The 57,671-nt window shown below is 44.7% G+C and carries 51 protein-coding genes and 1 pseudogene (1 of these 52 running past the window's edge); 28 read left to right on the top strand and 24 right to left on the bottom strand.

What is annotated here, in order from left to right; all coding sequences use genetic code 11:
* From R7035_RS12600 to R7035_RS12535, 14 genes are all read left to right on the top strand, one after another.
* A protein-coding gene (locus tag R7035_RS12600) for a polysaccharide biosynthesis/export family protein (protein WP_005375265.1) crosses the window boundary here: on the top strand, nt 1–82 show its 3' end. Its footprint begins 452 nt before the window's first position; 82 of the gene's 534 nt are visible here — the last part of the coding sequence; the start codon falls outside the window, past its left edge; it ends in the stop codon at nt 80–82.
* 15 nt (nt 83–97) lie between these two features.
* The gene (locus tag R7035_RS12595) at nt 98–2,278 is read left to right on the top strand and encodes a GumC family protein (protein ID WP_171344158.1); all 2,181 of its coding nucleotides are present in this window, start codon (nt 98–100) and stop codon (nt 2,276–2,278) included.
* On the top strand, nt 2,256–3,065 hold the full coding sequence (locus tag R7035_RS12590; protein WP_262651880.1) for a putative capsular polysaccharide synthesis family protein: 810 nt from the start codon (nt 2,256–2,258) through the stop codon (nt 3,063–3,065). Before R7035_RS12595 ends, R7035_RS12590 begins: the two co-directional genes overlap by 23 nt.
* A 2-nt stretch (nt 3,066–3,067) precedes the next feature.
* Nucleotides 3,068–4,120, top strand: a complete 1,053-nt coding sequence (locus R7035_RS12585; protein ID WP_053303827.1) for a glycosyltransferase — start codon at nt 3,068–3,070, stop codon at nt 4,118–4,120.
* Entirely contained in the window at nt 4,086–5,333 is a 1,248-nt protein-coding gene (locus R7035_RS12580) for an O-antigen ligase family protein (protein WP_262651881.1), read from the top strand. The genes R7035_RS12585 and R7035_RS12580 overlap by 35 nt, the downstream gene beginning before the upstream one ends.
* Before the next feature lie 15 nt (nt 5,334–5,348).
* Nucleotides 5,349–6,182 (top strand): putative capsular polysaccharide synthesis family protein, encoded by an 834-nt coding sequence (locus R7035_RS12575; RefSeq protein ID WP_005375258.1) that lies wholly within the window; start codon nt 5,349–5,351, stop codon nt 6,180–6,182.
* Nucleotides 6,179–7,210, top strand: a complete 1,032-nt coding sequence (locus R7035_RS12570) for a glycosyltransferase family 4 protein (protein WP_053303830.1) — start codon at nt 6,179–6,181, stop codon at nt 7,208–7,210. The genes R7035_RS12575 and R7035_RS12570 overlap by 4 nt, the downstream gene beginning before the upstream one ends.
* Before the next feature lie 8 nt (nt 7,211–7,218).
* Nucleotides 7,219–8,526, top strand: coding sequence for an oligosaccharide flippase family protein (locus tag R7035_RS12565; protein ID WP_021707644.1), 1,308 nt, complete (start codon nt 7,219–7,221; stop codon nt 8,524–8,526).
* A 2-nt stretch (nt 8,527–8,528) separates the two neighbouring features.
* Nucleotides 8,529–8,924: a VanZ family protein gene (locus R7035_RS12560; protein ID WP_226084007.1), complete on the top strand. Its 396-nt coding sequence runs from the start codon at nt 8,529–8,531 to the stop codon at nt 8,922–8,924.
* Between the two features lie 67 nt (nt 8,925–8,991).
* Nucleotides 8,992–9,312 (top strand): N(4)-acetylcytidine aminohydrolase, encoded by a 321-nt coding sequence (gene yqfB, locus R7035_RS12555; RefSeq protein ID WP_262651882.1) that lies wholly within the window; start codon nt 8,992–8,994, stop codon nt 9,310–9,312.
* 50 nt (nt 9,313–9,362) lie between these two features.
* Nucleotides 9,363–9,962, top strand: coding sequence for a TetR/AcrR family transcriptional regulator (locus R7035_RS12550; protein ID WP_005385858.1), 600 nt, complete (start codon nt 9,363–9,365; stop codon nt 9,960–9,962).
* A 151-nt stretch (nt 9,963–10,113) separates the two neighbouring features.
* Nucleotides 10,114–11,148, top strand: coding sequence for an NADP-dependent oxidoreductase (locus R7035_RS12545; protein WP_005375239.1), 1,035 nt, complete (start codon nt 10,114–10,116; stop codon nt 11,146–11,148).
* Between the two features lie 14 nt (nt 11,149–11,162).
* Nucleotides 11,163–11,780, top strand: a complete 618-nt coding sequence (locus R7035_RS12540; RefSeq protein WP_115386774.1) for a glutathione S-transferase family protein — start codon at nt 11,163–11,165, stop codon at nt 11,778–11,780.
* 294 nt (nt 11,781–12,074) lie between these two features.
* Nucleotides 12,075–13,514, top strand: coding sequence for a catalase (locus tag R7035_RS12535; RefSeq protein ID WP_025768524.1), 1,440 nt, complete (start codon nt 12,075–12,077; stop codon nt 13,512–13,514).
* A 195-nt stretch (nt 13,515–13,709) separates the two neighbouring features.
* Here R7035_RS12535 and R7035_RS12530 read toward each other — a convergent pair whose 3' ends face one another.
* The 4 genes from R7035_RS12530 to norV all read right to left on the bottom strand — a co-directional run bounded on the left by R7035_RS12530 (nt 13,710) and on the right by norV (nt 17,815).
* The gene (locus R7035_RS12530) at nt 13,710–14,588 is read right to left on the bottom strand and encodes an NAD(P)-dependent oxidoreductase (RefSeq protein ID WP_025768525.1); all 879 of its coding nucleotides are present in this window, start codon (nt 14,586–14,588) and stop codon (nt 13,710–13,712) included.
* A gap of 187 nt (nt 14,589–14,775) precedes the next feature.
* Entirely contained in the window at nt 14,776–15,111 is a 336-nt protein-coding gene (locus R7035_RS12525) for a DUF1971 domain-containing protein (RefSeq protein WP_025768526.1), read from the bottom strand.
* A gap of 42 nt (nt 15,112–15,153) precedes the next feature.
* Nucleotides 15,154–16,302, bottom strand: a complete 1,149-nt coding sequence (norW, locus tag R7035_RS12520; protein WP_262651883.1) for an NADH:flavorubredoxin reductase NorW — start codon at nt 16,300–16,302, stop codon at nt 15,154–15,156.
* 10 nt (nt 16,303–16,312) lie between these two features.
* Nucleotides 16,313–17,815, bottom strand: a complete 1,503-nt coding sequence (gene norV / locus R7035_RS12515) for an anaerobic nitric oxide reductase flavorubredoxin (RefSeq protein ID WP_262636376.1) — start codon at nt 17,813–17,815, stop codon at nt 16,313–16,315.
* Between the two features lie 190 nt (nt 17,816–18,005).
* Between norV and norR the strand changes: the two genes are divergently transcribed.
* The 4 genes from norR to azu all read left to right on the top strand — a co-directional run bounded on the left by norR (nt 18,006) and on the right by azu (nt 22,163).
* The gene (gene norR, locus R7035_RS12510; protein ID WP_262651884.1) at nt 18,006–19,538 is read left to right on the top strand and encodes a nitric oxide reductase transcriptional regulator NorR; all 1,533 of its coding nucleotides are present in this window, start codon (nt 18,006–18,008) and stop codon (nt 19,536–19,538) included.
* A gap of 399 nt (nt 19,539–19,937) precedes the next feature.
* Nucleotides 19,938–20,456 (top strand): hypothetical protein, encoded by a 519-nt coding sequence (locus R7035_RS12505; RefSeq protein WP_005375218.1) that lies wholly within the window; start codon nt 19,938–19,940, stop codon nt 20,454–20,456.
* Nucleotides 20,457–20,725: 269 nt separating this feature from the next.
* Nucleotides 20,726–21,376: an HAD family hydrolase gene (locus R7035_RS12500; RefSeq protein WP_017821265.1), complete on the top strand. Its 651-nt coding sequence runs from the start codon at nt 20,726–20,728 to the stop codon at nt 21,374–21,376.
* Between the two features lie 334 nt (nt 21,377–21,710).
* Nucleotides 21,711–22,163 carry an azurin gene (azu, locus tag R7035_RS12495; protein ID WP_005375211.1) on the top strand — a complete coding sequence of 151 codons (453 nt, stop codon included), beginning with the start codon at nt 21,711–21,713 and terminating at the stop codon, nt 22,161–22,163.
* Nucleotides 22,164–22,389: 226 nt separating this feature from the next.
* Here the strand turns inward: azu and R7035_RS12490 are convergent, their stop codons facing one another.
* The 6 genes and pseudogenes from R7035_RS12490 to R7035_RS12465 all read right to left on the bottom strand — a co-directional run bounded on the left by R7035_RS12490 (nt 22,390) and on the right by R7035_RS12465 (nt 28,267).
* Nucleotides 22,390–22,740 (bottom strand): ethanolamine utilization protein EutQ, encoded by a 351-nt coding sequence (locus tag R7035_RS12490; RefSeq protein WP_005375208.1) that lies wholly within the window; start codon nt 22,738–22,740, stop codon nt 22,390–22,392.
* Nucleotides 22,737–24,053 carry an FAD-binding oxidoreductase gene (locus R7035_RS12485; RefSeq protein WP_318146153.1) on the bottom strand — a complete coding sequence of 439 codons (1,317 nt, stop codon included), beginning with the start codon at nt 24,051–24,053 and terminating at the stop codon, nt 22,737–22,739. The genes R7035_RS12490 and R7035_RS12485 overlap by 4 nt, the downstream gene beginning before the upstream one ends.
* Nucleotides 24,054–24,065: 12 nt before the next feature.
* Nucleotides 24,066–25,349 (bottom strand): NAD(P)/FAD-dependent oxidoreductase, encoded by a 1,284-nt coding sequence (locus R7035_RS12480; RefSeq protein WP_232284618.1) that lies wholly within the window; start codon nt 25,347–25,349, stop codon nt 24,066–24,068.
* Nucleotides 25,338–25,499: pseudogene (locus tag R7035_RS12475) on the bottom strand (rubredoxin); the annotation flags it as partial. The pseudogene R7035_RS12475 and the gene R7035_RS12480, both read right to left, overlap by 12 nt.
* Before the next feature lie 157 nt (nt 25,500–25,656).
* A complete protein-coding gene (locus tag R7035_RS12470) occupies nt 25,657–27,078 on the bottom strand; it encodes an aldehyde dehydrogenase family protein (protein ID WP_262651885.1) in 1,422 nt (473 codons plus the stop codon).
* A gap of 1 nt (nt 27,079) precedes the next feature.
* The gene (locus R7035_RS12465; RefSeq protein ID WP_054578637.1) at nt 27,080–28,267 is read right to left on the bottom strand and encodes an aromatic ring-hydroxylating oxygenase subunit alpha; all 1,188 of its coding nucleotides are present in this window, start codon (nt 28,265–28,267) and stop codon (nt 27,080–27,082) included.
* Between the two features lie 318 nt (nt 28,268–28,585).
* Here R7035_RS12465 and R7035_RS12460 point away from each other — a divergent pair, with 318 nt between their 5' ends.
* Nucleotides 28,586–30,322, top strand: coding sequence for a BCCT family transporter (locus R7035_RS12460; protein ID WP_044129598.1), 1,737 nt, complete (start codon nt 28,586–28,588; stop codon nt 30,320–30,322).
* Nucleotides 30,323–30,415: 93 nt separating this feature from the next.
* On the opposite strand, the gene R7035_RS12455 is transcribed toward R7035_RS12460, so the two are convergent.
* From R7035_RS12455 to R7035_RS12430, 6 genes are all read right to left on the bottom strand, one after another.
* Nucleotides 30,416–31,342: a LysR substrate-binding domain-containing protein gene (locus R7035_RS12455; protein ID WP_115386780.1), complete on the bottom strand. Its 927-nt coding sequence runs from the start codon at nt 31,340–31,342 to the stop codon at nt 30,416–30,418.
* Between the two features lie 247 nt (nt 31,343–31,589).
* Nucleotides 31,590–32,954 (bottom strand): TrkH family potassium uptake protein, encoded by a 1,365-nt coding sequence (locus tag R7035_RS12450; protein WP_033906747.1) that lies wholly within the window; start codon nt 32,952–32,954, stop codon nt 31,590–31,592.
* A 1-nt stretch (nt 32,955) separates the two neighbouring features.
* Nucleotides 32,956–33,609: a potassium channel family protein gene (locus R7035_RS12445; protein ID WP_005375180.1), complete on the bottom strand. Its 654-nt coding sequence runs from the start codon at nt 33,607–33,609 to the stop codon at nt 32,956–32,958.
* Nucleotides 33,610–33,760: 151 nt separating this feature from the next.
* Nucleotides 33,761–34,459, bottom strand: a complete 699-nt coding sequence (locus tag R7035_RS12440) for a response regulator transcription factor (RefSeq protein ID WP_033906745.1) — start codon at nt 34,457–34,459, stop codon at nt 33,761–33,763.
* On the bottom strand, nt 34,456–35,490 hold the full coding sequence (locus R7035_RS12435; protein ID WP_033906863.1) for a DUF4118 domain-containing protein: 1,035 nt from the start codon (nt 35,488–35,490) through the stop codon (nt 34,456–34,458). Before R7035_RS12435 ends, R7035_RS12440 begins: the two co-directional genes overlap by 4 nt.
* Before the next feature lie 237 nt (nt 35,491–35,727).
* A complete protein-coding gene (locus R7035_RS12430) occupies nt 35,728–37,581 on the bottom strand; it encodes an ABC transporter ATP-binding protein (RefSeq protein ID WP_033906862.1) in 1,854 nt (617 codons plus the stop codon).
* Between the two features lie 145 nt (nt 37,582–37,726).
* Here R7035_RS12430 and R7035_RS12425 point away from each other — a divergent pair, with 145 nt between their 5' ends.
* Genes R7035_RS12425 through fhuB form a run of 4 tightly spaced genes read left to right on the top strand, consistent with a single transcriptional unit; the run spans nt 37,727 to nt 43,550 of the window.
* Nucleotides 37,727–39,829 carry a TonB-dependent siderophore receptor gene (locus tag R7035_RS12425; RefSeq protein ID WP_132936302.1) on the top strand — a complete coding sequence of 701 codons (2,103 nt, stop codon included), beginning with the start codon at nt 37,727–37,729 and terminating at the stop codon, nt 39,827–39,829.
* A 51-nt stretch (nt 39,830–39,880) separates the two neighbouring features.
* Nucleotides 39,881–40,666 carry an ABC transporter ATP-binding protein gene (locus tag R7035_RS12420; protein WP_005383893.1) on the top strand — a complete coding sequence of 262 codons (786 nt, stop codon included), beginning with the start codon at nt 39,881–39,883 and terminating at the stop codon, nt 40,664–40,666.
* On the top strand, nt 40,657–41,586 hold the full coding sequence (locus R7035_RS12415; RefSeq protein ID WP_052484250.1) for an iron-siderophore ABC transporter substrate-binding protein: 930 nt from the start codon (nt 40,657–40,659) through the stop codon (nt 41,584–41,586). Before R7035_RS12420 ends, R7035_RS12415 begins: the two co-directional genes overlap by 10 nt.
* On the top strand, nt 41,583–43,550 hold the full coding sequence (fhuB, locus tag R7035_RS12410; RefSeq protein ID WP_262651888.1) for a Fe(3+)-hydroxamate ABC transporter permease FhuB: 1,968 nt from the start codon (nt 41,583–41,585) through the stop codon (nt 43,548–43,550). The genes R7035_RS12415 and fhuB overlap by 4 nt, the downstream gene beginning before the upstream one ends.
* Nucleotides 43,551–43,645: 95 nt before the next feature.
* Here fhuB and R7035_RS12405 read toward each other — a convergent pair whose 3' ends face one another.
* From R7035_RS12405 to R7035_RS12370, 8 genes are all read right to left on the bottom strand, one after another.
* A complete protein-coding gene (locus tag R7035_RS12405; RefSeq protein WP_005375171.1) occupies nt 43,646–44,494 on the bottom strand; it encodes a mechanosensitive ion channel family protein in 849 nt (282 codons plus the stop codon).
* A gap of 95 nt (nt 44,495–44,589) precedes the next feature.
* A complete protein-coding gene (locus tag R7035_RS12400; protein ID WP_005383906.1) occupies nt 44,590–45,930 on the bottom strand; it encodes an HlyD family type I secretion periplasmic adaptor subunit in 1,341 nt (446 codons plus the stop codon).
* Nucleotides 45,905–47,623 (bottom strand): type I secretion system permease/ATPase, encoded by a 1,719-nt coding sequence (locus R7035_RS12395; RefSeq protein WP_132936300.1) that lies wholly within the window; start codon nt 47,621–47,623, stop codon nt 45,905–45,907. Before R7035_RS12395 ends, R7035_RS12400 begins: the two co-directional genes overlap by 26 nt.
* Before the next feature lie 152 nt (nt 47,624–47,775).
* Nucleotides 47,776–48,366 carry a calcium-binding protein gene (locus R7035_RS12390; RefSeq protein ID WP_005375168.1) on the bottom strand — a complete coding sequence of 197 codons (591 nt, stop codon included), beginning with the start codon at nt 48,364–48,366 and terminating at the stop codon, nt 47,776–47,778.
* 184 nt (nt 48,367–48,550) lie between these two features.
* Nucleotides 48,551–49,228 (bottom strand): LuxR C-terminal-related transcriptional regulator, encoded by a 678-nt coding sequence (locus R7035_RS12385; protein ID WP_318146152.1) that lies wholly within the window; start codon nt 49,226–49,228, stop codon nt 48,551–48,553.
* A 228-nt stretch (nt 49,229–49,456) separates the two neighbouring features.
* Nucleotides 49,457–50,125 carry a LuxR C-terminal-related transcriptional regulator gene (locus R7035_RS12380; RefSeq protein WP_005375166.1) on the bottom strand — a complete coding sequence of 223 codons (669 nt, stop codon included), beginning with the start codon at nt 50,123–50,125 and terminating at the stop codon, nt 49,457–49,459.
* 246 nt (nt 50,126–50,371) lie between these two features.
* A complete protein-coding gene (locus tag R7035_RS12375; RefSeq protein ID WP_005375165.1) occupies nt 50,372–50,572 on the bottom strand; it encodes a restriction endonuclease subunit S in 201 nt (66 codons plus the stop codon).
* Nucleotides 50,573–50,628: 56 nt separating this feature from the next.
* Nucleotides 50,629–52,545 (bottom strand): methyl-accepting chemotaxis protein, encoded by a 1,917-nt coding sequence (locus R7035_RS12370; RefSeq protein ID WP_318146151.1) that lies wholly within the window; start codon nt 52,543–52,545, stop codon nt 50,629–50,631.
* 310 nt (nt 52,546–52,855) lie between these two features.
* Between R7035_RS12370 and R7035_RS12365 the strand changes: the two genes are divergently transcribed.
* The 5 genes from R7035_RS12365 to R7035_RS12345 form a co-directional block, all read left to right on the top strand.
* A complete protein-coding gene (locus R7035_RS12365; protein WP_017635415.1) occupies nt 52,856–53,812 on the top strand; it encodes an AAA family ATPase in 957 nt (318 codons plus the stop codon).
* A 13-nt stretch (nt 53,813–53,825) separates the two neighbouring features.
* Nucleotides 53,826–54,752, top strand: coding sequence for a DUF58 domain-containing protein (locus R7035_RS12360; protein WP_017821861.1), 927 nt, complete (start codon nt 53,826–53,828; stop codon nt 54,750–54,752).
* Between the two features lie 37 nt (nt 54,753–54,789).
* On the top strand, nt 54,790–55,266 hold the full coding sequence (locus R7035_RS12355) for a DUF4381 domain-containing protein (RefSeq protein ID WP_005375161.1): 477 nt from the start codon (nt 54,790–54,792) through the stop codon (nt 55,264–55,266).
* On the top strand, nt 55,259–56,263 hold the full coding sequence (locus tag R7035_RS12350; RefSeq protein ID WP_053307905.1) for a vWA domain-containing protein: 1,005 nt from the start codon (nt 55,259–55,261) through the stop codon (nt 56,261–56,263). Before R7035_RS12355 ends, R7035_RS12350 begins: the two co-directional genes overlap by 8 nt.
* A partial coding sequence (locus R7035_RS12345) for a VWA domain-containing protein (RefSeq protein WP_318113791.1) occupies nt 56,256–57,671 on the top strand: 1,416 nt, incomplete at its 3' end. The genes R7035_RS12350 and R7035_RS12345, both read left to right, overlap by 8 nt.

Here is a 57,671-nt window from a genome sequence, read left to right as displayed (position 1 = left end):
AGGTCAAACGATGGAGGGGGTCAGTATGCACCGCAACGTTGAACCTGGTGACATTGTATTTATTGACCAGAGCTTCTTTTAAGTGACAGGGAATCAAATGAACGGGACTCATCCAAATAATCTCCAGATGAACAAAGTAGAACTGATTCGTTTTGGCCATCACTTCAAAGCGATTAAAAAGAATTGGCTAAGCATCGCAGCATTCACGCTTCTGTTCTCATTAACTTGTACTTGGTATATCTACTCCAAAGCATCGATATACCAAGCTACAGCTACGCTACTCATCCAAGAGGAGCAAAAAAGCGCCCTTTCAATCGAGGAAGTATATGGCGTCGACACGACAAAAAAAGAGTACTTTCAAACGCAAATCGCCATTTTAAAATCGAATCATATTGCAGATAAGGTCATTAGGGAGCTGAACCTCACCCAATTACCTGAATTCACAAGCTCAGGGGGGTTAAATAAAAAAATCGACCAAATAAAGTCGATTCCTTTTGTTCAAGACCTACTGAATGTGGCACCAAGCCCAAAAGAAACCGCGCAGTTTTCAGAGTCCTATTATCAGGCACTTCAAGCTTTCAGAAGTAAACTCGATATTGAGCCAGTACGTAACACCCAATTAGTCAGAATTCGCTTTCGTTCTACCGATCCTAAGCTTGCTACGACAATCGCCAACGCGGTCGGCCAAGCCTATATTGACGCAAATTTTGAAGCCAAATTGGTCGTTACACAAAATGCGGCTACTTGGTTGACAAATAACTCTCAAAAATTGGAGGAGCGATTACGTAACTCGGAGCAAGCGCTGCAAGAATTCTTGTTAAAAGAAGGGTTGATCGATATAAACGGTATTGATGAAATTTACGCAAATGAGCTAGAAGAACTCACTCGCAAGCTGAATATCGCTGTTAATAAGCGTATTGAAGCGCAGACGTTAATCCAACTGTTACGACGTAAATCTTCGCAAAGTTTAGACAGCTTGTTGTCAATTGATGAATTCGCTAATCAAGCGCAAATCCGCGATCTAAAATTGTCGGAAGCACAGGCAGCCAAAAATCTCTCTGAACTGGCACAGCGCTACGGACCTAAGCATGATCGAATGATTCAGGCGAAAGCACAGCTTGCTGAAATTCAATCAAGAACCCAGCAACTCATCCGGGACATTTCCTTCAGTAAGCAACAAGACCTTCTTGCTGCAAAAGCGCAAGAGGACATGCTTCGAGCAGAACTCGATAACAAAAAGTCAGACTTCCAATCGTTAGGGTCACAAAAAGCGCGTTACGAACAGTTAAAACGCGAGGTTGAATCCAATAAGGCACTCTATGAAGCGTTCTTAAATCGTGAGAAAGAGACCAACGCCACCAGCGACTACAAGAATGTCACTGCTCGCTTTACTGATAAAGCCATCATTCCTCTATTCCCGGTGGCACCACAACGAATCAAACTAGTACTGATTGCCACCTTTTTTGGCTTTGCCATTGCTTGCGCTCTGGTCATCATCTTAGAAACGATGCGAGAAGTTATCCGAAGCACAGCCGATGTGCAGGAGAAACTTGGTGTTACGTGTTTAGGTGTGATTCCTATGGTCAAAAAACGCAATTTGCGTAAAAACGGCGTCAGTTATACCGCGTATTTAGATGATGAAGAAAAGCTATTTAGTGAAGCTTGCCGCTCCGTCAGAACCTCGCTTCTGCTCAGATTAACCAACACGAAGCAAAAGATATTGCCCTTTACCTCTGCTATTCCAGAAGAAGGAAAAACATCGACCAGTATCAATATGGCGGTGTCGTTTTCAAAAATGGAAAAGGTGTTGATCATCGACTGCGATTTACGTCGACCTTCCATCGCAAAGCGATTCGGTATTGCTGAATCAAGCCCTGGCTTAACGCATATCCTGACGATGGATACGCCAATCAAAGATTGTATTACACATATAAAAGAAGCCAACTTAGATGTATTACCGGCCGGCCTAATTCCGCCAAACCCACAGGAATTACTGGCTTCTGATCGCTTTAAAAAGTTGCTCGAACATTTTCAAAATAAGTATGACCGGATCATTATCGATACACCGCCCCTACTGTCAGTGAGTGACGCACTTATTCTTGGTCAGTATGCCAATGGTCTGATTACCGTCATTCGCTCAGAATCAACAAAATCATCACTGGTTAACCTTGCGTTATCTAAACAAATACAACACTCAGTTCCATCTCTTGGCGTCTTAATCACACAAGCCAAGGCCAAGGAAGGAGAGACGCTTTATGTCCAGAAATACGCCTACTAACGTAAACCTATCTTGGTACCAAACCTTGAAAAGCCAAGAACAACCGGTATTGATCTATCAAATGGGCAAAGTAGGTTCGAGTGCATTAGAGCATTCCATTCCTAACTCGATTCACTTGCACGACCTTATGACTGTCGATGCGCAAAAACAAATATCCCCTGTTAGAGCGCAATTGCATAAGCCTCAGATCAATGCGTTAAAGCGACGACTAAAGCGCATAACGATGAGCCGCATGTTAAAGCGTAAGAAAAAAGTTCGAATTATCTCGCTGGTGCGTGAACCGATCGGACGAAATGTCTCAATGTTCTTTCAAGCACTTCCTTTTTGGATGGCGGACAAATATCTAAAGGATGACAGCGCAATACGTACCGAACGACCGCAATTACTCCAAGAAGCATTTGATAAGCACATGAATCATCAATATGCGCTGCAGTGGTTTGACAACGAGATCAAACAACTAACAGGGATTGATGTGTTTAACGAGTCTTTTAATCACGAAGTAGGCTATCAAACATACCATAACAATAACTTCTCACTGTTGGTCATTCGAAGTGACAAGCTAACAAAGGCTAACTCCGCAGTTGAAGACTTTTTAGGTTACCCCGTGGATGTTGTTTATGAAAATCAATCAGACAACAAATGGTACTCGCCACTAATGAAAGAATTCAAAACGCAATTTCAACCTACACCCGAGTACGTTGAAGAAATGCTGAATTCTAAATTGACGAAGCACTTTTTCTCAAATACAGAAATCACCGACCTTAAACAGCAATATCTGACCAATTAATCATGAAAACCAAGATTCTACATATTATCAATGATCTTTCTCAGAACGGCGGTGCTCAGAAGTTCTTAGTCGACCTTGTTTTAGAACATAAGCCTGAATACGAAATCAAAATTTTGGTCTTGTGTGATGAAAATGATTACTTACCAATGCTATCCGCCCAAGGGGTAGAGTGTTTTAACTGGCGCACATTGTCATTGAGTGAGAAATTCTCTTTGCTGCGTTGGCCGGATGTCGTTCACGGGCACCTCTACCCTTCCATTTACCTAGCGCTATTGGCGGTAGGTAAAAAACGAATCCAGACTGAGCACTGTTCTTATAACCGTCGACGTGACTATCCGCTGTTTAAGTTCATGGAATACGTCTTATATTGGGGCCACGACTTGACGGTCAGTATTAGTGAAAAAGTACAAGATGAACTGGTGAAGTTCATGCCTCGCTATCAACATAAATATCACGTGGTGCACAATGGCGTTGATTTAAAAAGGTTTTCTATGACGCCAAGATTCGCCAGCCACCTAATCGACAAACCAGTTATCAAGATTGGCATGGTGGGCCGACTTCACCAACATAAAGACCATGAAACGCTTATCCAAGCACTTATCCATTTACCAAGACGATACGAACTCCACCTTGCGGGAGATGGAGAAAAAAAATCGTCACTGCAAGCATTGGCAACAAAAATCAACGTCGCGCAACGTGTTCACTTTCATGGCGTAGTTTCTGACGTTCCAGCCTTTTTGAACGACATGGATATTTACGTGCAATCGTCGCACGTCGAAGGCTTTGGTTTGGCGGCGGTTGAGGCGATGGCAGCAGGCTTACCCGTACTATCGTCGGACGTACCTGGTTTGGATGACGTCACCGGACGTGCCGAATATTTATTTCAAGTTGGTAACGCCACTGAACTGAGCCAAAAAGTTCTCCAACTGTGTGAAAGTGTTGAGCGGTATGACGCTGCAAGTCAATACTCAGTCAATAGGGCCTCTCTCTACACCATCGATAAATTTCGTGAAGGTTACTATGGAATCTACCAGCAGCTTTGCGCCAACAAATAGTTCCGCGCCATCGAGCCATCGCGCCTCATTGCTTGCAGCATGCCTATTAGTATTGTTCTTTATTCCAATGAAGTTTCGTGCTGGAGGAATAGCGCTAGCCCCATCTGACATCGCAAGCCTTTTGTCTATTGGTTTTACTGCATTAGTGGTATTGGAAGGAAAAGCTGAAAAACTCATACATCCCTGTATGGGGTTCCTCGTATTGTTCACTGGGTATGTGTTCATAAGTGGTCTGCTAAATCGCGTCCCTTTAATGCCGCTAGTTATAGAAACTGTGCAATGGTTAGCGATTTTGTGCCTACTGAGCCTAATGTACGCCTATGGCGTGTTTGATGACGAACGGGTAATGGTTTATTTCACGTATCTGTTGTTTTTCATCTGTTCGCTCGTTGCCTTATGGCACTTTGCTCAGGGCTATCAAAGTGGGTTTAAGTTACTCGGGGTAAGTAAATACGGGTTCGGTGTACTGTGCTCACTACTGTACCTTTATCGAGATAAAATTCGCGCTTTCCACCTTTTGATGCTCGTAGCTTTAGTATTACTGGTGTTGTCACAAGAAAGAAAAGCGCTACTTGGTTTTTGTCTGCTTTTCTTCTTTGACCAACTGCTCGTAAAAAACTTAATGAGAAAATCGCTCAGCGAAACGTACACGTGGACAATTTTATTAGCCTTGAGCTTCATTGTGTTTACTGCCGTCACAACCACACTCTACGTTGGGTTTGAAACGCTAGCAGACACATTGGAAATAACCCAAGAAGACGTCTTATTTGCCAACCAAAGTGAAGCGCGCTGGGTATCGAATCTTCATAGAAAACTTTTACTTGCCAATGGGCTAGATATTTTACTTCAACACCCAGTGTTAGGTGTCGGCGCGAAAATGTTACCCAACTTTATGATCAGTTACTTTAATTATGATGAGCTGGCGATCTACACCCACAACTTTGTGTTAGATACCGCAATTGAATACGGATTGTTTGGTATCGGTCTGCTGTTTGGTGGTTATTTTCTTTTTATTCGCTTTTGCTTCCGTAGTCTTAATGAAAACAGAAAAAGCCTATTACTTGCGATATACGCCCTCATCATGGTGTTTTTCGTTGCGGTAAACACCACCATAATTTTAATACTCTTATTACCCGTCATGATCAGCATGAGCAACGACTCAAGGGCCATTGCTCATACTTTTCCGGTAAACCATCACCACGAATATGAATAATCAAGGATAGGATAGATGAAGTATTCAATCTCTCGACAATTTGAAAAGAACCGAGAACTCCAAGCTGATAATTTTGTTTTAGTTTACCAAATGGGCAAAGTTGGCTCCTCATCAATTGAGCACACGCTAGGGGAGAAAAATATCCCGAGCTATCACATCCACACCTTTGATGATCACGAAGAATTTCACATGTATCACAATAAAAAAGACGTGAGTAAATTCTTCGACTTCCGAAACCGCGCACTCTATCGCTTAGTGCTCAAGCAGCGAAAACGTATCTTACAAAAACGCGAGCAGATTAAAATCGTTACGCTGGTCCGCGATCCAATCGCAACTGTCTTTTCTCGTTTCTTTCAAGACCTCCATTTGCAATTTATCGAAGGCAAAAAGAATGATGCAATTCACCGAGATATGGAAGTCACGTATCAGCACCTCGAGCATTGCTTTGATAACTATATCAATCTCAACTATTTTGCGGACTGGTTCGACAACGAGTTAAAGCGTAATTTCAATATCGATGTGATGCGCCAAGAGCTGGACAACACTCAACCTTTCTTCACATTCCAGAACGATCAGGCCAACGTCATGCTAATCAAATGCGAACAGCTCAGTTCTCTTGATAAAGAAATCGGTGAGTTTCTTGAGTTGCAAGACTTCGTACTGAAAAACAGCAACGAAGCGAAAAACAAGTGGTACTCCAATATCCACCAACACTTTAAGAATCACTACGACTTCTCAAAACTGTTCTATATGTACGATCTTCCCTTGTATCGCCACGTTTATTCAGAGCAAGAGCGTGATGCTTTTAAACACAAATGGATGCAAACACCAGGGACAAAATCATCATGAAGAAAGTACTCCATGTTACAGAAGCGTTTGGAGGTGGCGTTCAAACCGCCCTCTATAGTTATGTTCACTCATCCAGAGACGAGCCTTATCAACATTTCTTGCTAGCCAGAGCCCGAGAAAACGACTTGACCAATGAGAACAACCACCACATTTTCGTACAGACAAAGTGGGTAGAAGGCGGCTTGCTTCAATTTATTCGCGATGCAAACCACATGATTGCATCACTTGCTCCCGACGTCGTGCATTTGCACTCGAGTAAAGCGGGATTTCTCGGCCGATTTCTAAAGCTTGGCAAGGCACGCTTGGTTTACACACCGCACTGTTATGCCTTCGAACGTGAAGATATCTCAGAGCTTGCACGCCAGATCTATAAAGCACTAGAGAAAGTAAAACTGAGCAAAATTGATGTGGTTGCAGGCTGTAGCCAACGAGAGTGTGACCTAGCCATTAGCATTGGTGCGAAACGTGCCGAACTGCTCAACAACTACGTGTCTTATCAAAGTGAAGATCGTATAGAGCGAAACAAGCAAGAAGCGCTGAAGCTCGTTGTACTTGGTCGTGTCGCGCCCCAAAAAGATCCTCAGTTTCTTATCAGCACATTGCAGTTCCTTAATCGGTATGCGCTTAACCGCCCGATAGAAATCACATGGATAGGTGGCGGTGACCACGTACTCGAACAGAAATTACGCACTGAAAATGTGGATGTAACGGGCATGCTGCCTCGCGATGAGGTAGTTGAAAAGCTCAAGGGTTCAGACCTTTATCTACATACTGCAGCATGGGAAGGGATGCCGTTAACCATTCTAGAAGCATCCAAGTTACATCTTCCTATGGTTATTCGGACCATCGGCGCAACCAAAGATCTCAACTACCCGTTTTTAGCGCTCACACCTGAAGAAATGGCCAAGCAGATCGCGCATTGTGTCAATCATTATGAAGAGATTGATTTTCGCCAATATACAGCAGAATTAAACGATGCCTTCAGTGAAGAAAAACAGCGCCTCGCACTCAATAAACTTTACGGTTAAATGCCCCTATGTTTCACACTGTTCAACAAAAATTACTGTTGATGCCCAGCGGTAAAAAAAGCTTGTTATCTACTGGATTAAAAACCGCAATCACGCGTGTGTTGAGTGCGCTATTTGCTTTTTTACTGACTCTGATTGTATCGAAGACCAGTGACGCTTCGACGGCCGGTCAATTTTTCTTTTTATTCAACCTAGTCTCGCTACTCGCTATCGTTTCTCAGCTAGGTTTTGATGTCTCGTTAGTTCGTTACAATGCGATCGCTTTTAATAACAAAGAGAAGCTTGAACAAAGCCAAAACTATAAAACCGCACTTTATCGAAGTATGGCATTTTGCTTGCTCGCCATAGGCGTTTTGTTAGCAGGGTTTAATCTGTTTCCAGAACAGCTAAACCAGACTCAATCACCAATGTATGCGATTACTTTATGCTTGCTTTGCATACCTTTCTTGGTGCTTGCGCAAACCAACAGTCGGGTGCTTCAAGCATGTAGAAAAGTAGTATCATCTCTGTTTGCGTTGCAGCTTGGGGTAAGCATGTTGATGGTCATTTTTGTCTTTGCCCTAGACTATATCGGTCAGCAAAATATCAACAATCTAATGACCGCACTGCTTTTAGCGAGCATAGGTGTCGCGGTCATATCTAGTGCCAATTGGCTTGGCTCAGATCAATATCAAACATCGGCTTTCGTACCAAACAAAAAAATGGTCTCTTCTGCCAAGCAAGTCTGGGTTGGCAGTATCTTCACGAATGTTCTTCAATGGGGAAGCCTTGTTATTACGGGCTTTTTTATCTCAACAGCGGAACTCGGTTTGTTAGCCGCAGCCCAACGTACATCACTACTGATTGGCTTCGTGCTGATTACCATTAACTTTGTGGTCGCCCCGATGTTTGCCTCTCTCTACAAAGAGCGTCAAATGCGTAAACTGCAGAACCTGAGCCGCTTGGCGTGCCGAGCCAATGTTGGTTTAGCGATTGTACCCGTAATTATTTGCACCCTCTTCCCCGAGTTTGTAATGCAGTTTTTTGGTGAGGAGTTTCTCGCCGCGGCGCCACTATTAGTCGTCCTTTCTCTGGGGCAGTTAGTCAATGTTGCGACTGGTTCAGTAGGTTTTTTATTATTAATGAGTGGTCATGAGAGAACCATGAAATACATTACAATTTCCTCCGGTACGGTGTCCATCTGCCTACTTGTTACGCTTTGCCAAATGTTTGGGGTGATTGGTGCAGCGTGGGCAATGGCAATTGGCATGGCTATCCAGAATTTAGCTGCACTGTACTTTGTAAAACGTTACTTAGGCTTCTTTCCAATAGGTTAATTATGGCTTTAATACTGGCACGCACGAGTTTTGTTTTAGTCCTGATGTTAACCGCTTCACTTTCTTTGTGGAAAAGCTCTGACCTACACCATACCACTTACCTGCAAATGGAAACCTACTTAGGCGGATCGAGTACGCTTCACTTTACTTTCAGTTTATTGATCGGCTTTTTATCGGTCTTCACGTTCCCTTCTCTGGTGAGCTCGAATAAAACCGACTTTTTTGGGATTCGTCTTTTGCTACTGCTGCTAGCTATCGTTTCAATGGAAGAAATAAGCCAACTTTTTATTCCAAATCGATCATTTAGTTTTGATGATCTCAGCACCAACTGGATAGGCGTTATCTCAGGTTACTTTAGTGCCAAGTTAATTCGCTTCATCCGCGCTCGATCGTTCTAGTAATACAGGAATCTCTGAGGGATTTGGGTATATAATTACGCCAAACAACCAGACTAACGAGTACATCATGCCATCTCATCCAACCAAGATTACTTTTTTTGAATTCTTAACTCCGTTGATCACGTCAGGCAAAAAGACGATAACGATTCGAGATGAATCAGAAAGCCATTACGTTCCCAATACAGAAGTCGAAGTTTTTACCTTAGAAACGGATCGTAAAGTCTGCGATATCAAGATACGTTCTGTAGAACCACTTCACTTTGAAGAAATTAATGAGTTTCATGCAGAACAAGAAGCCATCGAACTACCAAAACTCGAGCAGTTAATTCGAGAAATCTACCCAAATACCGACACGCTATTTGTTATTGAGTATGAGCTGATTAAATAACCCACAACAAAGGCTAGACGACTGGTCTAATTCATTCTATAGTACACTTCATGAACGCAAAGACGAATGACACACGCCAACATATTCTCGACGTCGGATACGAGTTGATCGTAAACCGAGGGTTCACGAGTGTTGGTCTTTCAGAGCTATTAAAAAAGGCCGCAGTGCCAAAAGGCTCGTTTTATCATTACTTCAAATCCAAAGAACAATTTGGTGAAGCGATGATTCAAGACTACTTTACTAAGTATTTTGAGCGTTTAAACGCACGCTTTACCAATACTGAACTGAGTGGCTACCAACGCCTAATGAGCTATTTCGAAGAAATGGTCAAAGTAGAAGACGACGTGTGTAATGCGAACAAATGTTTATTGGTTAAGTTAAGTGCAGAAGTCTCCGATCTCTCAGAGTCAATGCGCTTGGCATTACGCCAAGGAGCAGACAAAACCATTCAAGCGATAGCGGATTGCATTGACATCGGCATTCAAGATGGCTCAATCCCCAATGGTGACAGTGCGTTATTAGCAAGGCAGATATACTACCTTTGGAATGGCGCTAGCTTGCTGAACAAACTTTATCAAGATCAGGCAGCATTGACGCAAAGTCTGACCTATACTCAACACTTACTGCAGAATACGCGCACTTGCCCATAACGGGCGGCGTGGAAGCAGAATGAACACCCTACACACGTTTCACTGTCAGAAAAAGCGTCAGTGTTAACACAGTAAACCTTCCCGCTTTAAATAAGCGGGATATTTTGAAATAAATACTAGACGACCGGTCTAATCAACAAGTGAGATAGATATGACTAACGCAACAAATCGCAGAATCGTACTCGCGTCACGTCCCCATGGTGCACCGACACAAGAAAACTTTCGTTTAGAAGAGGTAACGAAACCGACTCCGAAAGAGGGTGAAATGCTATTGAGAACGGTTTATTTATCTCTAGATCCATACATGCGTGGTCGCATGAGTGATGCCGAATCATACGCTGACCCTGTTGCAATTGATGACGTAATGGTCGGTGGTACAGTTTGTCAGGTAGAAACATCAAACCACCCAGATTACGAAGCGGGTGAATGGGTTCTTGCCTACACTGTTGGCTGGCAAGACTACGCTATCTCAACTGGTGAGATGGTCATTAAACTTGGTAAAGAACCGCAAAACCCTTCTTACGCGTTAGGCGTTGCAGGTATGCCAGGATTTACCGCGTACATGGGTTTACTCGACATTGGTCAGCCAAAACCAGGGGAAACCATCGTGGTAGCAGCTGCTACGGGGCCTGTAGGCGCAACAGTTGGTCAAATTGGTAAAATCAAAGGTTGCCGAGTTGTTGGTATAGCAGGCGGAGAAGAAAAATGCCGTTACGCTAAAGAGGTGCTTGGTTTCGATGAGTGTATTGATCACAAAGCTGAAGACTTTGCAGAACAACTGAAAAATGCCTGTGACAAAGGTATCGATGTTTACTTCGAAAACGTAGGTGGCAAAGTATTCGAGGCTGTAATGCCACTTCTGAATACAAATGCGCGTATCCCACTTTGTGGTTTGATTTCTCAGTACAACGCGACAGAGCTGCCTGAAGGTACCGACCACCTTCCATTACTAATGGGTAAGCTCCTGACCAAACGAATCAAGGTGCAAGGCTTCATCATTTTTGATGATTACGGACATCGTTACGGTGAATTTGCGCAAGATATTAATCAATGGTTGGCAGAAGGAAAGATCCAATACCGCGAACATCTAGTACAAGGACTGGATAATGCGCCAGAAGCATTCATCGGTCTGTTGGAAGGTAAGAATTTCGGCAAGCTTGTAGTACAGATTAACGACCCATTATAAAAAGGGATATGTAAATGATTAAACTTCACCACCTCAATCAGTCTCGTTCAAAGCGCATCATTTGGTTACTTGAAGAGCTAGATGTAAATTACGAGATTGTACCCTATATTCGTGATTCCGTGACCTTCATGGCACCGCCAGAACTAAAAAGTGTTCACCCATTAGGAAAGTCACCTGTTCTTGAAGATAACGGCGAGATTATCATTGAGTCAGGTGCAATGACCGAATATTTGATTGAGAAATACAGTGACGGAGGCTTTGCTCCTGAGCGTGGTACAAAAGCACACACAGAATATTTGCAATGGATGCACTTTGCAGAAAGCTCTGCAATTTTACCTATGCTGCTAAAAATCTTCGTAAGCAAAGAGCCAAATGAAACTCAGTTTTTATCAGGCTATGCCGACAAGGAAGCAATGAATGTACTAGGCTACTTCGAGCAATCCTTAGAAGGCAAAACTTACCTAGTAGAAGAGCGTCTGACTGGCGCTGACATCATGATGTCTTTCATTGTCGAATTGGTTCAAAAGTTTGGTTTAGTTAATCACTTCCCTAATATTGAACGTTATGGGAAGCAGCTCGCGACACACCCAGCATTTGCAAAAGCTGAACAACTTGAAGTGAAGTACTCTTAATTACTTCCCCCCTTTCGCCCCTTTGATGACACGTAAAACTTCATTTAAGGGGCGATATTACTAGCATCGCAGACACGCTAACTGGATAGCGCTCCCCCCCCCCAGTCAATCGCTTTCGAGAACGCCGATTGTTATGTCAATCAAGCTAATGTAGTAAATTTCTGATTCTAATATAGTTTCGACCATAGTCACCATCTATTGAATTGATAAGCAATATCAGTTTTCTCCCCCAGCTTTTCCGTAATAACCTCCTCTACAGTTTCTAAGGTATTGAACCCTGGAGGGGGAAGAAAAATGACAAACAAGAAATTGACTACAGCAGCAGGTTGCCCTGTCGCACATAACCAAAACGTTATGACTGCAGGTCCTCGTGGCCCTCAACTATTACAAGACGTTTGGTTCCTTGAAAAATTGGCACACTTTGACCGCGAAGTGATCCCTGAGCGTCGTATGCACGCAAAAGGTTCTGGTGCTTACGGTACGTTCACAGTAACGCACGACATCACAAAATACACTCGCGCTAAAATCTTCTCTGACATCGGCAAAAAAACAGAACTATTTGCTCGCTTCACTACCGTAGCTGGTGAGCGCGGTGCAGCAGACGCAGAACGCGACATCCGTGGTTTCGCACTTAAATTCTACACTGAAGAAGGTAACTGGGACTTGGTTGGTAACAACACACCAGTATTCTTCCTACGTGACCCACTAAAATTCCCAGACCTAAACCACGCAGTAAAACGCGACCCTCGCACTAACATGCGTAGCTCTACCAACAACTGGGATTTCTGGACATCACTACCAGAAGCATTCCACCAAGTGACTATCGTAATGAGTGACCGAGGTATCCCAGCGTCTTACCGTCATATGCATGGTTTTGGTAGCCACACATTCAGCTTCATCAACGCAGAAAACGAGCGTTACTGGGTGAAATTCCACTTAAAAACTCAGCAAGGCATCAAAAACCTAACTGACCAAGAAGCAGAAGCAATCGTAGGTAAAGACCGCGAAAGCCATCACCGTGACCTTTACGAAGCGATTGAACGTCAAGACTTCCCTAAATGGAAGATGTACGTACAGATCATGCCTGAGCTAGAAGCGGATGAAGTCAACTTCAACCCATTCGACCTAACACGTGTATGGTCTCAAAAAGACTACCCACTGATCCCAGTTGGTGAGTTTGAACTGAACCGTAACCCAGAAAACTTCTACGCAGAAGTTGAGCAATCAGCGTTCAACCCAGCTGCAGTAGTACCTGGCATCGGCTTCTCTCCAGATAAGATGCTACAAGGTCGTCTGTTCGCTTACGGCGATGCTCAGCGTTACCGTCTAGGTGTGAACCACCATCAAATCCCAGTGAACGCACCTCGTTGCCCTGTTCACAGCTACCACCGCGATGGCGCAATGCGCGTTGATGGCAACTTTGGTTCAACACTAGGTTACGAGCCAAACTACAAACAAGAATGGGCAGAGCAACCAGATTACTCTGAGCCACCTCTACGCATCAACGGCAACGCTGATCACTACGATCACCGTGTAGACGAAGACTACTTCAGCCAAGCGGGTGACCTATTCCGTCTGATGAGTGAAGAGCAACGTCAAACTCTGTTCGACAACACAGCTCGCGCAATGGACGGTGTACCAGAGTTCATCCAACAGCGCCACGTTCAACACGCATACCAAGCGGACGAAGCGTACGGCAAAGGTCTTGAGATTGCACTAGGCTTAAACAAGTAAGCGAACGCTGTGATCGTCACGCTGTGTGATTAAAAGACATAAAAAAGGAGGTGCCCAACAGCACCTCCTGATTTCAAATCACTAATCCTTAATCACAAGTCATAAACCATGCTCAAGGAGGTTCATTATGATTAACTTAGATTTCTTTAAGCTCTTTAATACCAAAGAACTGTTTATCTATTACTGATTCATCAACTACTGATTTTTAGCGACCGCTTTGATCAGTACTGATGTATCCATGCGACCTAAACCATCACGTTGAAGGTCTGCGTATTGCTCATCCACTTTCTTAGTCAGTGGAAGTTCTAGACCCACTCGCTCAGCTTCTTGCAGACAGAAACCTAAGTCTTTGCGCATCCAATCAATAGCGAAGCCAAAATCGAACTTGTCTTCAGCCATCGTATTTGCGCGGTTTTCCATCTGCCAAGAACCTGCAGCGCCATGCTTAAGCGTTTCTACAACTTGAGCGATGTCCAAGCCTGATTTTTGTGCCAGCAGCAAAGCTTCACTCAGGCCTTGTAAAACGCCTCCAATACAGATTTGGTTTACCATCTTACAGCGTTGACCCTGACCGTTTTCACCCAGTAGCGTCATCTGCTTCGCGTACACATCCATCGCCGGAGACACACGGTCAAAAATGCTTTGTTCACCACCACACATGATAGTTAGAACACCATTTTCTGCGCCCGCTTGACCACCAGAAACTGGCGCATCAATAAAGTGACTACCGTACTTAACACACGCTTCAGCCAGCTCAACCGCTAGGTCTGCAGAAGTCGTCGTGTGATCCACTAACACTGCATCCGCTTTCAAACCGACCAGAATGCCTTCTTCACCGTAAACAACGCTACGAACGTCATCATCATTACCCACACAGGTAAAAACAATGTCACAGCCTTCTGCGGCTTCACGTGGTGTTTCACAAGCCACACCTTGGTATTCTTCAGCCCACTTATCGGCTTTCGCTTTTGTGCGGTTGTATACTTTGGTTTCAAAGCCCGCTTTACTTAGGTAACCAGCCATTGGGTACCCCATCACACCCAGACCAATAAATGCTACTCGTTGTTTTTCCATTGCACGCTTCCCTTAGTTCACCTGACTGAAATGTTTCGTAACATGCTACTAAAGAATTGAAATCATTACTCGTGATTTCTCTTTCCACGGTCTCGATGATCCAGTATTTCAGTCCGTTTATTGCGCCTTCTACACCCCTTTACTTGACGATTAGCGTAACAGTCAAAGCACTTACAAAGGTTCACTACTACTTAGCGTGGAACATCGCTTGCCCACTCTTGTCCTTGTTCGACCAGAAATTGATGTTGAACTGAGCATCATCGCTCATCTCAATGCGGTGCCAGTACTGCGGTGGACTTGTAGCAAACTGGCCTGCATTAATCACCACCACTACTTCTGCTTCTGTGGCATTTTCATCAGCAAAGCCGTAGTAAGTCACTTGCCCTTCCATGACGCACAACTGCCCAAACACACCCTCAGCAGTATTGTGATGAGTCAGTAGCGCTGGTGGCACATTGTCTTTAGTGAAGAAAGGCGTTGAACGTTGAACAGTCCAGTCTTTAGGAATTCGTAGATGCGACATAATAATACCCTCTCTAATTACAATTCTTTTCGTTTAAATCGGTTAAGCCTGACCGGCTTGAGACAACTCTCGAAGCAATGGAAATGCTTGCGTAACTTGTTCTCCCGTCACGACGAAGCCCATAAGTCGGCTATTTTCATCTTCTGCTTTCGCGGCAATGCCAGTTTGAGAAATCTGCACGCTCCAGTTCGTCACCGAACTAAAATCGCCTGCCAATTGAATTGGGTAGCTCGGCGTTTTGACCTTTACCATCATGGGCGGTAGTTTCAACTCTGCTTCTTGCCCCAGTAGTTGTTTGCCCAAAGCATTGGCACTTAGCACGATCGGTTGGAGGTACGGCATCATTCGACCTTGGATCTCAGCACAATCGCCTAATGCGAACACATTGGCTGCTGATGTCTGTAATCGAGCATCCACCTCGATGCCTTTATTGACACTCAACCCACAAGCCTTCGCTAACCAAGTGTTAGCACGTAAACCCGCAGCTGAAATCACTACATCGGCTTCGATTTCCTTACCTTTGCTCAAGCTTGCCACCAGCGAATCATCCGAGTGATTGATCGCGACAACTCCAGTCTCTAAGGCAAGTTGAATACCTTGCTGCTTAAGTTGATTCTCCAGCCGCAATGCAACAAATTCAGGAATCAAGTTAGCGAGCAAACGGGGATTTGGCTCAACCACCGTAACGGCTTTACCACTGGTTGCGAGATCCATGGCGATCTCGACGCCGATCAAACCACCACCCATTACTAGAATTCGTTCCGCGCGGCTAATTTGCTCTTCCGCTAATTGATATTCTTGTAGCGAGTTCAGCGTTATCACCTCAGGTGCTGCACCACCAGATATTGGCGGCACAAAGGCTTTCGCGCCTGTCGCAAACACCAGTTTGGAATAAGGATAGGTTTGGCCGTTGGCGACCACTTGCTGAGCTTGCACGTCGACATGCTCAACCTTGGTATGGGCGAACAGTTCGATGTTGTGTTCCTGTGCAAACGCCTCACCACTTTTAACTACCAAGTCTTGGGCGGTTTGCTTGTTGCTGAATACATGACTCAAATCAGGCTTGTTGTATTCCGCGCCATCATCAGCAGTAAACACTTGCAGCGGAATATGTGCGTCAATTCGACGCACTGTTTTCACCAATTGGTAAGCCGCAAAGCCGCTACCAATAATCACAATAGGTGCTTGCATATTCGCCCCCTTACCCGTTGTATTCGACAAAGACGTCTTTACCCAAGTGACATTCTGGGCACAAGAAGTAATCTGGCACTTCAGACCATGCCGTACCCGGTTCAACGCCTTGATTAGGCTCACCTTTAGCTGGGTCGTATACCCAATTACAAACTGTACACACCATGCATTGACAATCTGCGGGATGCGCCTCGGTAGTAGGGTTATTAGGAGCAGCATCTATCACAGCTTGTGTTGTCGCTGGCGCAGCGGGTTGTGATTGAACTTGTGGTGCAGACGCAGCAATCGCCGGCGAAATAACAGGGCTTGTCAGGTCATGCTTCGCCCACAATTTCGCGATGTTCTGACCATGTTCGCGACATTCACGCATCGCTTTACCATCTGGTCGCCATTTGGTTTTCAAACTCACTGCGGTTTCAAAGCCTGCGTCGGTCAATCGAGCATGGATACGATCTACCGCACCACCGTTCCAACCGTAGCTACCGAACGCAGCGGCTTTCTTCGCCTTAAAGCGCAGACCGGTAATTTCTTCTAGCATGCCTGCGATCTTCGGCATCATGACGTTATTCATGGTAGAAGAACCAACCAAGATGCCTTTTGAGCGGAATACGTTGGCGAGAATTTCATTCTTATCATGCTTAGAGACATTAAAGACTTTGACCGCCACGCCAGGATCGACATCGTGAATGCCTTGCGCGATTGCATCGGCCATCATTCGAGTGTTGTTTGACATTGAATCGTAGAAAATCGTAATGCGATCTTCTTGATAATTGTCTGCCCATGCTAAGTATTGCTCGATGATTTGAACCGGATTATCGCGCCATACAATACCGTGTGACGTGGCGATCATGTCGACAGGCAAATTGAAGCTCAGCACTTCTTTGATTTTTGCGGTTACCAAGCTGCTGAATGGCGTTAAGATATTTGAGTAGTAACGCAAACACTGTTCCATCAACTCATTTTGATCCACTTCATCATTGAATAAGCGTTCATCGCAGTAGTGCTGACCAAATGCGTCGTTACTGAACAGCACTGCATCGCCAGTTAGGTAAGTCATCATGCTGTCCGGCCAATGCAGCATCGGCGCTTCCACGAACACCAATTGCTTACCGTTACCAATATCGATACTGTCGCCCGTTTTTACGGTTTTGAAGTTCCACTCAGGATGGTGGTGATGACCCACAATCGAATCAATCGCCGCTTCTGTACAGTAAATTGGTGTGTTCGGAATTTTCTCCATCAATGCCGACAATGCACCTGAGTGATCTTCTTCAGCATGGTTTACCACGATAAAGTCGATAGACTTAAGGTCGATTTCCATTTCTAAATTTTGGATGAATTGTTGACTGAATCGATGATCGACCGTATCAATCAATACGGTTTTCTCTTCACGAATTAGATAACTGTTGTAGCTGGTACCTTTTGTCATTTTGTATTCTGTACCGTGGAAGTCTTGAACTTCCCAATCGCGTTGACCTACCCAGTGAATGTTGTTTTTTACGTGAATTGTCATAATTACTACCTTGAATGACGGGATAAACAAAAATAATTTCTTCTTGTATTGCACTGGGCGTGCCAACTTTTAATTACTATATATTTCAACACCTTAATTAAAAATCAACTTTAACAAGTGTCATTTAGACACAGTTGAAAATTGTCATTAAGACACTAAAATAGTCATATTGACACAATCGGTATTGGCTATGACTTCTTTAATCGCGCAATGGCTACACATCACGCAAGACCTTAACTCGGCGCTCACTCAACAGGCTCGCTTCGATACGTTATTAACCACGATTCGAGATGTATTGAAGTGTGACTCTTCTGCCCTTCTTTTGTATGAAGACCAGCACTTTAAACCTTTAGCGATCAATGGATTGGCGAAAGAAGTGCTTGGACGCCGTTTCTCCATTGAGCAGCACCCAAGGTTAGAAGCCATTGCCCGAGCAGGCGACATCGTGCGCTTTCCCTCTGACAGCGACTTACCTGATCCATACGACGGCTTGATTCCAAACCACGATGACAAACTGCATGTCCATTCCTGCATTGGTTTACCTCTACTGATCGACGATCAACTGATTGGTGCCATTACGATTGACGCCTTCGATCCCAACCAATTTGATGGGCTACGCAACCAAGAGTTACGTTTTGTCAGCGCGTTGGCAGCAGGTGGCCTACACACTGCACTCCTACTAGAACAACTAGAGACGCAAGCGAGCCTGCCACGTGATTCTTACGCCGAGAAGCGCACCTTAAGTAATGAAATCATTGGCAACTCTCAGGGGATGAAGAATCTTCAAGAGCAGATTGATGCAGTCGCCGATACGGAATTGTCTGTGTTGGTGATGGGAGAAACCGGCGTAGGTAAAGAGTTGGTTGCCAGCGCTATTCACCATCGTTCTAACCGCTCGAACAATACTTTGGTTTACCTCAACTGTGCGGCGCTGCCCGAATCAGTCGCGGAAAGCGAGTTGTTCGGCCATATCAAAGGCGCGTTTACAGGCGCAATTAGTAATCGTAAGGGTAAGTTCGAACAAGCCGATGGCGGCACACTGTTTTTGGATGAAGTCGGCGAACTGTCGTTAGAACTGCAAGCTAAGTTACTTCGAGCCCTACAATACGGCGACATCCAACGTGTGGGTGATGACCGTCATATTCGAGTCAACACACGCATTGTCGCCGCCACCAACCGTATATTGCATGAAGAAGTGACTGCTGGTCGATTCCGAGCCGACTTGTATCATCGTTTAAGCGTCTTCCCGCTTCATGTTCCACCTCTTCGTGAACGTGAAGACGATGTGGTGTTACTCGCAGGCTTTTTTGCCGAGCGCTTAAGAAGCAAATTGGGATTGAACAGCATTCGTTTGTCCCCCACTTTAGTGCAAGCACTCAAAGACTATTCATGGCCAGGCAACGTGCGAGAGCTTGAACATGTCATTAAACGTGCTGGTGTTTTGGCAAAAGCGCGTACTCACGCCATGGACATTGAGTTAGTTGAGCAAGATTTTGACATCCGAACGCCGAATCAGAACATCAAGAACGTTGAAGAAACGGAACAAAACTCTCGGCTTGAGCTACCAGAAGGCGGATTGAAACCAGCCACTGACGCCTTCCAAAAAGCGATGATTGTTCGAGCTCTGGAAGAAAACCAAGGCAACTGGGCAGCAACGGCACGTCAGCTTGAATTAGATAACGGTAATTTACACCGCTTAGCAAAACGCCTAGGGATAAAATAGACACTAACGAATATCACCTAATATGGCATATTCATCGCCAAATAATGTGCCTGATGCCCAACCGCGCACTCAGCCCACCATAAGTAGTGGGCTGAGTGCTCAGATAGAATAGCCACCTAAGTTTGACGGTATTTTCTTCTAAATTTTATTGTCTTGAACCACCTCACAGATTTAATAACCCTTAACAATAAACACAATAATAGTTAAGGTATTTTTATGAGCTAGATCTAATAAAATTAAATATATAGTATTTATTTTAAGAATTTAAACTTTCAAAGTTCATCATAATAAATACAACCTCTATATATACACTTTACCTTCAAAAAACATCAAAATATAATCCCTTCGATAAAAAACACTTAAATGAATTTAACTGTATAAAAGTGAGGAGAATAAAATATGGGATATGGGGCGACAGTATATTCATTAGATACTGAAAAGGTTTTTAACGTACTAAAGAATGAGCGTAATCCAGAGCTAGAAAAAGCCATCATGGAAAGGTGTCAAGACTCCTTTAAGGTGATTAATGAAATGCTGGAAAGTAGTGGCGAAAGCATCCGAGCTGAAGAGCTTCTTATGCAAATGTTGTCTGAAGAGATAAAATACAGTCACTTGGGTTACGCCTATGCTTACTTGCTTGAAGCTATATGTAAGATAACTGGTTATTACTTATCCAATAACTCTTGGTATCCTTGCGATGTAAACGATTTCTGCGATATTCCATTCACTAATACCGATTATCCTATAAAATTCCCATTCCCTGACGATTTCCCTGTTGTTTTTATGATAAAAAATCAAGATATTCACCAAGATAACGTTGACTTCGGAGGCTTATCAGAGCAACAAATATCTGAAGTCAAGAGCTGGTACACTCATGCAGTCGTAAACAATCGTGACTTGGTATTATTTTATTATTAATTTTAACTATTAATAAATTATCCAATAGTTAAAATTACAATAGAATATTAATAAAACTCTAGCTTATATTAAGATAGAGTTTTATCTATTTAACTGAAATTTTTATAATTTTAAAAGTATTATATTTCACACCTAATTTATAGACTCTGTTTATAGTGTGTTCAGAGGCAATGTGAACTCATAGGATCAAAATCAAGTTCTAATTTTTAGAAGAAAAACCGATCTGCTTGTGTCAAAATGCGCCATCCCAACCAAAAAGTCTTAATGTAATGAACTACCAAGCTGCTATATTTGATATGGATGGTTTGCTCCTTGATACTGAGCGCGTCTGTATGCATATTTTCCAAGAAGCATGTGAAGCCCAGAACCTACCCTTCTATAAAGATGTTTACCTTTCAATCATTGGTCGCAATGCAGCGGGCATTGAAGTGATTTTTCGTAAAGCTTATGGGGATGATCTTGACCGCTTACACCAAGAGTGGCGCGACCGTTACGACGCTGTGGTTAAGCACCAAGCGATACCGGTAAAAGAAGGGGTGATTGAGCTGCTTGAGTGGTTGAAAGGCCAAGGATTGCCAATTGCAGTCGCCACTTCTACAGCAAAAGAAGTGGCACAGAAGAAGTTGGAATTAGCGGGCCTAAGCAAGTATTTCGACAACTTAACGACGGGCTGTGAAGTGTCACACGGCAAACCTGATCCAGAGATCTACCTGCTTGCAGCAAGTCGTCTAAGCGTAGATCCAATCAAATGTCTCGCCTTTGAAGATTCAAATAATGGCGTGCGTGCTGCGGTAGCAGCGAACATGATCACTTATCAAATCCCTGATTTGGTTGAGCCTTGTGACGAAATAAAGCAATTAGGCCATACTGTCGCACCTTCACTGCATGATGTGTTGCACACGTTAAAGCAAACTCGCTAGGTTTACTTGTCGTCTGTTCTATAGAAGCTCAGCAATTTAGCTGAGCTTCTTTCTCGAAACCTCTCCAATACCTTAAAACCAAACGATTCTTCCACCCGTTTAGCGAGATTAATTTCACCTTAACTCTGGTTCATCACGATTTTTGATTTAACTCACGCAATCGCATGAAATAAGGCATTTGAGTGATCAAATAGCGGAACTGACCAGTACAAGCTTGCAACAAAACGTCAATATACCGATTGAAGCACGTTTTTGGAGTGAAAATTGGCTGATAATGAGAACTATTGGATAAGATCAATCCAAGTCAGCCTAAAATACAAAATGGGAGTGTTATATGTCTTTACGTTTATTAGCAACAACCTTCGCATTAGTAGGAATGAGCTTTGGTGCCCAAGCCAGTGCCGAGTGTGAAGTGTCATTAGATGCTAACGATATGATGCAGTTTTCTACTAAAACATTGAGCGTACCAGCCACTTGTAAAGAGGTAAAACTAACGCTGAATCACACAGGTAAGATGCCAGCGCAATCGATGGGTCACAACGTGGTCATCTCTGACACAGCCAACCTACAAGCAGTCGGTACTGATGGCATGGCAGCTGGAGCAGAAAATAACTACGTAAAACCAAATGATGATCGCGTCTACGCTCACACAAAAGTAATTGGTGGCGGTGAAAGCACCAGCATTACGTTCAGTACTGAGAAAATGAAAGCCGGCGGTGACTATTCATTCTTCTGTTCGTTCCCAGGTCACTGGGCAATCATGCAGGGTAAATTTGAGCTAAAATAAAAGATTTAGCCAAGCCAAAAGAAGACTCATTATAGGGAAGCCAAGGCTTCCCTTTTTGATAGATAAAATAGCAATTGAGAAAGGTCTAACACGTCTGGAAACGTGACCAAGAAACATAGCAAGTAAGAAACCCTTGCTCCATTGAGATTAAGTTCTTTTACGAAAACTCATGGGTAAAAATCGGATTTTTGTTTTGCCTTTCCGAAACACTACTAAATGATAAAAGTCATTCAATACCATGTAACTCTTTCCAGTTTCCTGGATGAACCACATAGCCGAACAGAGCATGCCCACCATAAACCAATTCAGTTCCTTCCGGTATCCACAGCATCTGACCTGGGTGCACAAAATGTGTTTCACCATTTGCGGTCAGCTCGAAACAGCCTTCAATCACGAAAATAACTTCATCATAAAGCACTGTCCAAGCCACTTTAGCGCCTTCCCATTTAGCAAAGCCTACGCCAATGTTTGGTGAAATTTCTGGGCTTAACGCCCTGGCAACATACGCCATTCCCGGCGTATCACCACGAACATTGAAATCTAGACTTTTACTATCAACAAGTTTGACTTGCTTCATAATTCACTCCGGCTTTGCCATTTTGCTAATTGGATACGCGTTTTTACTCCCAAACCTAAAAAAGGCTCTGGCGGATTCAAACAAGGCATTCCTGTCACTTGCTGTATGTCATCCAATGATTTAGATGTCGCACCAACGACATAGTCAGCTAACAGTGTTCCAGAAATGGTTCCCCACGCAGCACCAACACCATTGTCGCAAGCGCTGGCATAAACACCTTCATCTAATTGACCAAAAAAGTTAGTAAAGTTACGAGAGATGGCATATACCCCACCCCATGTGTGAGTAAATGGTACGTCGGCCAGCTCGGGGTAACGCGCCAAAAAGACTTGACGATGATCGTCTCGGATTTGTTCTCTGACTTTATCGTTCATGCTTGAGCCATATTTCGGCACGTGTTTGTAAGTATTGCGGATCAAAATACGTCGATCGGCGGTCATACGTAACGTCGTTCCCGCATGATCAGCTGGAGTTAGGCCCCAATTCAGCTCTCCTCCGTATCGCTGCATTTCTGCGTCAGTCAATGGACGCGTCCAGCTTGCAAACGTCATCACTGGAAGTAGTCTGTTTTTAAGATAACCAAACTCCCGAGTAAAAATGCTGGTCCCAAGCAGCAGTTCAGGGGCTTCAACAGAGCCACTATCTCCATGTAATACCCAGCAACCGTTTTCTTTACTGAGCTTGCGGATTGGCGAGTTCTCTAACACCTCGACGTTCTCTGGAAGGCTTTCCCCTAGCCCACGCACCAAAGCAGCAGGTTGCATTAAATAACCACCTGGCGTGTAAATTGCGCGGCTGTAGTAGTTGGTTCCCAAGACTTTCGCCAGCTCACTGCCATTAACATGGAAGTATGGTTCGCCAAGGTCTTTCATTAGGTGCTCAAAGTGATCGAGATACGCTTCACCGCGCGCCCCTACGGCTCCTTGATATTTGCCCTTTGTTGACCACTGACAAGAAATACTGTGCTTCGACACTAAAGTGTTTAGCTGAGCAATCGCAGAACGGTTGAGCGACAATAACTTTTGTTTGTGCTCAGGGTCGGGATGCTCAAGTGAAAACTTATGAGGCAAATCGATAACAAAGCCCGAATTTCTTCCTGAAGCCCCTTGGCCGATACGTTGCGCATCAATCAGTATAATTAGTGCATTAGGCATAAGTTCAGCTAAACGTCTTGCCATAGCTAGGCCTGCGAAACCGGCACCTAACACGGCATAGTCAGCAATTTGTTTACCTTTTAACGCCGGTTTTTCTGGAATACTTGGCAACGCATGGTACCAACCACACGTCACGTCATCATTGGGTAAATGAATCATCTTTTTTCTCCGCTACGCTGCTGACAGTTTCAATGACAATTGATCTAGCCAAGGGCCGCGTAATGACTGTACTTTTCTTCCTAGCAACGCAAAACCGAGCATTGCTCCTTCTGGTGAATAAAACGCAGCGGTCAATTCATCTGCTTGGTTCTCGATGTACCATTGTCCCTGTTCTTCAGCGGCTACCGGGAAAATCGTGAGTGGAAGAATCGGCGTTTTTACAATCACTGGAGTTGGTGTTAACGAGATAGGGGCGACATCGCCTAGCAAGCTTTTCGCTACAGAAGGGATCATTTGATTAATCGGCGCAATATAGGGCTGCCAACCTTGCTCAGTTTCAACACAGTCACCTAGCGAGTAAATATTCTCATCACTCGTCTGGCCGAATTGATTCACTTTAATGCCGCGGCCCACTTCGAGCCCTGCTTGCTCAGCCAGAGAAACATTTGGCTTGAGTCCAACCGCGCTCAGCACTAGATCTGCTTCAATCTGCTTGCCACTGTTTAGATGTAAAACCGCACTAGATTCCGACCTTGGTTCGATTCTGGTGATACTGTCTTGTAGAGCCCATTGCACGCCTCGATCGGCAAGTGCGCTTTGTAATGATTCACCCAACTGTTGCGGGATCAAACGCTCCATTGGCCATTGACCCAACCCGATAACTGTTACTTCATAACCGCTTTCGATCAGATCATTTGCGAACTCACAGCCAATTAAGCCATCACCTAGGATCGCGATGCGCTTTTTGTCTTGCAGCTCCGATCTGAAACGGCGGTAGTCAACTAAGTCGTTCACACTCATAACCCAAGAGCGATCGCCCTCAATTGGGATTTCAATCGGTGATGCACCTGTTGCCAGTACCAAGCGGCTGTAGGCGTATTTACCGATGGAGGTATGTAGCGTTGAATTGGCACGATCGATCTGTTCAACACGCGTATGCGGGTAAACGCGGATATTGAGACGGCTTTCCCACTTCAACGCGCTTTCACTTTGCAGCGCGTCGCCGTCTTTGTTCATGACCAACGCATTAGACAAAGCTGGTTTGCTGTACAAAGCGCCATCATCAGCGGTAAAGACGGTGATAGCAACCGTCTCGGATTGTGCTCTAAGTGCCGCCGCCAACTGGTAACCACTGTGGCCACTACCGATGATAACGATAGGGTCATTTGAGAATACAGGTTGAGTAACTTCAGATGGAAGAGGCTGAGCCGTATTTCGCTGAACAGACGCTTCTACCGACACCGAAGACACAGCTGCAACCTCTTCTAGTGGCGCATCGTCGGTGATTTCGATCATTTCAAAATCGGCCTTACCCACTAAACAGTCAGGACATAACCAGTCATCCGGTACATCTTCCCATGCTGTTCCTGGTGCAATGCCATCGGATGGCCAACCTTGTGCTTCATCATAGATTAAGCCGCAAATAATACAGAGCCACTTTCTCATCACTTATACTCCAACTACCTTGTTCAGAATTTCCGTGTTTACAAACCGCTGTCAGATTTGTTGTGATTCCATCAACCTCGCCCTAGCTTGTGGTCTGAAATCCAAGCCGGTACGAGGTGATGAAAATACAGTTACACGGTAGCTATACGTTGCTGTCTTACTGCAAACGAATGGCAATATTGCGTGTCTGGACGTAGCTATAAATCGCTTCTTGTCCTTTTTCTCGCCCAAACCCGGACAAGCCCACGCCACCAAATGGTGTTTCGATGCCACCAGCAAACCATTCATTGATGAACACTTGTCCACCACGCAGTTGCTGTGCCACACGCAATGTTTGGTTTAGGCTTTCACCAAAGACACCAGCGACCAGGCCAAAATCGGTGCCATTCGCGATTTCAACGGCCTCTTGCTCGGTTTCAAACGGTGTAATTACCAGTACAGGGCCAAACACTTCTTCTTGAGCAATACGCATATCTGGTGAGGCTTCAATCACCGTCGGTGCCACAAAGTAACCTGACAAATCAGGGGCGTACCCACCCGTTAGGATGTTCGCGCCGTCGGCTTTTGCTTGTTCTATCATTTCAAGCACGCGCGCTTGTTGATCAGCCGATACCAACGGTGTGATGTCCGGCTGGCTTTCGCCTTGGCCAATGGTTAGGCTTTTTGCCATTTCCACAACCGCCGCTTTTACTTCTTCATAACGCTCTTTTTGAATCAGCAAACGAGACATTGCCGAACACACTTGACCAGCGTTAAAGAAAATACCGACCTGAACGCTTTTCAAAAGTGTTTCGAGGCTCGCATCTTTCAGCGCGATAGCAGCCGATTTACCACCCAGCTCCATCACCGATGGAGTAGCGCGTTGCGCTGAATCTTGCAGGATGCGTTGGCCAGTTGGAACAGAACCCGTAAAGACAATTTGATCGACCTCTTGGTGCTGCACCAAATGACTGCCAACGACTGAGCCTTTGCCACATAGCAAGTTAATCGTGCCTTTTGGGAAGCCCGCTTTTTCAATCGCTTTAATCAACAACGTCATGGCAAGTGGAGAAATCTCTGGCGATTTGATCACCACTGCGTTACCTGCGGCTAATGCAGGTGCCAATGAGCGTGCACAAATAGAGACAGGGAAATTCCACGGCACAATCTGCACTGACACGCCAAACGGCACATATTGAGTGAAGTCGACATAGTCTTTACCCAACGGAATTGACGTGCCTTCCAGCTTGTCGGCCATGCCAGCGTAGTATTCGAAGTAACGTGCCGACTCTAAAAACTCATCTTTGGCATCTTGCAAAGATTTCCCATTTTCACGACAGGCAACTAACCCACCTTCATCAACCATTTCACGAATAGCTGCGGCGGCTTTTAACATCCACTCGGTTCTGACGGCGGGACGAACGTCCGAAAGAAGACCTTGATAGACCACTCGACGTGCCGCTGCCATTGCGCGATCGGCATCGGTGATAGTGGCTTCTGCAATCGTCGCATACGCTTCGGCTGTGCCAGGGTTCATGACGGTCAGCGCTTGCTCTGAATCGCACCACTCACCATCAATATAATTAAGGTAATGCATCATATTACTGCTCCAGTGCCGCTTTCACTTGCTTTGCCAACCAGGTTTGGAAGAAATGCGTCGGAACATCCATTTCTGGTGAGAACACACCACCACCAAAGCCAGGTGAGTAACGACCTTCCTGCATGCCCTCGACCGCTCCAATATCTTCGCCGAATACGACTCGCCATGACTCAACGGTAGCAGTACGGCACGCAGCGAACTCATCTTTCGTTGCTTCATCACCCACATAGAAAACACGTAGGTGCTCAACACTCTTATTCGCAGTGATTGGTTCAATCATCATCGCAAAGGCATGATCGGCTTGAATACCAAGCAACACGTTTGGAAAGAGTGCAACATATTCTGCATGACGCAGTTTATCTTCTGGCCAGTTTGGAAATTTAGGTAAGTGTGTTCCTGCAGTATCAGAGAGGTTGTATGCGAGACTACCTTGGCCAGCAAAACGCTCTGCAAACATGATGTTGTAGTGATCCTCTAGGCGAGAATAACTGTTCAAACTCGGATGCACCCAAGGTAAGTGGTAAGCTTCACAGTAGTTTTCTACGGCAAGCTTCCAGTTACTTTTCACTTCTATCTCTAAGTTGCCACCCATGTTCACGCGGCGAAGAAGCCCTAATCCTTCTTCACCTAAGAATTGCTGCCAACGTTGCTCTAGCGGCGCGATATGCTCTTCAAAGCTTTCTGCATTGCCCGATAAGTTGACGAACACCATGTCCATCCAAACGGCTGAACGAAGTGGCTTAAGGCCATGTTTTTCACACTTAAATCGGTCATCTTTGTGTTTTGCGATACCACCAATGTGTGGTGTGCCTTTTAGATTGCCGTCAAGATCGTACGTCCATGAATGGTAAGGACAGCGAATCATGCCTTGAACTTCGCCTGCCTCATGCACCAGCTTCATACCACGATGACTGCATACGTTGTGGAAGACTTGGACTTCACCTTGACGATTTCTCATCATGAGTAGTGGAAGATCCATGAAATCAAGTGGCATCACATAGCCATTTTTAAGCAGGTCTGATGCAAAACCAATGCATACCCAAGTGTTACCAAACACCTGATCACGCTCAAAAGTAAAATACTCTTCGCTGGTGTAGGCCTGATTCGGCATTCCTGTTGCTTCACTGATTGGGTTCAGTACATTATCAACAAGTTCAACAGGAATAATGGTTTGGTTGACATTACTCATATTCTTATCTCCGAGAGTCGAGTTGCATCCAGTGCGTACAACATCGTGTTGTGTTAGTGGAGATGATTTTGATTAACAACCCGGCAACAAACAAACGACTTTTTCGCCGGGCTTGGATGAGTTTTTGTCATTCATGCATTGATCTCGAACAAAAAATAACCTTTTAATTAACAATAATCTTCTTGTCATGATTAATACTCATTAACCGATGAGTATTAATCAGTTGAAACACAAAAGCCCTCTCTCTACTCTCTTTCAAAAATTAACAATAACGCAACAAACAATAACGCTAAAACAAACGCACTGTGAGGGATGCCTATGAGAGCAACATCTGGGATATTGAAAGGACTCAATCCGACTGTGACTATCGCATCAAAGATCGTCGTTATCGGTTTTGTACTTTTCTGCGCCATTCTCGCCAACCAAGCGGGCCAATACTTCGAAACGATTTCCGGCATTTTGCTGCAGAATATGAAGTGGTTTTACATCGGACTTGTTTCACTCGTTGTCGGTTTTCTTCTTTACCTTATGGTTAGTCGATATGGGCATATTCGTTTGAGTAAAGATGACGAAAAACCAGAGTTTAGTTATTTGTCTTGGGTATCCATGCTTTTTTCCGGAGGCATGGGGATAGGCTTGATTTTCTGGTCGGTCGCCGAACCGATGTGGCATTACGCTGACAACCCATTTACTCAAGGCCTGACCAATGAAGCCGCAACAACATCAATGAAACTGACATTCTTTCACTGGGGCCTACATCCTTGGTCTGTCTTTATCATTGTGGCACTCGCATTAGCTTACTTTTCCTACCGTAAAGATCTGCCTTTTACCCTACGCTCTATCTTGTACCCTTTGATTGGTGATCGTATTTATGGGCCTATCGGACACACGGTTGATATCCTAACAGTCGCGGTGACCGCTTTCGGTATATCTCAAACCTTGGGGATGGGAGTTATCCAAATAAACTCTGGTTTGAATCAAGCCTTTGGTCTAGATATTAGTTTGGGGATTCAACTCTTTATTATCGTTTCCCTTTGTACTTGTGCGGTTGCGTCGGTGCTATCTGGTGTAGGAAAAGGTATTCGCCGTTTATCAGAATGGAACATGCTGCTCTCACTCGCACTCGTGCTAGTCGTACTTTACATTGGCCCAACTCGCTATATCTTAAATACGCTACTCGAAAGTACGGGGCTTTATGCACAAAACATTGTCGGTATGAGCTTATGGAGCGATGCACAGAATGACTCTGGCTGGCAAAACTGGTGGACGGCTTATTACTGGCCTTGGTGGATGACTTGGGCACCTTTCGTTGGCATGTTTGTGGCTCGTATCTCTAAAGGACGCACAATACGTGAACTTATCGGCGGTGCTCTCATCGTACCCACGCTGATCACGTTTTTATGGATTTCAGTATTTGGTGGTGCAGCGTTGAAGGTAGAGCAAGACGCTCGTGTTGCTCATCAAGAGCAAGTCACTGCGGCACAAGAAGCCAAACAAACACCACCTGCGGATTTCTCTGGCGGCCCGATTCTTGAAGCGACTAAAGCCGATACGACACGCGCTTTGTTTACGCTATTCGACAATCTAGATACAGGTATGTTTGGTAAACTCCTTAGCGTGCTTGCGTGTCTATTGCTCGGTACTTATTTCATTACCTCCGCAGACTCGGGTACCTTGGTTCTATGTACCCTCGATGCCGCTGGGCACAGTGAGCCTCCTACGTCTATACGCGTATTGTGGGGAATCATGATCGCTGCCATTGCGGGAGTGCTTCTATATGCAGGAGGGTTAAAAGCAATGCAAACGGCCTCCATTATTGCCGGTTTCCCTATCGCCATTTTTATCGCAGTGATGAGCTTAACGCTGTTTCATAGTATTCGACGCGAACCTAAGCCATGGGCAATGCTTCCAGAGCACGTTCACCCAGAGCAAGAGAAACTTGATGGTCCTGTTGAACCGCTTGTTGAAAGCAAAACAGTGGTTTCCGAGCCTATCGCTTCAACATCCTCACTAAAAGATGATTCCACACTCAATCAGGGACCAGTACTAAGTTAGTGCGTCGTTTCATCAATCAATTAAAACAAAGCGGGAACTGGTACTCCCGCTTTTTAACATGACCAAACTCTGTTATTTTCTCTGCTTATTGATTTAGGCTAAACCTCGATCACCCACCTCATCTGGCAACTGTTGCAAAAGCCACTCTCTAAAACGCTTGACGCTTGCTGGGATTAAACCTCTATTTTTAGGTTCAAGCATAGAGAAATTGGAAGGTGTTGAAAGCACGTGTTCGACTGGCCTAACTAAAGCACCGCTTTGTAAATAGTCGTCCACTAATGACCCCCAGGCTAACGCGATTCCCTGACCATTAATTGCCGCTTGTAACAGCATTGGATAGTTATTGATGTTCATGCGATTACGAGGCGAAATATTTGGCAATCCTACACTCGCAAACCACTGCTCCCAATTCACCCAATCTCTTTGAGACTCTTCCAGATAGAGTAACGTTTTATTGAAGATTTCTTCTGGCTTACTAGGCTGGCCGATTTTCTCTAAATAAAGCGGGCTACACACAGGGAATACTTCTTCTGAAAATAGCGTTGTCACATCCATTTCCGCAGGTGGAGTGCGACAATAAAACAAGGCGAGATCGCAATCTAATCGGCGTAAGTCCAACACATTATCTGAGGCCAATATTCTTATATCGATGTCATCATGTTCATTTTGAAATTGAGCAACCTTAGGCAACAACCACAAGGCTGCCATTGCATTTGTCGTCGCAACCGTGATCTTTTGTTCGCCCTGCCACTTCTTCACTTCACCAGTTATTTGAGCAATATCGAGCAAAGATTGGCTGACAGCTTGATAATATTGAAGACCTGTAGGCGTTAAATTAATGCTTCGATTGGCTCGCGTGAACATAGCCTTGCCTAAGTATTCTTCTAATTGTCTAATTTGGCGACTTATAGCACCTTGGGTCACGTTTAGCTCGTCAGCGGCTAACGTAAAACTCAAGTGCCGCGCCGACGCTTCAAACGCAACGAGGCTATTTAAAGGTGGGAGGGGTTTGATTTTCATGTATCTTCCAGTAAGGCAGTATTGTAATTATTTTTATTCCCGGCAATCTTATGTTGCACGTGGATAATGCCATTCTGGACAACACCTCAAAAACGACAATTTATAAATGATAAAAAATAGATATGAATCATAAATTGTTGTGAGAGAGACCGCCGTATACAGTTTCGTGGCTACAACGAGCGCAAAAAGAGGAGCAGTTACTCCTCTTTTGCCTAGCCTTTTGCTCACTTTGTACGAGTTAGCCCATTTACCCTATTGCCAGTTTAGTACTCGCGTAACGCGCTTTTTTCTTTCTTGGACTGGCTAAGAAGTACGCTAATGTAAGAGGCCCTAATCGTCCCATAAACATCATGAAGATGATCACTAACTCACCTGGTTCGGACAAACTGCCCGTTAAGCCTCGCGATAACCCAACCGTACCCAGTGCCGAGACCGCTTCGAACATAATATCTAACATAGACGCTTTCTCTGTCAGTAACAGCGTGAATATGGCAAACCAAGTCACCCCCACCGAGATCAGAGTCAGCGCCAATGCCTTGCTGATGGTCTCTTTGGGAATCTCGCGTTGAAAGGCATAGGTTGCTTCATCGCGACGCAAATAGCTGTAAGTTGCCAAGACCAATACCATAAATGTCACAACTTTAATGCCACTTGCCGTACTCAATGAACCACCGCCGATAAACATCAACACCAGAATGATCGCCGTTGTGGCATCTTCCAACTGATCGATAGCTAAAGTATTGAACCCCGCCGTTCTTGGCGTCACCGCTTGAAACCACGATGCCCACCATTTCCCTGCTTCGCTCAAAGGGGCAAGCGTGTTGAGGTTGTCATATTCAATCAGGTAAATCGCGATAAGTGCCACCACGTTAATGGTCACCGTGCCTAAGATCATCATTCGACTGTAAACGGTGAGTCGGTGCCAACGGCGATTGCGTTTTAAGTCAATCCAAACCGAGAAGCCTAAACCACCAATAATGAACAAACTGGTAATGGTGAAGTTAACGATCGGGTCGTCCACGTAAGGCATTAAGCTATCGGCACTCAACGCAAAACCTGCATTGTTAAACGCACTGATGGTGTAGAAGAAACCATGGAACAAACTGGTTTTCCAGCCCAGCTCTTCACTCCAATAAACGCTCAAAATAGTGAAACCAATAAGTTCAACGAGCAGAGCGAACATCAATACAGATTTAGCGGTGGCAATGAGTGTCGATGAATCAGTTTGGTTGAACGCCTCTCTCGCGACGGCTCGCTCCAAAAAGCCAATTTTTCCGCCCAGAGCCAGCAAGGTCACGATGGCAAACGTCATTAAACCTAGGCCACCACATTGAATCAGAAAAGCAATAACCACTTGCCCAAAAGGCGTAAACGCCGTGCCCGTGTCTACCACAACTAATCCCGTCACCGTAATGGCCGATGTTGCTGTAAACAGGCTTTGAATCCAAGTGATGGGCTCTGTGGTGGCAATCGGCAGTTTGAGTAAGACCGTGCCGAGCATGATCAAGCACGCAAAGCTGAGGCTAAGTATTAATGGCGGTGCGCCCAACAATTTTTTGCCCGCTTTGGGTTTTCGCTCGAGTGGGATAATAGAGGGATGCCACAAAACCATGTTACACCAACCTTGGAGCGACGTATTTCAGCTCAGCGCGACTACCGCAAAGCAACAGCGTGTCGAACTCATTAAGCACAAACTCATCATTGATATTGGTGTAGACGGCTTCTTCGCGCTTCACCAATATCGGCTGAATGTTGTAACTGCCTCGGCTGATCAACTTAGAAAGCGGTGTATCGTGCAGATTGGATTTAACGTGGATTTCCACCACATACAAACCATGCCCCATTTCCAAATAGTTGTTCACCATCGGATAGTTGAGTGCCTGCGCGACTCTTACGCCCATCTCCTCTTCCGGATGAATAATGCGTTGTACACCAAGCTTAGACACGATGGTGTGGTGCGCTTTGGTGCTCGCTTTGACCCAAATGGATTTCACACCCAGATTTTTCAGCGCCAGCGTACACAACAAACTGGCTTGCATGTCTTCGCCAATCGCCACCAACACCACATCACTGTTCGCTAGCGCTAACTCTCTGAGTGCGCCTTCGTCTGTTGCGTCACATATGACCGCTTGCGTTAACTCTTCGACGTATTTCTCGACGATTTTCGGGTCGCTATCCACCCCCGTTACGGTGTGTCCAAGATGAATAAGTTCTAAGCTAGCGGCAACGCCAAATCGCCCTAAACCAATTACTGTAAAGTGAGCCATATCAATCCCTAACTGTGTTTTATGTATAGAAAATGCTAATGCGTTAAGGGCTAGGCTGATTTTCCGTCACGAAAAATAGGCAACACGAATCCTGTTCGAGTGCCGATAACCAGCACTAAACCTTGGCATTAACGTTGATTAAATTTGGAATTTAGTGGTGCTTGGACGTCTCAAGCACTAAACGATAACCCAGCCCCGGCTCGGTTTTTAATAGCCGCTGTTCGTCAGCACTATCGTTCAGTTTTTTGCGTAGTTGACTCACTAACACGCGTAAGTAGTGAGTGTCTTCGACATGACTTTTTCCCCAAATCACCGCTAGCAAATGAGTTTGCTCAATGAGTTTTCCCGGCTTGAGAATCAACTGTTCAATGAAAGAAAACTCTTTCTTGGTGAGTGGAATTTCCCTCTGATCCAACCAAAATTGGTGAGTACTTTTGATGATTTTGACTCGGCCAGCCACCAGCTCATCAGCGACGGTTTGCTCATCCACCAAATCTCGAACCAGCACTTTGATGCGCGCGATGAGCTCTTTTACGCCAAAAGGCTTGCTCAAGTAATCATTCGCGCCCGCTTCTAAAAGGCGGATTTTTTCCTCTTCTTGATCGCGAGCTGTCAGCACTAGCACTGGCGTTTTATAGGTCTGACGAAGCGTAGTGAGAAACTCCTTCCCATCGCCGTCGGGCAAGCCTAAATCTAGCAGAATGACGTGTGGCGAATGTGCTTCGAAACACGCTTTGGCTTCTGCAATGGTACTCGCGCCAATGTAATCAAACCCTTCAGCAGACAGCGAAATTCGAATAAAGGTATGAATGCGAGGCTCATCGTCCACGACTAAAACTTTGTAACTCACGCCTGCTCTGCTCCTTGATTGAGTGGAAGTAGAATGCGGATCAGCGTCCCTTCTGATACTGGCATAGATTGAATCTCTCCTTGGTGTGCGATGATGATGCCTTTGGCAACCGCGAGTCCCATTCCGGTGCCTGAATCGGCCGATTTGTTGTTCGCGCCGGAATAGAAAAGGTTGAATATTTTTTCCGCATCTTCAGCTTTGATGCCAATCCCCATGTCCCGAACATCAATCACGCACGACGAACCCTGCTTAGAAAGAGAAACCTCAACAGATTCATTCTCTGGTGAAAATCGCATGGCATTATCCAGCACATTAAAAATCGCTTGTTCGATGAGCGAACGACTTACTGACAAATAATCAACGGAATCATCCATATTCATGGACACTTTCTCGGTGTAATTTGGCAAACGAGAAACCGCATCCCGAACAATATCTGCAATCAACTCATCTTTTTTGGTAATTTTTAATGTGCCGTGCTGGAGCTTAGTCGCCTGTAAGAGGTTCTCGATATATTGATGCAAGCGATGGCTTTCTGAAGTCGCACTGTCGAGCAATTCTTTACGCTCTAAGCCATTGAGCTTGGGCATGTACTCGTTGAGTGTGGTCAATGTTCCAATAATGGTTGCCAGCGGCGTGCGTAAGTCATGGGACACCGATAGCAGGATGCTGTTTTGCAGCTTGGTTTGTTTTAACTCGCCCTGCTGGCGACGATAAAGATCCGCAAAGGTGCTGGTGATAAATGCCACCACCATAAACACGACTAAATTAAAAATGTCTTCCGGACGAAACATCTGCAAAGAGTAACGAGGCGTCGTGAAAAAGAAGTTGAAGCTCAACGCTTCGATCACCGCCGCCGCATAAGCGAATCGCGAGTTGCATTGAAACGCCACTACCACGACCGCTAACTGTAAAATCAGCAGGACTGCGGCTGTAGAGCCAAACAGTTGGTCTAACAACCATGAGACGACAACCGCGCCAACAATCACGGTAGTAGAAAAGAGAAAGGTGTTATCTCGCCATTGAACAAACATAAAATACATCAACCAAAATTCGATGTAGAAAACTTTAGCAAAAGCCCATTCGGAGTTCGCGTAAAAAAAGCGTAAAAAATTCAATAACGACAGTGAGTTATAAACATAATCATCATTAAGTTAGCCTAACTTAATGAATAATCACAAGTTAACGTTGCCCATTAACGCCTACTTACTCGGTATAAACGACAGACACAAAAAAGAGGAGCATTTGCTCCTCTTTCGTGTAGCGTCATATTAGATGACTTGCAGTTGAGCATCACCTTGCTCAGACAAAAATCCGCCGGTTTGATGCTTCCACAACTGAGCGTAAACACCACCCAATTGCAGCAGCTCGTAATGCGAGCCTTGCTCAATGATTTTGCCGTCATCCATTACAATCAAACGATCCATCGCGGCAATCGTTGATAAACGGTGAGCAATCGCAATCACTGTTTTTCCTTCCATCAGAACTTCAAGGTTTTCTTGAATTGCCGATTCTACTTCTGAATCAAGTGCAGACGTTGCTTCATCCATGATCAAAATTGGCGCGTTTTTCAGCAGAACGCGAGCAATCGCCACACGTTGACGCTGACCACCAGACAGCTTCACACCGCGTTCACCCACTTCAACGTCATAGCCAACGTTACCTTGCTCGTCTCGTAGAGATTGAATGAAATCATGAGCATGTGCTTTCTCAGCAGCTGCGATAACGGCATCCATTGAAGCATCTGGATCACCGTAAAGAATGTTCTCTTTAATTGAACGATGCAGCAAAGAGGTGTCTTGCGTGATCATACCGATGTGTTGGCGAAGCGACTCTTGTTCGACTTGAGAAATGTCCTGTCCATCAATACAAATCTTACCGGTATTTACGTCGTAAAAACGCAGCAACAAGTTGACCAACGTGGATTTACCTGCCCCAGAACGACCGACAATGCCGACTTTTTCGCCCGGTTTGATAGTCAGGTTCAAGTTCTCAAATACCGCCTTCTCGTCACTGTAGTTAAAACCTACGTGATCAAAGCAGATCTCACCTTGAGAGATTTGCAAAGGCTTAGCATTTGGTACGTCTTTCACTTCAACATCGTTTGAAATCGTATTAATACCGTCTACTACTGTACCGATGTTTTCAAACAGTGCGCTAACTTCCCACATGATCCACTTCGACATACCTTGTACGCGCAACGCAATACTGATGGCAATCGCAATAGCACCAATTGTTACAGCGTGATCTAGCCATAGATAAACCGAAATGGCACTAATAGACATCAGCAGCAAATAGTTGATGGCATCCACACTAAACAGTAAACAAGTCACCATGCGCATTTGGCGGTAAACCGTCACCAAAAATTGCTTCATGCTGCTTTCTGCGTATTCCAACTCTCGTTGCGAGTGCGCGAATAGCTTTACGGTAGATATGTTGGTGTAAGAATCGACAATGCGCCCAGTCATTACAGAACGAGCATCCGCTTGCTCTGTCGCTACTTGTTTCATTTTAGGGATAAAGTAGAACTGGATAACCGCGTACATTCCTATCCAAATCACAATAGGTAGCATTAGCAAACCATCGGCTTCGCCCATCATCCAAAGCATCGAAAGAAAATAAACGCTGATATAAACCAGTACATCCACCAGCTTCATGACCGTTTCTCGTACCGCTAACGCACTTTGCATCACTTTGGTCGCAACTCGGCCTGCAAAGTCACGCTGGAAAAATCCAACCGCTTGTTTTAGCAAGTAACGGTGAATCAACCAACGGATAGACATCGGGTAGTTACCCAATAACGTTTGGTGCATCACCATTGAGTGGACAAAACCGAGAGCTGGCATCACAACCGCCACTAAGAACAGCATCATTAGCATGCGATCACCCTGGTCTTGCCAGAATGTTGCGCGATCTTGATTAGAGAGAATATCGACGAGCTCACCCATATAACGCAACAGCGTCACCTCAGTAATGGCAATAAGCGCACTGAACACAGCCATAACGAGTAAAGGGGCTTCAAAGCCACGAGTGTAAAAACGACAAAAGCCAAATAGCGTCTTCGGTGGCTTTTCGGTTTCCATCTGGGGAAAGGGTTGGGTCAGTTTTTCAAACCAATTGAACATAACAATGACTTTAGGTACCGCGAATGAATTTGCGAACGTTTTACTATCTTTTGATACAAAAGTCAGTAAAATACCGAAACAAAAGCTCAAATGATAATAATTACAATTAAGCTTAGCGTTAATCATAATTATCGGGAATAGATTTATGCAAAAGAATAACTCACTGACCATCGCTATCCGCAACGCGTTGGTTTGTGCTTTAGCACCTACAGCAGTGGTTGCATTCACAGCACAAGCTCAAGAAGACGTCGTACAAGATGACGTGATTGCCATGGAGACCATAACGGTCACCGCGCAAGCACTTAAAGTAGAAACCCCGGCAGCAGAAACGCCGCGCAGCGTATCTATCATTTCTGAAGATGAACTTCGTGTTCGTGCACCGAAAAAGCTAGATGAAGCATTACGCTACACGTCTGGTGTAACCGCTCAGCCTTATGGCGCAGACAACGACACTGATTGGTTCAAAGTTCGTGGATTTGATGCAGCGACTTACCTAAACGGCAACCGCCTATTCCGCGATGGTTACTACACATGGTTGGTCGAACCTTACGGCCTAGAAAGTGTAGAAGTCGTTAAAGGTCCATCGGCTATTCTGTTTGGTGAATCGGCACCAGGCGGTATCGTGAATGCTGTTCAGAAAAAACCAACGTTTACGCCTCAAGGCGAAGTAAAAGTCGAAGTTGGCAACAACCAACACCAATCCGTAGGTTTTGACATTGCTGACGAAGCAAACGACGCAGGCACTGTGCGCTATCGTTTGGTTGGCTTGATGACAAGCCAAGATGGTGAACTGGACGGCACAAACAACGAGCGTTTCTACCTAGCGCCAAGTGTCGAGTTCGACATTTCTGACCGTACAATGCTGACCGTTTTGGCAACTTACCTTCATGATGACGGTGTACCAACTAACCCATTCTTCCCAGCTGCAGGTACTCTGATTGGTTCTAACTTTGGCAAAATCGATCCTTCGACTAACCTTGGTCAACCAAACTACGATAAATACGAACGCACGCAGTTTTCTCTAGGTTACTTACTAGAGCACGACATCAATGACACGTGGTCACTCTCGCAAAACCTCAACTACGGTTCGAATGAGTTGTACTTGCGCAGCTCTTACGCGTTCTCAAACAACGATCCAGCGAAAGAAGAGTTAACGCAAGGCATCGTATTCCGTGACGGAAAAAACCAGAGCATCACGTTCGATAACAATGCTGTCGGCAACTGGATGACAGACAACGCAGAGCACACAGTGCTTATCGGTATGGATCTGCAATTCCACAAAACCGATGGCGACGAGCAGGACAACTACGCATTTGGCACCATCAATCCGTGGAACCCAGTTTACGGCAACTTCACCCCTCTTGATCCTGCCAACAACGTGAAACGTGAGATTGAGAAATCTCAAGCAAGTCTCTATTCACAATACCAATTGAAACTGCATGAACAGTGGATTGGTAACATCGGTGCTCGTTACGACTGGGTGAAAACAGAAAACTCTGGCAAAGGCGCTACCGTTGATCAAAGTGAATCTCGTGATGATGGTCAGCTCTCTCTAAGTGCGGGTGTGATGTACCTTGCAAACAATGGCCTGTCACCTTACGCAAACTACTCTCAGTCGTTTGAAGTGATCAGCACTATTGATGCGGCAACCAATGAACTTTACAAACCGCTGGAAGGCGAGCAAGTAGAAGTGGGTGTAAAGTATGAGCCAAGCTTTATGGATGGCTTTATCAACCTTGCATGGTTCGACATCACGCAAAAGAACGCGTTGGTCACTAACCCATCAACATGGATTGCGACACAAACAGGTGAAGTGACATCTCAAGGTGTTGAGCTAGAAAGCACGGCGCAGCTAACCGACGATCTAAAACTGATGGCAAGCTACACCTACACTAAAGCGAAAACAGATGAGAGCTTTGGCCAAGGTAAAAAACAAGCCGCACTTATTCCTGAGCACCAAGCTTCTGCATGGGTAGACTACAGCGCCTACAGCCTGATTCCAGGCCTCAATATCGGTACTGGTGTGCGCTACGTAGGTGAGTCAAAAGATAACCCTAAGAGCTCGAACCTAACGGTTCCTTCAGTCACTCTTTGGGATGCGTCAGTCACTTACGACATCACTTCACAGTGGCAAGCACAGCTAAACGTGAACAACATCCTAGATAAAGAGTTTGTTTCAGGTTGCGATTACTGGTGTTACTACGGCCAGTCTCGCTCTGTTATGCTAAACGCAAACTACCGCTGGTAATTGTACTTCTACTCCCCTCTATTGAGGGGAGTTTTCTCCTAAGAGCCATCCATGTTTCAACTGTCTAATATTGAGATCGTGCGAGGTGGACGTCAGATCCTCGGCATCGAACAACTTAACATCCCAACAAATGAGCTAACGGTCGTTTTAGGCCATAACGGTTCAGGTAAGTCGACACTGGTGAACCTACTTTCTGGTCAAATGCCACCAGATAAAGGCACGGTAACACTAAACGATACTTCCCTTTCATCACTCAAAACCAAAGAGTTGGCAAAACAGATCGCCTATTTGCCACAAAAGCTGCCCTCTTCAGCTGGTTTAACGGTAGAAGAGCTAGTGCGCTTAGGTCGCTTTCCATGGCGTGGGGCACTTGGTCGTTGGAAAACTGAAGACAAACAAATCATCACGCAGGCTATGGAACGAACAGGAGTTACACCTTTTGCTCAAGCTTTGGCGGATGACTTATCGGGCGGCGAGCGCCAACGCGCTTGGGTGTCTATGCTACTGGCTCAACAATCGCCAATTTTAATTCTCGATGAGCCGACCTCGGCGCTCGATGTTCACCATCAGTTTCAACTAATGGCGCTGCTGGCAGAACTGAATCGAACCGAGAACGTAGGCATTATCGTGATCCTGCACGATCTGAACTTAGCCCTGCGCTACGCCACCCACATTGTTGCGCTCAAAAAAGGTAAAATTGCCTTTGAAGGCAACGCCGACATGTTGTTAGACGAGGCACGCCTTTCTAAACTATATGAGTCACCAATTAAGCTGATTGAGCACCCAAGCCCGGCTAACACATTAGCGAGCCAAAAGGTGGCTGTTGTATGCGCATAATGGCTCGTTTACTTACTGTGGTTACACAATCTGCTTTTCTCCTCGTATTTTTTATGACCAATGCACATGCAGTCATCACCGTTACCGATGAATATGGTGAGCATAGTTTTGAGCAAGCGCCTCAACGCGTTGTTGCCTTAAACTGGGACATCTTAGAACAAGTTTTGGCGCTAAACGTAGAACCAATCGCAGCCCCAAATTTACCAGGCTACCGCCAATGGGTCGTCAATCCAACTGCACCAGAGTCAATTGAAGATATTGGAACCCGAGCAGAGCCCAACTTAGAAAAAATAGCCAGTTTGAAACCAGATGTCATCCTTGCTGCGTCTCCACAGCAAGACTTGATTCCGTTACTCAAACAAATTGCTCCGGTAATCTATTTACCTAATTTTTCTGAAAATGAGGCCGCAGCTGAAACGGCCATTCGTCACTTTCGTACACTCAGCAAGCTATTCAATAAAGAGGCACTTGCTGAACAGAAACTGGCAGAATTAGATGCTTCATTTGCGCAGATGCGCCAGCGAATTCGCCACTATTACTCTGCTCCACTCAGCGTTCTTGTGATGCGATTTTCAACCCCGAATACTGTATTACTTGCAACCGAAAACTCCACCACTGACTACGTGGTTAGAAAACTGGGATTACAGGCTCCAATTAAAGAGGACCCACGTGCGTGGGGAGTAAAGCAAGATCGAATCAATCGGCTTCAGAGCCTTCAAAACAGCTACGTTCTCTACGTACAACCTTTCCCAGAAGAACGAAAACTGAAAGAGTCGCCACTTTGGCAAGCGATGCCGTTTGTGAAAAAGCAGCGGGTAAATTCAGTCAGAGCAGTGTGGGCGTATGGCGGTGCCATGTCTTTGCAATACACCGCTGAAGCGATTACCGACAGTCTAATAGAGTTGGCACCAGAACAATGAGAACGAAACATTATATTGGTTATCTGGCGCTGATTACATTACTTAGCGTCTTTAGCCTACAAATTGATACTAATTTATCACTTTTCGAACAATGGCAATTATTAACAAAACCAGAGGTAGCAACCGAGTTTCGTGACGTATTCTTTACGCAAGCGCAACTTCCTAGGTTAAGTATGACCCTGCTTGTTGGTGCCATGCTTGGTCTCACCGGCAGCTTAATGCAGCAATTAACGCAGAATAACCTCACCTCGCCGTTGACTCTTGGCACCTCTTCTGGTGCTTGGCTTGCATTAGTCGTGGTAAACATTTGGTTCGTCGACTGGGTCGCCGATTACTCTGCATTAGCCGCAATGTTTGGGGCTTTAGTGGCGTTTGGCCTGATCGTATCAATTGCCGGTGTGCGTAATATGACAGGTTTGCCGTTGGTCGTTTCGGGGATGGTGATCAATATCTTGCTCGGTTCTATCGCCACAGCCATTATTATTTTAAACGCCCAGTTCGCACAGAATATTTTTATGTGGGGAGCAGGAGACCTCTCTCAATACAGCTGGGATTGGTTTGAGTGGTTATTGCCTCGCTGCGCTATCGCAATCGTAATTTTGATCGTCGCACCACGTATTCTGACCTTAATGAAACTAGGACAAGAAGGCGCAGCAGCCCGAGGCTTAGCGGTATTACCCGCGTTTGGTGCGTTAATGGTGATGGGTATTTGGCTGGTATCTGCCTCCATCACCGCAGTTGGTATTATCAGCTTCATCGGATTACTGACACCCAATATTGCCAGAGCGATGGGGGCAAGAACACCGCGCGACGAATTGATCAGCAGCATGCTTTTGGGCGCAATGCTACTAATCATCACAGACTCTGCCGCTATTTCGCTGAGCTTATGGTTAGAGGAAACCATTCCTAGCGGTGTAGCGGCTGCAGCTATTGGCGCTCCCGCTTTAATTTGGTTTACTCGTAAAAAGCTGACGGCAACCGATCAACTTAACCTTTCAATGAGCCAAGGAAAAACGGCGCTTTCTAAACGCGCGGTATGCAGCATTGCGCTATTCAGTCTGGTTGGGATTCTAGCTTACTCATTCGTTACCCATGGTATAAACGGAATTCAATGGTCTGTGCCAGGTGAGTTCCAATGGCAATTGCGTTGGCCGCGAATGTTAACCGCACTTTCTGTCGGTATTGCGCTATCCGTTGCCGGAATCATTTTGCAACGCATTGTTTATAACCCTCTGGCAAGTCCCGATATTCTCGGTGTGTCTTCCGGAGCCACGTTTGCCATTATAACGACAGGAGTCATCGCTGGGTCGCTTCTCTCCGCATTTAGCTGGGGTATCGCTTTTTTCGGAAGTATGTCCGTATTGATGTTATTGCTGGTTATCGGTAAACGAAGCCATTTTAATCCATCTAACTTCGTGTTGTCCGGCATCGCACTAACGGCACTATTAGAAGCCCTCGTTCAATTTTCGCTAGCTCAAGGCTCAGGTGACAGTTACAAAATTTTATTGTGGCTAACTGGTTCTATTTATCGAGTCACAGCCGACACCGCACTGATGCTATGTTTGGCCATAATAGTTCTGCTTGCCGCTGTATTCTCGATTTCTCGTTGGCTAACACTAATTTCCATCGGGCGACAATTCTCAAATGCACGAGGGCTTAACCCTACCGTAGCCAATACGCTTATGCTCACCATCGTTGCTTTGTTATGCGCCTTTTCTACCGCTACAGTTGGTCCAATATCTTTTGTTGGCTTGGTCGCTCCCCATATGGCGATGATGTTAGGAGCAAGAAAAGTGAAAGAGCAACTGTGTGTCAGTGCCTTAATTGGTGCAACCCTAATGTTGTGGGCAGATTGGCTAGGACAAATCGCTATTTATCCAAGTCAGGTCGCAGCTGGCACGTTGGTCGCTATTATAGGCAGCACTTACTTCCTATTTTTAATGCTGAAGAGTAAATTCAGCTAAGTCGGGAATATTGTTACAGCCTAAAAATACGCTAAGAAAAACAAACCCCGCTATTTTGATAGCGGGGTTTGAAATTAAAGGCGAAGTACGATGCTCTATTCTTCTCGCACTACAGGAAAACGTTGCTCATAAAGTTCCATAAAGTCCTTACGAATTAAGTGCTCTAAGTGGTTCGCTTTATCGGTTGGGCAGAAAATCATCACGTGCAGAATTTGTTCACCATTAATGTTACTAGAAATATGCATATGTGGCTCAGAACCAGGAAGGTCAACACCGGCATGTTTTTCAATCATCGCATTGTAACGATGTGCAACATCAGCAAAGTAACTGCAATGTTCTTCAATTTTATCAGTTAAAATCGGTAGCAGTGGATACAAATTGACGAAGTCTTTCACCACTACAGAAAAGTTGTGGTAAACGTACCGCTTCATGAAGTTGAGGTTCTTTACTGGATAGGTAAAGAACATACTATTAGGCAATGTCGCTGTTTTGCCGGTGTAATGATATTGCCCATGATGCAGGTCGATCTCTTGAATCACCGTCGCCATCATATTGTGCTCAATCACTTCACCGCATAACTTCCCGACCTCAATCCAGTCCCCAACGCGAAAAGAACGTGAACTTGCTCTTTGAATCGAACCCGTAAAACACAAAATGATTTCTTTGGATGCCACTACAATGGCAACGGCAATCGCCGTTACACTCAGAGCAAACTCGTTAATTTCTGATTGCCATAAAATAAATAAAATCAGTAATGTAACAGCAAAGGTGCCATTTTTAGTTCTGGACATCCAACTACGCTGATCTTCTGAGAGAAAAGCGTGATCACCACGAATCATCGATAAAATTGCACGACGAATTAACCACATAATCGCAAAGATCAGTGCGGTAAAAATCAATTTATGAGTGAGAAGAAAATCGACAACTAACTGCACTTTCTCCATTCCACGGCTCCCTCGAATAAAAATACGGCCCAGTAACAGCTAACGATAACAAATTATTTTGTCTGTTGTCCGTGCTCACTCAAGTCTTTTTGAAATTACTCCTCTCTGAAGGCGCGATTCATGCTTTCTGTAATTGGCTTTATTAGGTAGCTCAATGGCGTTCGTGGCTCAGATAAAATAAGCACTTCGGCATTCATGCCTGAGGTTAAACGATGTTTTGTCACATCTTCCGGTGAAATTGCAATTCTAGCGAGATAAAAATCTTCTTGGTTTTCTTGCGAGAGCTTATCGGCAGAAATCGTCAGCACAGTACCGTCTAAAGGTGCCAACGTCCGTGCATTCAGAGCGGTCAGACGAACATGCGCTTGCTGGCCTGGATTCACTAAATCAATATCCTGAGGATTAACACGAGCCTCGACTAACAACTTATCGTCTTGCGGGACCAGTTCTAGTAACGTTTCACCCGAGCCAATCACACCTTTTTCGGTAAACACTTGCATGTTGACTACGCGACCAGAAATAGGTGCGTTGATCGTTGTTCTTGCGACAATATCTTGAGCGGAGCGATATTCTTCCCGAATTGCGACAATTTCCGTTTTGGTATTTCGTAGTTCCTCGACAATCTCATTCAGCCTTTCAAGCTTCAACTCTTCAATTTGCGCTAGGTTCTCATCTAACCTTTTTCTAACGGTGAGCGACTGCCTATCTAACTGGCTTAAGGTACTTCTCACCTCCGCTGCTAAGCGCTTGAGTTGAAGTAAAGTAGATTTTCCCGAGAAACCTTTTTGCACCAAGGCTTGGTTGCTGTCTATTTCTTCAGCAATAAAGTTGAGCCGTTCCGTCTCAATCACTTTGGTTTGCTGAAGGTTTTCAAGCTCTAAGTTTGCTCCAGAAATACTCTGCTCAATGATACTCAGTTTACTATCAAAGAATCGCTTTCTCGCTTCAAAGATCTTGTTTTGAACCAGTTGTGCTTCTTGTACGATATCGACACGGGGAATGCTTTCAAGATCATCAGACCATACAATCGTTGGAAGCTCATCAAGCTCCGCACTTAAACGGTTTTCCTTTGCTAGAGTATGGATAAAACGACCACTTAACGAATCCAACTTAGCCATAGCTTGACGCTTAGAAAGTTGAATTAATAACTGACCTTTTTCGACTAAATCCCCTTCCTGTACATATAGCTTTTCAATAATACCGCCTTCTAAATGCTGAATTTCTTGTCGCTTAGTGAGAACAGACAAATCACCATAAGCAATCGCTGCACTTTCTAATTTGGCTGTTGCAGCCCAGTAGCCAAGGCCTCCAAGAAAAACACTTAAGGTCACCACACCAAGTAAAATTGGTTTTCGAAAGCTTAGTCTCGCTTTGGGGCTAAAACGGTATACGATCTCGGTAGAACTCTGATTAACGGTTGGCAGTTGATTGCTCATTTCTTACCCTTGGGATATCTGTTCTTTCTTCGCCCATCAAACGTTTTAATACTTCATCTTTAGCGCCGTATAACTTGACTCGGCCGTCAGCCAAATACAACAGCCTATCCATTTGTCGTAACGTACTCGGATTGTGGGCAATGACGATAATCGTTGTACTCTGTGCTTTTAAATGGGCAATCAAACGTTGATACGCAGCCTCTCCCTCACCATCGAGGTTGGCATTCGCTTCATCGAAAATCACAATAGGTGGGTCGCCATAAACGGCTCTTGCAAGAGCGATTCTCTGCCTTTCCCCCCCAGATAAACCACGGCCATTTTCACCAATAATGCAATCATAGCCTTTGTTTTTCTTGAGTATTAATTCATGACATCCTGCTAGTTGCGCCGCCTTGATGACTTTAGCGGGGTCTTCTTCTTTAAAGCGCGCGATGTTCTCTCGAATTGTGCCAGGAAATAACTCCACCTCTTGAGCGAGATACCCAAAATGCACGCCGCGATCTTCAGATGCCCATACGGAGACTTCCATTCCATCAAGAGTCACTTTACCCGCTAATGGCTTAACCGTACCTAATAACAGCCGAGCAAACGTCGATTTACCCGTACCAGAAGGGCCAATCACCCCAACAGCAACACCCGGAGGAATCGATAAGCTGATCGATGAGAGCACTGGTTCGGTTGCTCCAGGATGGCGATAGGCCAGTCCGGTAAGCTCATAGTGTCCTTTTGGTTTAGGCAGTGGCATATCTGATTCATCTTGGCGCACGATCGCATCGATTTCTTTCAACCTTTTATAGGCGCCTTTAGCAGACATCGCGCTTCGCCACGTGCCTATCGCCTGCTCCATCGGCGATAATGCCCGACTCATTAATATGGAGCTCGCGATCATCGCCCCTGCCGTTATCTCATGTTGGATAACTAACCATGCACCACCTCCCAGTAAAAATATCTGTAATGAGCCACGCACAAACTTAGAAAAGTTAGCCATGTAGATAGACTTACCTGCAACTCGCTCTTCAAGCACATTCACTTCGCTCACGCGCGACTGCCACTTCTCTAAAAATGCATTCATCATCCCCATTGCGAGAATTGAATTGGAGTTTTGCGTGGCTAATTCTGCGTTGTTGATATGAGAAATCGCTCTGACTTCGCTCTCTTGCATTGTTTTACGCGTCATTAGCTCATTAAGTAGACCTAGGCTAAACAATACGATAGATCCAAGTAACGCGATGTGACCTAGTATCGGGTGCAATAAATACACAAATAAAATAAATAGCGGTGTCCAGGGCGCATCCAACAGTGGATAAGGTGCTTGACTGCTCAAAAAGCTTTTGATGTTCTGAATGTCTCTCAGAGTTTGCGAGGTATAACTCTTCCCAGTATGTGATTGATATTGAATCGTGCGCTTGAGCATGAAAGCGGAGAGTTTTGTGTCCATCCAATAACCAAAAGATTTACTCATTTGTGCTCGTGCAATGTCGATAATGGACATGGTTAACAGCGCAACAATTACGATGACAGTGAGCAAGAATAAAGTATCGGTTGAGTAGGAAGATATCACTCGGTTGTACACTTGAAGCATGTACAACGGAATCGAGAGAACCAATAAGTTGATAAAAAGGCTAAAAACGATCAGCAAGCCCGCAAGCGTGCATAGTTTTTGTTTCACTTCTTTGAAAACCGTTTTTTGCACGACTACTTCCGTTTAACGTGAAAATTGTAGGCGCCAGAAATACTAGCGCCTAGCTTAAGGTAACCTCAAATCGCTCTAGAGTGTCCGATTAGTGCACCTCAGCATGGCAGAGCCACGCAAACTAATTCCCATCCAGAGTTATTTTCAGTCGTTTAGATTACGAACAGATCTGCACCATAGGTGTTGATGTCAGTTTCAGTCACGCCAATAAGTTTCACTGTTAGATCAGCCCCATCGGTAAACACTGCATTCCCAACTGCATCGTAGCTAAAGCTTAAATCACCAAAGTCAGTGACAGAGTCGCTAATGATGTGCAAAGAGTCTTCACCAATGGTGAAATCAACAACTTTGGCTTCGCCATGGCCACCAAACTTATCCGTGAACACAAACTTATCGCCATTGCTGCCGCCAACTAAAACGTTGTCACCAGAACCAGCAACAAGAATATCTTCACCGACACCACCATTTAATTTATTGTCACCCAACAAACCCAACAGCAAGTCATTACCGGTACCACCGCCGAGGTAGTCGTTTCCTGTACCAGCCCTAAGGATGTCATCTCCAGCACCACCAGTTAGGCGATCGTCGCCGTCGCCGCCGATCACATAATCATTACCGCCACCGCCAACAAACGAGTCATTACCACCAAAACCGATAAACAAATCATCGCCGCCATCGAAATCAGCAAATTGGTTATTTACACCTGCATCGCCTAAATACGTGTCATTGTCACTTGCGCTCATTTTTATTCCCTCTTAGCTTATTAATTGAATAGACCTTCTGTTCCACGTCTGACTAGATTCGTCACGACATGAGAAGTCTAATAGTCAACTGAATAGGAATAAGTTTGAATATGGGATGATATTTCAGACTGACATTTTAATAATAAATATAAAATTTAGTACTTTATAGAGTATTTTCTTTTTATTACAGCAAGTTAATACTAGTACTACAGGTTTCTCTAGCCCAACTTGTAGCTTGCGTACGGTTCTTTACTTCTAACTTTCTAAAAATATTGTATAGATGTGATTTAATAGTATGCTCGCTGATAAATAAAGAATCAGCGATTTCCATATTTGAACCACCTTCTTTCAACATTTTTAAAACCTGAACTTCACGCCGAGTAAGCTCAACCTCAATAGCAGGTTCGATAATGCTATTTACTTCTCTGCCTCGATAATAATTTACTAGCTGATCAAGTAATCTTCGAGACAGCCAATTATCCCCTTTTATTATTGCTTTTAATCCCTGACAAACCTTGTCCATTGAATCTCCTGGACCAAATATACCTTTTACATGAGGCCAAGAAGCGAGTTCTTCTGTGTCTAAGTCATAACCTAGATTAAGCATTATGGTTCCTAGCACTTTATTACTATCTTTTAAATAAACTAAAGTTTCGGAAGGAATCTCAACTGAAAAATCAACAAGCAAAAAGTAGCGTTCCGGAATGAGTTCATGATAACTAGGGTTTTTAGTATCAATGATCGTTATTTTAGTTTCTGTATTTTTAGAAAGCATTTCCTTAAAGTTTTCACTCTGTAAACTTTGTTGAGTGAGCATTAGGATTTCAGGCTTTTCCATATACTGTTCCATAATGTTTCTCATACTTTCAGTGACTTAACATTCTTAAATTAGTAGTTAATCGTCAGCACTTAGTTTGATATGTAAGTGCTAGTTCACAGAGTAAAGTTATTTGCTACTTTTTTAAATTCTAAAGTTATTAAAAAGAGAACCAAAAAAAGTGTTTCTCATAAAAGAAACACTTTTAACACATTCAGGTCACAGAAATTATTAAGAGTTTACTAAATTAGGCAACCTAATATTGCAATAGCATTACACCATTAACGAGTTGTCTGAAATATTTTCCTTTGCCCAAATAAGTGCTTGAACTCTATTTTTCACATCAATTTTCTTGAAAATATTATGTAAATGCGTTTTTACCGTATTCTCGCTGACGAATAATTGTTCGGCGATTTGTTGATTGGACGCCCCCATGGAAAGAAAGGTAATTATTTGTTGCTCTCGTTTGGTCAGAATAGCGGAAACATTCTTATTTATAGGTTTGCAATGTCGACGAAGGTAAGTAATGTACTGCTGAGAAAACTTACGGCTGAACCACATATCTCCTTGAAGCACCTTACCAATACCAACTTGCAACGTTTTTATATCATCAGAGGTATAGAAAATACCGGCCAAAGTACGCCAAGCAAAGAGATCTTCTGTCGATATGGATTGCTCACAATTAATTAAGATTTCAAGCGTGTCTTTCTGCTTGGCCGCTTTAAACTCCGCATAACGGCGAAAAATTTCATCCGTGATCACGCTGCAATCAACAATAATGGCTGATGCAAGAGATTCATGTAACACTCCGTGAATCAGATTATCTGGCGTGATTAGAGCAACACTAATACCGAGTTTGGTCTCCAATACATCTTTCAACAGAGATGACTGTAGACTTCCCTCCGTGATTAAAATAACGTTTCTTTTTTTTTGCTGCTCCATCCTGATCGCATTCCCTTGGTCGTTTTTATTGAAATACGCAATAGATTTAGATAGAGCGGTAGTATTGTCAAGTATGAAAATCACTAGTACTAATTAATAACTCATTGAAGTGTCAATAATTTTTAAGTGGCAAGTATATGAGAGGTATTAGCATTTTTCAGACATTAAAAAAGGGAGTATAAACTCCCTTTTTGTGTTTGAGCAGGTGATTTAATCACGCACGTTAGAGGCAAAACACCACCTAACTTAGTGGATTGGAACTGCGTTTTTTTGGTTAAACTTACCAAAGTGTTGTTCTAACACTTCTGGCGTCAGCTTACCTTCCGCTTCCAGCTTTTTCAGCTCAGCGACGATCGCTTTTTGCTCTTCTAGCGACGGCAGTTTTACTTCTGGCTCCTGAGCGGTTTCTTGAGAAATTTGCTCTAGTTCTTTTTCGAAGTCATTCATAGTACTTACCTAAAATTAATGATTGAACTTTTAAACTTCGCCTATTCTATCCAACTCTATAACTTGAAGCTACCAACCATCTTGTCTAAACGAGAAGAGAGCGCTTGAAGATCGCGACTTGCATCCGCCAACTCTTCTGCTGTCGCGGTTGTCATTTCATTTATCGCGTTGATTTCTTCGATATTTTGATTAATGGTATGCACCACCGTGGATTGCTCTTCCGTCGCCGTTGCAACTTGTGTATTACGATCAGAGATGTCGGTGATTCGTTCAGAAATACTGATTAATACCTCGACTGCTTCATCGGTAGAAGTAACCCCTTCTATGGTGACCGCTTTGCCCGCTTCCATAGCATTTACCGCGTCTTGTGCGTCACTTTGAAGCTGATTGATCATGCGCTGAATCTCTTCTGTAGAATCAGCCGTGCGTGAAGCTAGGTTTCTTACCTCATCAGCAACAACCGCAAAACCACGTCCCTGCTCACCAGCACGAGCAGCTTCAATTGCAGCGTTTAGCGCAAGTAAATTCGTTTGCTCAGAGATGTCACGAATTACACCCAGAATCGAGCCAATATCTTTGGTTGTCGATGCCAACTGCGTAACAACAATATTGGTTGTTTCAACATCATCGGCTAGGCGGCTGATCACCTCTTTTGCTTTCATCACAACTTCTCGACCAGTTTGAGTGTTATCTGAAGCCTGATTTGCCGTATCAGCAGCGGTAGCAGCGTTCGATGCAATTTCACTGATGGTCGCACCCATTTGGTTGATAGCTGCAACTACTTGAATGGTTTGATCACGCTGCTCTTGGTTGTTGTCGTGTGTGGATGTTGCTTTCGTTGACACACTTTCTGCCGCTTGACTTAATGAGCCACTGGTTAAAGCAACTTCTTTCATCGTGGCATGAATCTTCTCAATAAATCCATTAAAGCCTTTTGAAAGCTGAGCAATTTCATCATTACCCTTAATTTCAATACGCTGCGCCAAATCGCCTTCACCTTGCCCAAGGTCGGTAAAACGATCGGCAATCAGTCGGATTGGTTTCGTAATGCTGTTTGCCAACCATACGCCCATGAGGATGAATACAATGGCAACAATGATGGTCGTAAACAGCATTTTTTTAGCTGTCGCATTCAAGTCTGCGAATACTTCATCAACGGGAACCACGCCAATAACAAACCAGTTCATTGAAGGAACATACAAACTAGAAACAAAAGTATCCTGCCCTTCAAACTCCACATTAATTAGGTTGAAGCTATTTTTGTTCAACAGCGCATTTGCGTCACTACCAAATAGTTTAGTGATAGAAGTTTGGTTCTTACCTTGTTGGCGGTGTATTTGAATCTGGCCTTGTTCATTAGTGAGGAACACGTAACCCGTATCTTCAATTTTAAACCCATTGAGCAAAGCAACCATGTCTCCCATAGATTTAGAGAGACCTGACATTGATGTACCATTAAGATCTTGGAAATTGGCAAACATTTTCACTTCGCCATTTGCCTCTTGGAACACACTCACGGACGTTTCTTGACCAGACGACGTAAATCCAAAGAACCAAGCATCTTGCGTTCGGTTAAGTTGACGTAAGAATCCGTTTTGATTCCAGTAATATGCCGTTTGACGATTCGCTACCGACGCATCATTAAGACCATACTGTGATTTAACGTTATTGAGCTGCTGAACCAACTGAACTTCTACTGACGGATCACGGTCTGTATTAGATAGGGCTTCAACAATAAATTCGTTTGTAGCCAGCTGTTTTGCCGCTTGTTGCATTTCGACAACTTCGCGGTCAATTTCGGTATTGATTTGCTGCAACATCGCAGGTAGCTCGATGTCAATAAGACGATGGCTCAATACATCTCTCGCATGACGCTGAGCCATAACACCAACAATGATTGTTGATGCTAGAACAGCAAACGTAATGCCAAGTACAACCTTCTGTTTGATGCTCAAGGAATGAAGTTTCAACATATTCGGACCTTTTAAAAGAATCACTTGTTATTGGCCCCACAAGGGGAATCAGGTGCATATCTCATGACACGCACACCACGGAATCTTTATCGGCTCATATGTACAAAACTAGAGGCATTTCTCATTATATTATGAAAAATAAATGTAACACACTGTCAAATAAGCACTTTCAGAGATAGCACGTACTTGCAATTCTCTGTAGCGTCCCAATATTGAAAAGATAAATTGCAATAGAGCGTTGGAACTTTTTTCACATGGAAAATGACCAATACTCAACACGAAAATCACATGGATACCGAGAGTCCAAAGCATGCATAAATCTAACTTCGAAACTCTTCAGCAATACTTAGAGTCGCAGATCATCGGACAGCAAGATCTGGTAAAGCAACTGCTTGTTGCGCTTCTTGCGGATGGGCATATTTTAGTTGAAGGCCCTCCTGGGTTAGCAAAAACCCGTGCAGTAAAATCACTCTCAGACTGTGTTGAAGGCGACTTCCACCGCATTCAGTTCACCCCTGATTTGCTGCCAGCCGATTTAACCGGCACCGATATCTTCCGTCCCGAAACCGGAGAATTCACTTTCCAATCAGGTCCTATCTTCAACTCGCTTATTCTTGCGGATGAGATAAACCGTGCGCCAGCCAAAGTACAAGCGGCAATGCTTGAAGCAATGGCAGAGAAACAAGTCACAGCAGGTCGTCATACCTACCCGCTGCCAGAGTTGTTTTTGGTTATGGCAACTCAAAACCCGATAGAGCAAGAAGGGACCTACCCCCTTCCTGAAGCGCAGCTAGACCGCTTTTTATTGCATTTAGAAGTGGAATACCCAGATGCGGAGCATGAGCTATCTATCTTGCGTATTAACCGCGGAGAAGCAAAAGGCGAAGCAAAGGTTGAACGCCCAATGTTAAGCCAACAAGATATATTCACCGCACGTAAAGAAGTGTTGGATATTCATATGGCAGAAACGATAGAGCAGTACATCGTCCGTTTAGTTATGGCGACACGTCAAGCCAACAAATATGACACTGAGTTGGACAAATGGTTGTCAATGGGTGTGAGTCCGCGTGCTACCATCGCTCTTGATCGCTGTGCACGTGCGCACGCTTGGCTTGCTGGTCGTGATTTTGTCTCTCCGGAAGATGTTCAAACCATGGCTTATCCGGTACTGCGCCACCGTTTATTATTGAGTTACCACGCTCAAGCTGAAGGCATTACGGCAAACCAGGTCATCGATAAACTGCTAAACCTTGTTGGCAGTGCATAAACGAGTGAGTGATATGTCCGCTACACATTCATTACCACCTCATGCGAATGGGGTGACATTAACCCTTGAAGAGCTGCTCCAATATCGCACTCAATCTGTACGTTGGTTACCACCAGCACAGAGTCTCTGGTCGCAGATGAGTGGTAACCATACCAGTCGCCAAAAAGGGCGAGGTATGGATTTTATGGAGGTGCGCCAATATCAACCTGGCGACGATATTCGCAGCATTGATTGGCGAGTCACCGCTAGGACCGGTAAAGCACATACGAAGTTGTTTGCAGAAGATAAAGAGCAAGCGGTCATTCTTTATCTTGATCTAAGTTCTAGTCTACATTTTGGATCTAAGTATGTACTCAAATCCGTTCAATTGGCCCACTTTGCCAGTGTTCTAATTTGGCTAACTCTAGCTAAAAAAGATCGCATCGGCGCAGTGATTGATGACGGACATCAATGTCTTGAATTTCGCCCCTCTTCTTTACAAAGACAAGGGCTGCGGATTCTTAACGCCATAGTCGACATACATAATGCGCAAGTAACTCGTACTGCAAGCAACGACACTCGTACACTGCCGTATGCACAAGTATTGGAGACACTTCATACGCTCACCCCAAAAGGCAGCGAATTGATTATGCTCAGTGATTTTGCCCACGTAATACCAACGGAACTGGCACAACTACGTCGACTCAAACAACACAATAGCGTAAGGGCCGTTCAGTTTTATGATCCGTTAGAAAGAGGCGAAACAGACTTTAGAGGTCAAGTGAAAGCTTCGGATGGGCTGCATAGTCAATGGTTTAACTTTGGCTCTAAAGGACAACGAAGAGAACTCGAAAGCCACTTTACCCAACATCAAGAAACCATTAAGCAGCAGTGCCATTCGATAGCAATTCCATTTAACACGCTATCAAGTGGCTGGCCCTTAATTTCACAATTAAGCTAACAAACTGACAAGCAGTATTTATTAAGCAGTAATAATAATGACAACAAACAACCAAAGCCTAGACCTTGAACCTTTGATTTTGCCAAACGCACCGGATTGGTTTCCGCTCGCTTGGGGATGGTGGGTGGTGCTTGCAGCCACCTTGCTCTTCGTTTTCGGCATTTGTCTTTATGTGAGATGGCGTAAAAAACACTTACGCGCAAAAAAGACAGCATTAACACTTTTAACTCAACCTACCGCGCCTCATACCCCCTCTTCTGCTCTGGAAATATTGCGCCAGGCAGCATTGAGTTACTTTCCGCGTGAAGAGATCGCACCATTAACCGGAATCGCTTGGTATGAATTTCTCGATAGCCATACCAAAGAGAGTCGATTCGTAGACAAACAACATCAGTGGCAAGAAGCGTTGTATCAGAATTCCTCCCAAGGGCATCATCAAAGCTTGGTAGACGATTGTGTCTTTTGGATAACCTACGCTTTGCCACCAAAGAAAAAGGCAAATAACCGTGACTGAGCAAACACTCATAACCGATCTTGCCCAATGGCTAAACATTGAATTTGTCTGGTGGTGGGCACTGTTTTTGTTGCCCATCCCCTGGCTGGTATACAAGTTCCTGCCACAAGAATCTCAACAAGCCGAGATCAAATTGGCGTACTTACCAACCAATGAGAATCGCAGCAAGCCTAAGCAAGCGCTGCAAAAAGCGCTTTCAATCACGATCTGGGGCTTTCTTGTCGTCGCTTGTGCACGTCCAGTTTGGTTTGGTGATCCCGTTGAATTCCAACCCAAATATCGGGACTTGATGTTAGTCGTCGATCTGTCCGGTTCGATGCAGCAGGAAGACATGGAACTCAACGGCGAATATATCGATCGCCTCACAGCAGTCAAACAAGTTCTGTCTGATTTCGTAGCAAAGAGAAAAGGTGACCGTCTCGGAGTTGTTTTGTTTGGCGACCATGCTTATTTGCAAACACCACTCACTGCAGACCGCAAAAGCGTCATGCAACAGATTAATCAAACCGTCATCGGCTTGGTTGGTCAACGAACCGCCATTGGTGATGGTATTGGGTTAGGCACAAAAACCTTTGTAGACAGTGATGCTCCCCAACGAGTCATGATTTTGCTCAGTGACGGCAGCAATACTGCAGGGGTGCTCGAGCCGCTAGAAGCAGCGGAAATTGCGAAAAAATACAACGCCACTATTTACACCGTGGGCGTGGGCGCTGGTGAAATGATGGTGAAAGAGTTTTTCATGACTCGCAAAGTCAACACCGCAGCCGACTTAGATGAACAAACACTGACTAAAGTGGCAGAGGTGACAGGTGGACAATATTTTCGAGCGCGAGATACGGAAGAGCTCGAAAAGATTTATGACACCATCAACCAGCTAGAACCCGTATCTAGCGACACACAAACTTGGCGCCCACAGTCTGAATGGTTTCCATATCCATTAAGCGCTGCATTTGTATTATCGGTATTGTTATTCCTATTAAGGAGAAAACATGGCTGAGTTTATTTTCCTCAATCCTTATTGGCTTTTGGGGCTCATCGTGATCCCTATTGCACTCTTGCTTAATTACAAATTTAGAGCCCAAAAGTCCACACTGATTGCCCCTCACCTATCGCGGATGCTCGGACAAAACACGCAGTCTAAGCATTACTTCACTCTATGGGGTTTAGCTTGGGCAATAACTTGCATTTCATTAGCGGGGCCAAGCTGGCGGTCCAATGCTCGACCAAGCTTTGAGTTAAACCAAAACCGTATCTTAGTGCTTGATATGTCTCGCTCTATGTTTGCTACAGACATCAAACCCAATCGGCTAGCACAAACACGTTATAAGGCGCTCGATTTGCTGCCTAAATGGGAAGAGGGAGCCACTGGACTTATTGCTTACGCTGGCGATGCCTATAACTTAAGTCCACTGACAACTGATTCCAGCACGCTTGCGGGGATTATCGAAAATTTGTCACCAGAGCTGATGCCTTTTCAAGGAGCAAACCTGCCTGCCGCGATTGAACTGGCGATCAACCAGTTTTCTCAAGCCGGCACGCAACAAGGCGATATCATCGTGTTAGCGGATGATCTTGATACGTCAGAGCTGTCTCGCGCGTTAGATTTAGTCCAAGGTACAAAGTTTCGCATTTCTGTTCTTGCCGTCGGGACTCCTAACGGTGCGCCTATCGCGCTGCCCGATGGCTCTCTGCTAAAAACGGCACAAGGCACAACCGTCGTAGCGAAAACAAACCTGAAAAACCTACAGACGCTAGCGAATAAAACTGGCGGTCTATTTGTTCCTATTCAGCACACCAACCGTGATGTTGAAAATATCGCGGCCTTTACTAATAACATTGGTAGCCAGCTTTCTGCGACCCAAAGCGAAGAAGTTAAAACTGATTCTCGTCTCAACAGTGGCTTTTGGTTACTGCCGTTGTTACTTCTTCCTGCGGCTTTACTGTTTCGACGCGGCCTGATTTGGGTGGTAGTTGCGACTGCAGTCCCAGTAACGTGGACACCGCATGCAGAAGCTAATCCGTTCTTAAATGCCGACCAACAAGGAGCGGAACTATACAAGCAAGGTGAGTATGAACAGGCGCAAAACCTATTTACAAACCCAAGCTGGAAAGGAGCCGCCAGTTATCAAAAAGGTGACTACGAAGCCGCTATCGAAGCATTTTCTCATGATGCCTCCCTTAACGGCCGCTATAACCTCGCCAACTCGCTCGCTCAAAATGGTCAATTAGAAGATGCGGCTGATTTGTATAAAAAACTGCTAGAGGAAAAGCCTAACTTTGAAGCCGCGAAGAAAAACCTATCGGTTGTAGAAGAAAAGCTAAAACAGCAACAGCAACAGCAACAGCAACAGCAACAGCAACAGCAACAGCAACAGCAACAGCAACAGCAACAGCAACAGCAACAG

The organism is Vibrio sp. 1731 (assembly GCF_033339955.1).
Taxonomy (GTDB): domain Bacteria; phylum Pseudomonadota; class Gammaproteobacteria; order Enterobacterales; family Vibrionaceae; genus Vibrio; species Vibrio alginolyticus.
Note: the sequence above shows the minus strand (reverse complement) of the source record. Positions and strands in the feature narration are given on the sequence as shown.

Bases quoted from the DNA above. Each gene is read 5' to 3' on its own strand.
- R7035_RS12595 (WP_171344158.1), top strand. From the start codon at position 98: ATGAACGGGACTCATCCAAATAATCTCCAGATGAACAAAGTAGAACTG.
- R7035_RS12590 (WP_262651880.1), top strand. From the start codon at position 2,256: ATGTCCAGAAATACGCCTACTAACGTAAACCTATCTTGGTACCAAACC.
- R7035_RS12585 (WP_053303827.1), top strand. From the start codon at position 3,068: ATGAAAACCAAGATTCTACATATTATCAATGATCTTTCTCAGAACGGC.
- R7035_RS12580 (WP_262651881.1), top strand. From the start codon at position 4,086: ATGGAATCTACCAGCAGCTTTGCGCCAACAAATAGTTCCGCGCCATCG.
- R7035_RS12575 (WP_005375258.1), top strand. From the start codon at position 5,349: ATGAAGTATTCAATCTCTCGACAATTTGAAAAGAACCGAGAACTCCAA.
- R7035_RS12570 (WP_053303830.1), top strand. From the start codon at position 6,179: ATGAAGAAAGTACTCCATGTTACAGAAGCGTTTGGAGGTGGCGTTCAA.
- R7035_RS12565 (WP_021707644.1), top strand. From the start codon at position 7,219: ATGTTTCACACTGTTCAACAAAAATTACTGTTGATGCCCAGCGGTAAA.
- R7035_RS12560 (WP_226084007.1), top strand. From the start codon at position 8,529: ATGGCTTTAATACTGGCACGCACGAGTTTTGTTTTAGTCCTGATGTTA.
- yqfB (WP_262651882.1), top strand. From the start codon at position 8,992: ATGCCATCTCATCCAACCAAGATTACTTTTTTTGAATTCTTAACTCCG.
- R7035_RS12550 (WP_005385858.1), top strand. From the start codon at position 9,363: ATGAACGCAAAGACGAATGACACACGCCAACATATTCTCGACGTCGGA.
- R7035_RS12545 (WP_005375239.1), top strand. From the start codon at position 10,114: ATGACTAACGCAACAAATCGCAGAATCGTACTCGCGTCACGTCCCCAT.
- R7035_RS12540 (WP_115386774.1), top strand. From the start codon at position 11,163: ATGATTAAACTTCACCACCTCAATCAGTCTCGTTCAAAGCGCATCATT.
- R7035_RS12535 (WP_025768524.1), top strand. From the start codon at position 12,075: ATGACAAACAAGAAATTGACTACAGCAGCAGGTTGCCCTGTCGCACAT.
- R7035_RS12530 (WP_025768525.1), bottom strand. From the start codon at position 14,588: ATGGAAAAACAACGAGTAGCATTTATTGGTCTGGGTGTGATGGGGTAC.
- R7035_RS12525 (WP_025768526.1), bottom strand. From the start codon at position 15,111: ATGTCGCATCTACGAATTCCTAAAGACTGGACTGTTCAACGTTCAACG.
- norW (WP_262651883.1), bottom strand. From the start codon at position 16,302: ATGCAAGCACCTATTGTGATTATTGGTAGCGGCTTTGCGGCTTACCAA.
- norV (WP_262636376.1), bottom strand. From the start codon at position 17,815: ATGACAATTCACGTAAAAAACAACATTCACTGGGTAGGTCAACGCGAT.
- norR (WP_262651884.1), top strand. From the start codon at position 18,006: ATGACTTCTTTAATCGCGCAATGGCTACACATCACGCAAGACCTTAAC.
- R7035_RS12505 (WP_005375218.1), top strand. From the start codon at position 19,938: ATGGGATATGGGGCGACAGTATATTCATTAGATACTGAAAAGGTTTTT.
- R7035_RS12500 (WP_017821265.1), top strand. From the start codon at position 20,726: ATGAACTACCAAGCTGCTATATTTGATATGGATGGTTTGCTCCTTGAT.
- azu (WP_005375211.1), top strand. From the start codon at position 21,711: ATGTCTTTACGTTTATTAGCAACAACCTTCGCATTAGTAGGAATGAGC.
- R7035_RS12490 (WP_005375208.1), bottom strand. From the start codon at position 22,740: ATGAAGCAAGTCAAACTTGTTGATAGTAAAAGTCTAGATTTCAATGTT.
- R7035_RS12485 (WP_318146153.1), bottom strand. From the start codon at position 24,053: ATGATTCATTTACCCAATGATGACGTGACGTGTGGTTGGTACCATGCG.
- R7035_RS12480 (WP_232284618.1), bottom strand. From the start codon at position 25,349: ATGATCGAAATCACCGACGATGCGCCACTAGAAGAGGTTGCAGCTGTG.
- R7035_RS12470 (WP_262651885.1), bottom strand. From the start codon at position 27,078: ATGATGCATTACCTTAATTATATTGATGGTGAGTGGTGCGATTCAGAG.
- R7035_RS12465 (WP_054578637.1), bottom strand. From the start codon at position 28,267: ATGAGTAATGTCAACCAAACCATTATTCCTGTTGAACTTGTTGATAAT.
- R7035_RS12460 (WP_044129598.1), top strand. From the start codon at position 28,586: ATGAGAGCAACATCTGGGATATTGAAAGGACTCAATCCGACTGTGACT.
- R7035_RS12455 (WP_115386780.1), bottom strand. From the start codon at position 31,342: ATGAAAATCAAACCCCTCCCACCTTTAAATAGCCTCGTTGCGTTTGAA.
- R7035_RS12450 (WP_033906747.1), bottom strand. From the start codon at position 32,954: ATGGTTTTGTGGCATCCCTCTATTATCCCACTCGAGCGAAAACCCAAA.
- R7035_RS12445 (WP_005375180.1), bottom strand. From the start codon at position 33,609: ATGGCTCACTTTACAGTAATTGGTTTAGGGCGATTTGGCGTTGCCGCT.
- R7035_RS12435 (WP_033906863.1), bottom strand. From the start codon at position 35,490: ATGTTTGTTCAATGGCGAGATAACACCTTTCTCTTTTCTACTACCGTG.
- R7035_RS12430 (WP_033906862.1), bottom strand. From the start codon at position 37,581: ATGTTCAATTGGTTTGAAAAACTGACCCAACCCTTTCCCCAGATGGAA.
- R7035_RS12425 (WP_132936302.1), top strand. From the start codon at position 37,727: ATGCAAAAGAATAACTCACTGACCATCGCTATCCGCAACGCGTTGGTT.
- R7035_RS12420 (WP_005383893.1), top strand. From the start codon at position 39,881: ATGTTTCAACTGTCTAATATTGAGATCGTGCGAGGTGGACGTCAGATC.
- R7035_RS12415 (WP_052484250.1), top strand. From the start codon at position 40,657: ATGCGCATAATGGCTCGTTTACTTACTGTGGTTACACAATCTGCTTTT.
- fhuB (WP_262651888.1), top strand. From the start codon at position 41,583: ATGAGAACGAAACATTATATTGGTTATCTGGCGCTGATTACATTACTT.
- R7035_RS12405 (WP_005375171.1), bottom strand. From the start codon at position 44,494: ATGGAGAAAGTGCAGTTAGTTGTCGATTTTCTTCTCACTCATAAATTG.
- R7035_RS12400 (WP_005383906.1), bottom strand. From the start codon at position 45,930: ATGAGCAATCAACTGCCAACCGTTAATCAGAGTTCTACCGAGATCGTA.
- R7035_RS12390 (WP_005375168.1), bottom strand. From the start codon at position 48,366: ATGAGCGCAAGTGACAATGACACGTATTTAGGCGATGCAGGTGTAAAT.
- R7035_RS12385 (WP_318146152.1), bottom strand. From the start codon at position 49,228: ATGAGAAACATTATGGAACAGTATATGGAAAAGCCTGAAATCCTAATG.
- R7035_RS12380 (WP_005375166.1), bottom strand. From the start codon at position 50,125: ATGGAGCAGCAAAAAAAAAGAAACGTTATTTTAATCACGGAGGGAAGT.
- R7035_RS12375 (WP_005375165.1), bottom strand. From the start codon at position 50,572: ATGAATGACTTCGAAAAAGAACTAGAGCAAATTTCTCAAGAAACCGCT.
- R7035_RS12370 (WP_318146151.1), bottom strand. From the start codon at position 52,545: ATGTTGAAACTTCATTCCTTGAGCATCAAACAGAAGGTTGTACTTGGC.
- R7035_RS12365 (WP_017635415.1), top strand. From the start codon at position 52,856: ATGCATAAATCTAACTTCGAAACTCTTCAGCAATACTTAGAGTCGCAG.
- R7035_RS12360 (WP_017821861.1), top strand. From the start codon at position 53,826: ATGTCCGCTACACATTCATTACCACCTCATGCGAATGGGGTGACATTA.
- R7035_RS12355 (WP_005375161.1), top strand. From the start codon at position 54,790: ATGACAACAAACAACCAAAGCCTAGACCTTGAACCTTTGATTTTGCCA.